Here is a 54,268-nt window from a genome sequence, read left to right on the forward strand (position 1 = left end):
ACCGCCGAGGCGCGCAAGCAGGTCCAGAACAGCCACTCGACGAACCTGCGCGACGACCTGGACAAGGTCATCGCCGGGCTGGACCGAGTGCTCGCCGGGCAGGCCCGCCACGACGAGGCGCTGCGCGAGCACGGCCAGGAGATCAGCGGACTGGCCCGCGACCTGTCCCACGAGCGCGCCGAGCGCCTGGCCGTGTCCGAGCGGCTGGACCGGCACATCGACAACGCCGGGCGCTGACCCCGCCCGCCCCCTCAACTCCCGAACGCCCTCGCCGGCCACGCGCCAGCGGGGGCGTTCGGCGTTTCCCCACCCCTCACCCCCAAGGAGTAGCCCCGTGGCTTCCACCCCGCTCACCTCCCGCGAGCCGCTCGTCATCCGCGGCGCCATCGTCGCCGCGATCACCGGCCTTCTGCACACCCTCGTCGTGCTCGGCGTCCTGCCGATCGACCCGGAGGCCGAGGCCGCCATCGCTGGCGCCGTCGACCTGCTCGGTACCGCCGTCCTCGTCATCTGGGCGCGCGGCGCCGTCACCCCGGCGACCGGCGACTCCGACGAGAGCTGACCCCGGAAACACAAAACGCCCCGCCTGCTGGTTCGTCCAGCGGGCGGGGCGTTTTTCGTCGTTGTGTGACTACGAGTCCTGCTTGCGCTTCAGTCGCTCGATCTCCTCGGGCGTGGTGACTGCGATCCCGTGTGGGCGGTATCGCGCCTTCGGGGTCGTGGTGCCTCCGCCTCGGGCCTTGGTCTTGCGTGTCGTGATGTTCGCCTTGGGGGCCTTCTCCAGTAGCGCGACCAAGGGCTGCTCGTGCTCCTCGCACAGGTCGACGTTGCCGGCCGTGCCTTCACCGACGTTGCGAAGCTGCCAGGTCCTGGTCTCCCGGTCGGCGTCCTGACAGATGTCGCATACCGTTACTGTAATCCTCATCACTATCTCCTCCGCATGCTGCTCTGACGCGATCAAGTTATGCTCACCTAACAAGGTGAATAACTTGCGACCAAACGACATTTGTGCCAAGGTTACACGCACAGCAACCGGGCCACAAACTCACGAGGGAGTGTGTAACATGCCAAGGTCCAAAATCCAGGACGAGGGTGAAGTCGTCCGCTGGATGGAGGAGGGCAAGCCATATAGCTGGATGGTCGAGGAGTACAAGCGCAAGTACAACGTTGAGACCTCCATATCCATGTGGTCCAACTTCCGCCGCCGCCACGACTTCGAAGGTCGTATGGCTCGCGACCCCGAGCTGGTGCCGTGGAAGGTCAAGGAGGAGCACTCCTGGGCGACGCCGCTGACCATGCTCCGGCTGGAAGCGCGCCGGCGGCAGGGCTTTCCGCTGCGGCCTCAGGACGAAACCCGCCTGATCAACTGGCTGGATGCCGTGAAGTTGCAGCAGGCGGTCGTGCACTACGACCCCGACACCGAGGAGGGCTTCTTCTACGTTCCGCGCGAGGAGCGTGACGACGACCTCATCCGACGTCCGCTGGACGGGTAGCCGATGGAGATGCGCCATGCCGACAGCTCACTCCGAGCATCCACCTGATGACCCGTTGAAGTTTCAACTGGTCAGACCAGCACCTGACGAAAGTACAGCGCCCCAGCTTGTTAGCCGGGGCGCTGTCTCGTTTCCTGATCGTAATAATTGCATGTTTACTACCTGCCGGTAGGTGGTAACAGCGGTGGTTTCATACCCGATGGAACCGGCATCAGCCCGTCTGGGTCGCGGCGCACTTCCCCTCGCCAAAGTTGTCGTTGACAGAGCAACGACCGGTCGGGTAGAACAACAGCAGAACATCTCAACTTACCCATAAGGAGCGCCGCAGTGCACCAAGCTCCACTGCACGACGCACCCCTCGCGGGCGCGATCCCTGCCATCCTCGTCGGCGCCAACTCTTCGATCCGGGAGGCCCGGACCACTCCTCTTCTTGAGGGCGTGGCGGCCGGACGGGTCCGCTTCCACCTCGACACCGAGGAGTTCGACTTCTACGTCGACGTGGCGCCCGGCACCGCCTCCGCCTGGATTTCGCTCACGCTGACCTACATGGCCTTGCTCGGCTACGAGCCGATCCCGCTCAACGAGTGCGAGGCCGAACTACTCGACGACGGATGGGTGCGCCGCTACTTCGTGCCGATCGAGCCCGTCGAGGACGGCATCGACCCCGTGATCGTCGCGCCGCGGGTGGCCGCTTGACCATCCAGGTCCCCAACCGGCTGTCCTACTCCTCGTTGTCGTCCTACTCCGAGTGCGGAGAGCGCTGGCGCCTGGAGCGTGGACACAAGCTCAACAGCTCCACCTGGTACGCAACGGTTGCCGGCTCGGCGGTCCACACGATCACCGAGGCCCACGACCTCGCCGAGGTTGGTCGCCGAGACGGCGACATCCCGAGCTTCAAGGAGACGTTCGACAGCCTGCTCGCCAAGGAGCGCGCGAACGGCGTCGAGGTCAAGCCCTCGGGCAAGAAGCTCAAGAACGTCGGCCCCACGGGCGGGCCGAACAAGAAGGACTACGAGTGGTGGCTGATCTACGGCCCCCTCTACGTGCAGAAGTGGCTGGACTGGAAGTCAGCCAGTGACTGGAAGATCGCGATCCTGCCGGACGGCTCGGTCGGGATCGAGGTCATGATCAACGAGGCCGTCGCGGGCGATCCGTTCCTGGGGTTCATCGACCGCGTCTACATCACGCCGGACGGCCAGGTCGTCATCGTCGACCTCAAGACCGGCGCGGTGCCTCTGTCCTCCATCCAGCTCGGCAGCTACCGCGTTGGCCTGTGGCGCAAGTACGGCATCGACGCCGAGTGGGGCGCCTACTGGATGGCGAGCGACGGCGAGCTGACCGGGCTCAAGGACCTCACGGTCTACAGCGACGAGTACATCGACGCGCAGTACGCGATGGCGTGGGCAGGCATCCGCAACGGTGTCTTCCTCCCCAACGTCACGTCGATGTGCAGGGGCTGCGGCGTTCGGGACTACTGCCGCGCGGTCGGCGGCCGACGAGCGAACGAGCTGCCCGTCAGGGATGACCTCATCCTCACGCCGCCGGAGAAGCAGGAGACGAAATCTCAGGTTGCACAGTCTTCCCCGATCGTGTAACCTGAGGACATCGAACGAGAGGAGCCCACACTCCAGTGAGCAACGAGATCAGCAACGCCCGCAGGGTCACGGTCACCATCAAGGGCAAGGGCGACAAGGCCGACCCCTGGGCGGTCTTCTACGGCTCGCCGGCCGAGATCCGCGAGGACCTCATCGGCTACTTCGGCCTCGACTCCTACTCGACGGAGCAGCACACGCTGCACGAGCTGGTGCAGCTCGCCGCGAAGATCGCCTCGGGTGCACCGATGCCCGCGGGGATGCAGGCCAGCGCCTCCGGCGACTCGGAGGCCGAGGCCGAGGCTCGGGCGATGAAGCTGCTCAAGGACGAGCTGGGCGCGCGGCCGGTCGGCGAGTCGACCACCGCGGAGGACGTCTGGGCCAGCGCCAGCTCCTCGCCCGCGGACCCGCCCTGGCCGACCGACGACAAGCCCGTCGTGAACCCGATGCTGGCGCGGATCGACGCCTGCGCCTCGGTTGAGGCGCTGAAGAAGCTCTGGGCGGAGAACCAGGCCGCCTTCGCGGACGGCTCGCTGATGGACGCCTACAAGGCCAAGGGCCGGGCGCTCAAGGCTGCCGCCTGACCTCGCGCTCGTCCCCCGTTCCGTCTCGCCAGGAGGTACCGCAACCGTGCTGAAGACCCTCTTCACCAAGCCCGTCGTCGAGCCCGCCGAGCCGTCGCTGACCGAGCGCCTGACCCTGGCGAGCGACCAGGCCAGCCGCGCGCTGGCGCAGTACACCGAGGCCGCGGAGGTGCTGGAGAACGCCGCCCGCGAGCAGGAGATGGTCGCGCAGGAGGCGGCGGCTGAGATCGAGCGTCTCGCCGGCCAGGCCGCGTTCGCCGAGTTCTCGGCCGCGCAGAACCGCGCGTCCGCCAAGAAGCTCCGCGACATCACGCGCTAACAGGGGTTGCACTTCCGCTCCGAGTTGTGTAACCTGAGAACATCTTCGGCGAGGCTCTGACCTCGCCTTTCCTTGAGCCGCTTGGGTAACCTGAGAGATCCGGCTCTCGCTCCACCTTCATCACCCCCAACCTAGGGAGAACCCCAACAGTGCTGACCTTCGCCGACATCCCCAACCAGTCCGGTGGCTGGCTCAAGCCCGCCGAGCTTCAGGGCGCTGTCGCGATCCTCGTCGAGGTCAAGTCGTTCGAGCGCCAGCGGCCGACGCCGCACGGCCCGAAGGACTCGGCCCTCGTGGACATCTCCGCCTTCATGTCCCCGGCCGACCTCGACAACGGCGAGCCGGAGATCCAGCAGGGCGTCCGCGTCGAGCAGACCGTCCTGGCCCGCGACCTCGGCCAGCTCGTCGGTCAGGCGACCGTCGTGACCCTGGCGCAGGTGCCGAGCAAGACGCCCGGCTCGAAGCCGGCCTGGGTGTGGCGCCAGGTCGACCGCGCCTCCCAGCAGAAGGTCGTGGCCTACGCGACCAAGCGCGAGGCGGCGCTCCAGGCCGCCATGTCGGACGCGCCCGACTTCGACTGATGGCCGAGGCGCAGCAGGGCACGAGGCGGGCTTCCCGGTCCGCCTCGGCCCCGACCCCCAGCGTGGCTCGGCTCGTGCACTACACGACCGACCCCGGCGGCGCCACGCGCGCCGCGCTCATCACCGACGTCCACGGGGACGGCTCCACCGCGGACCTGCTGATCTTCAACCAGGTCGCCCCGTACGCGCACCCGCTGCCCGGCGTGCCGTTCGCGGAGGAGCCGACCCCCGGCCACTACCACTGGCCCCCGCGGGCCTAGGAGGCATCGCAGTTGCTCACGCCCTCGCGGTCGCTGAGTCTGCACGCCGAGTCCGGCCGTGAGCTTCCTCGGGTGCCTGCATTCCAGAGTCTGTACGACCTGGGATGCAGGCCCCGTCACGGGGAAGTGATCATGATCGCCGGTCGCTCGGGTACGCAGAAGTCCGGCCTGGCGCTGTTCTGGGTCGCGCAGATGAACCTGCCGACGCTGTACTTCAGCGCCGACATGAGCGCCTTCACCGCCTCGTCCCGCCTCGCGTCGATGGCCCTCGGGCACACGACGGAGATGGTCGAGGCGGGTATGGCCGAAGGCGGCCACCACCGTCAGAAGTACCTCGACGCGCTCGCCGACTCGCGCATCACCTTCAGCTTCGGCTCGCCGATCTCCTGGCAGGCGGTCGACGAGGAACTGGAGGCGTACATCGAGCTGTGGAACGAGTACCCGCAGGTCATCGTCTTCGACAACCTGATGGACTTCGACGGCGCCGAGTCGGACTACACCGAGCAGATGGCGGTGATGAGTTCGGCCACCGAGCTTGCCCGCGCCACGGGCGCGACCGTCATCCTCCTGCACCACGCCAGCGACAAGTCCTGGGAAGCCAAGAGCGACCCGTGGGCGCCGCCGTCTCGCGACCAGGTCAAGGGTGGCCTGTCGGAGAAGCCGGAGCTGTCGCTGTCCGTGGCCCTGGACCCGACGTCGCTCATCTACCGCATCGCGGTGATCAAGCAGCGCATGGGGCCGTCCGACCCGACAGCGCGCACCTACGCGGCGCTGCGCTGCGAGCCCGACAAGACGCGCTTCCACGCGATCGACACCCACAACCCCGCATTGGCAGGTGTTTCACTGTGACCTACGACCGCTCCTTGCGGATCGACGGCGAGGACTTCGAGATCGTCGCCGCGGCCGGCGAGTACGACTGGAGCTGGCGCGAGGCTGCACTCCTGCGCTCGGCCTCCGGTGAGCTGTTCTACCTGTTCGAGAGCGGCTGCTCCTGCGAGAGCCTCGGCTCCTACACCAGGCGCGAGGACCTGACGCCGGTCCAGACCTGGCAGCAGGCCGTCGAGCTGGCGAAGCAGGACCTGAACGAGAGCCACGTCGCCGAGTTCGCGACCCAGCTCAACGAGCTGCGCCCGGCTCGCTCGACCGCGGGGAGCGTGACGGCTTGACCGACATCTCCAAGCGCAACGCCGCCAACCGGCGCCGTGGTGCGCAGTGGCAGAGCGACCTCCGCGACGGCCTGCGTGACGCGGGCCTGGACGTGGAGCGCCTGGTGCTGACCGGCAAGGAAGACGAGGGCGACCTCGTGGTCCGCGACTTCGCCAGGGCTGGCGAGTTCGTCGTGATCGAGGCCAAGGCCGGCCAGCTCCACGTGACGGAGTTCGTCCGCCAGGCCCTGGTCGAGGGCGGCCACTTCGCCAAGCACCGCAGCCTCGACCGGGCGCGCGTCGCCAGCATCGCCGTGGTCAAGCGCCGCGGGATGAACTGGAAGGACGCGCTCGTCCTGACGACCGTGGGCGACTACTTCGGGTTGACCAGGTGAAGTACTCCGACCTGACGCCCCATCTCGTCGCCATGTCCAACGCGATGGACAAGCTCGCCGTGCAGGCCGAAATCCTCGGCGGCGAGTGGCAGGAGTGGATGGACCTGCGCGCCTGGCCGCAGGGCACCGACACCGCCACCGTCGAGTTCGAGATCGAAGCCCGGCTGGAGGCCGACGACCTCGGCATCGAGCACTGGGGGGTCCGGCAGATCCGCGCCGCCGAGCTGCTGTTCGACGTCGTGCCGACGCCGGCAAGCCTCGCCGAGCTGGGCTACGACCGGACCTCCGGCACTCTGCGCGGCCGGAAGCTGGCGTGACCGACACCGAGCGCCCGGACCTGGGCGCGCTGTTCGAGCACTACGGCGTTCGCTTCTCCGGCCGGACCCGCCAGATGGTCGCCTGCCCGCTGCACGAGGACCGGACCCCCTCGTGCAGCGTCGACCTCGACAAGGGCTTGTGGAACTGCCACTCCTGCGGCCGGGCGGGCGACAGCTTCAACCTGATCCAGCTCAAGGAGGACCTCGACTTTGGCGGAGCACGAACCTTTGCAGCCTCTCTCGGACTCGCAACGGGAAGCGCTGGAGGAGGCGACGACGAGCTATCAGGCAGCGCTTACGGCGGACGCCGCAAGGTGGCTGGTCGCAAGGGGAATCAGCCGCGAGGCGGCGGTTACGTTCCGGCTTGGCGTCGTCGCTGACCCCCACCCCGGACACGGGAAGTTCCGCGGCTTCCTCGCGATCCCCTACCTGGACCGCAACGGCAAGCCGCTGATGATCCGCTTCCGGTGCCTTCAGGAGCACGACCACCGGGCGCTGTTCCACGGCAAGTACATGACGCTGGAGGGCGACGCCCCCCGGATGTTCAACGTCGGCGCCGTGCACGAGGCCGAGGACGAGATCCACGTCTGCGAAGGCGAACTGGACGCGGTCATCCTGCGGATGCTCGGCCTGTACGCGGTCGCCATCCCCGGCGCCAAGCTCTGGTTCGCCCGGCACCGCCGGATGCTGGCCGGCTTCTCGCGGGTGTACGTCTGGGGCGACCCCGACGACGCGGGCGCCGAGTTCGTCAGCAAGGTCACCCGCTCCCTGCGCACCGCCAAGGGTGTGCGGCTGTCGCCCCAGATCGGCGACGTCACCGACACCTACCTGGCCGGTGGCCGCGACGCCATCTTCGACGCCTTCAGGCCCAAGAGCCCGGTCGCCGCGTGACCGACGACGCCCCCGAGGTCTGGGTCGACTTCGGCACCGCGCTTCGCCTGGAAGACCTTCCCCCCGCCTACCTCGAACACCTGGAGCCCCACACAGTGCTGAGCTACAGCGAGATGCTCGCGTTGAACGAGCGAGTCCGCCTGACCAACAACGCCCTGTCCCTCGTGCGCGCCGAGCGCAACGCGCAGGACGCCCAGTGGGGCACGCAGGACCACCCGGACGGCACCGGCCCGGCGTTCAACTCAGCGCTGGGTGACGCCCGGCGCAACATGGCCGAGGCGCAGCGGTTCGGCGTGCTCTCCTGGCGCGACATCCTCCTGGAGGAGGTCTTCGAGGCGCTGTGCGAGCAGGACGCCGAACGACTCGGCGAGGAGCTGACCCAGCTCGCCGCCGTCGCGGTCGCCTGGCGGGAAGCCCTGCACCGCCGCGGCACGGCCCCGGTCCAGCCCGAGACGCCGCTCCGGTTCGCATCGCTGCACACGACGCAGGTCAACGTCGCCAACCCGTTCTGGGGCGGCGGGGCGTGACCTCCCAGGACTTCGAGCCCGGCCAGCTCGCCCTGGTCATCCGCTACGGCGAGGAAGACGGCGAGCTGGCCCTGTTCATGGACTACGGCGACGGCGGGCACTGGCAGTTCTTCGGTGACGAGATCGTCGACTACCCCGAGGACGTGACCGTCGTGCAGCGCGTCGAGGTGGTGCCCACGTGACCCCCGAGACGATCACCGTCCGCGTGCCGGTCTGGCCGGCGGAGCCGCAGGATCTCGGCAGCCATCCCGAGCACGGCGGGCTGGTGGACCGCTTCTGCGTGCTGTGCCGCAAGGTGACGCACTCGGACAGCGGGAGCACCTGGACCGGCGAGGGATGCGACCAGGTGGTGCTGTCCGACTTCTGGGGGCCGGTGCACGCGACCTGCTACGTCCGCGCCGTCGAGGGCCAGCACGGCGTCGGGGCCTGGGTGGTGCTCGCCTCCGACATCGCCAAGCGGCCGAGCCGCTACAGCGCCTCCGACATCCGCTCCGTGCTCCGACAGCTCCTCCGCATCGTGAGCAGTTCCGCGCTCAGGAAGGCAGTGCAGACCGAGTGACCGAACCCCTGCCTGGGACTCCAGGCCCCACCCTCGCGGCCCTCTGGAACAGCCTCAGCCCCGACCAGAGGGCCGCTCTGCGCCCGCACCTGCTCGGCACCACCTCAGCCGACTGGTTGACCACCGTCCTGCGTGAGCACGGCCTGACCGTGTCCGCGTCCACCATCCGCAACTACCGGCGAGCCACTCGCCAGGAAGGGGGTGTCCACGTTGGCTGACAGCCTGACGGAGCAGCTCCTCGCCAAGCCGGTCGGCCCTGCGATCCCCCCGCGAGCCGCCAGCCCTGAGCGCGACTTCACCCGCGCGGTCGAGGTCTCCGGCGACACCGCCGAAGTCGTCGTCCGCAGTGACGTCGAGGTCGACGAGAGCGCGGCGGCCAACTTCCTGCGTGAGAAGGGCGAAGACCCGGCGCTGTGGGAGGTGACCGGCTTCCGCTCCTCGGAGTGGACGATGGCCTCGGGCGAGACCGGGATCTCCACCCGGTACAGCTTCGCCCGGCGCGGCACCGCGGCCAGCACCGAGCGCCCGCCGCTCGACGAGCTGTTCGCCGAGATCCGCGTCCAGAAGCCGACCGCCAGCCGCGCAGACGGCGACCACGGCTACATCGTCGCCCTCGGGGACACCCAGTTCGGCAAGATCGACGGCGACGGCGTGGAAGGCACGCTCAAGCGGGCCATCGACGGCATCGACCGGGCGGCCGAGCTGCTGGAGCTGTACCGGCAGCGCTTCGACATCGGCCACGTCCACATGGCGTGGCTGGGCGACCACACCGAAGGCTTCGTCTCGCAGGGCGGCGCGAACGTGTGGCGCACGCGGCTCACGCAGACCGAGCAGATTCGCCTGCACCGCCGGGTGATGCTGCACGCGCTGCTCACGTTCGCCCCGCTGGCCCGCCGGCTGACCCAGGCCGCGGTGCCCGGCAACCACGACCAGGCCGTCCGCATCCAGGGCAAGGGCCTGACGCGGTACGACGACAGCCACGACACCGAGTCCCTGATCGCCGTCTCCGACGCCGCCAAGCTCAACCCGGACGCCTTCGGGCACGTGGAGTTCTACGTCCCGGAGACCGACGAGCTGACCGTCGTGCTCCCGGTCGCCGGCACGGTCGTGGCGCACGCCCACGGGCACCAGTGGCGGCCCGGCAAGCACTTCGAGTGGTGGAAGGGCCAGGCGTTCAACACCGCCTCGCCGATGCACCAGGCGGACCTGCTGCTCGCCGGCCACCTGCACCACGAGCACATCGACAGCGACGGACGTCGCCTGTTCGTTCAGCCGCCCGCACTGGAGTCGGAATCGACCTGGTGGCGGCACTCCAAGGGCACGACGGGTCATCCGGGCCTGATCGTCGCCGTGACCAAAGACGGGGCCGTAGGCCCGCTGGAGGTGGTTCGTTGAACGACCGGACTGACTGGCGAGTGGCGCAGCTCGCCCCCGTCGTGAACGCGATCAGCATCGCGGCGGGCAGCATCGCCCGCGACTTCGGCCACGTCGTCGAGATCGCCGACCTGAAGCAGGACGCGGCCATCCTCGCCGCGACCAACCCCGACCGAGTCCTGGCCTACCTCGCGGACGAGGCCAACCCCGGCCACCTGGTCCGGTGGCTCTGGTCGAGGCTGCGGGACCAGTACCGGCCGGTCGTGCGCCGGGCCAACCGAGTCGTGTCGACCGACCGCCTGGAGGCGGGAGTTTGACCTACACCCCGGAGCAGGTCGAGCGACTCCTGCCGACCGTCTGGGGTAGGGCGTGGGCCTGGGGGATGCAGAACTCCCAGGCCCCCGACCCGGACATGCCCCGCTCGTCGTCGGTCGCCTCGCACGCTGGCACCTACTGGGCGCACCTGGCGGACATCAGCTCCGCCTGGCACCGAACCTTCCTGACTCGAGAATTGCGGGTCGCCCTCTTCCTCACCCACGCCTGCGGCTGGACCCAGGAGGAGATCGCGGAGCACGAGCAGGTCAGCCAGCGCGCGATCAGCAAGCGCCTGGCCCGCGGCCTGGAGCTGATCACCAACCACCTCAACCACGGCACGATCCACGAGGAGGCCGCCGCGTGACCTTCCAGAACATGCACCACGACCAGCGTCCGATGGGCAGCCCGCCCCCGGTCGACCCGGAGTGCTTCGCCAGCCGGGTTCCGGCCCGGCGCCCCGTCTGGAAGCTGCACCCCTCCCTCGGTCGCGCCAGGGCGGCGGTCGCCTACACGGAAGGCCGCAAGGTCCGCGGCGGCGAGGTGTGGAGGCTCGCAGACGGCCAGTGGCAGTTGATGCACACCGTGGAAAGCGGAACTTCCGCGCTCGACCTATCCTGGCGCTCCGGAGATTACGCCTCCTGAGGCCCGACCGGGGCCGGAGCGCCCCAGGCCGGCCAGACAACAAAGAGCCCCCGCCGATCCCTTCGGCGGGGGCTCTTTGCGTACCCATGACCTGAGCGGTCGAGGGCTATCCAGGTTCCTTGCTCGATTGGGGCTCTATGCACCTCCTACTGCTTGTCCTGTGTGGACTGTGAAGACGTGTCGGTGTCGGGGGTCGGCTTCACGCAATCCGAGCAGCCTGAACACGCACGGCGCCTGATCCACAGAGGGTTGTCCGACATGTGCATGACTTGTCCGCTTCCTCCGCAGCCCACTGTTACGGCTTCCTCCGCGGGTCCCGCTTCCAGAAGACCTTCCGGTACAGGGCCGCGAATTGCTCCCGCCAGAGCGCCCAGATGATGAAGAGGACCGAAGGGATGGCCACGCCGGCACCGATCCATTGCGCGGTGCCGAACTCCTGAGCTATCAGCATTGCCGCCTGGTTCATGCGACACACTCCGGGAGTTCAGCGGGGGCAGCCGTCGTCGCGCTCTGGGTGTAGGCGCGCACGAACTCGTCAAGGCAGAGCTGGTAAGCATGAGCCCTGCTGAGCCTTCTCTCGGCGTGCTCCGGTTCGAGGCCCGAGGCCCCGCTGCGGATGTGGGCAATTCGATTGGTGAAGATGCGGATTATGGCCTCGGTGTCGGGCCAGCCGTGCTCGATGATGTTCCGCGATGCCGAGAGCACATCCAGTGGGACTCCGGCCGGGACTGCGTGCTGAACGTGCGACAGCCCCGTCACGTCTCAGCCCGCCGAAGCCGAGGGCATCCCGCACCTTGCAATGCGTCGCTTGCCCCTGGCCCAGACGGGCTGTAGGAGTCAAGCGACCTTCTCTGCCGCGCGAGGCGGCAGTCCGCTTGGGTATTCATGGAGTTGTCCTAACTGATTGCCGTTGTGCAACTTGATGCCTGCTCAGTATGCGCGGCGTTACACGGTTCGGCTACACCTGGGCGTCGTCCATCAGGGTGATGATCTCGTCGGCCACCTTCGCCGCCTCACCGCGGACCACGTACCGAATCGGCTTGATGTAGACCATCGAGGCGCCCGCCTCCAGGTCCGCGATGGCGTCCCTCAGCGTCGCCTTGCGCTTCTCGCTGCGCCCTGGCGTCATGGCTGCCCGCAACTCCGCCAGAATCTCGTCCCGCGTCCCGTGCGCCCAAGCCGTATGCGTAATCACGCCGGAAGGGTAGCTTCCGGTCCACTCGGCGGAAGTTCCGCTGCGAGATCCGCGACGCAACTACCGGGCACCCTCGCTCGCGAGGTTCCGCAGGGTCGGCGCGAACTTCCTGGAGCCGTTGTTCCGGCGTCCGGCGGCTCCCGTGGCGACCGGAAGGCCGTCCGGGTTCCGGGCCGCGGGTCGGCCGCGCATACTCGACCACGTGATCGACAGGTTGGGCAGTCGCGCCGAGCCTCCGCGCCGGCCGGGGCGCATCGTCCGATGCAGTCCACCTCGGCCGTGCTGGGTGCACCTCGACAGGGTCCACCGGATCGACGGGCGACCACGGCTCGCCTTCCCCGAGGGGCTCGACCTTCAGTCGCGAGTGCCCGGCGAGGTGCACTACTGGCGGATGACCACCACGGGCCACTGGGCGGGATACGTCTCGTATCGGATCTCGCAGGAGGGCGACGGGGGCCTGGTCATGAGCCACATGGTGATCGAGACCGCGTTGGAGATGCGAGGCGATGCGCCAGCCCGACCCGAGTAGCGCTGAATGCCCCGCCAGCTCCGCCAGTGCGTCTACCTGCGGAGACGAGGACCAGTGCGGTTAGCCGAATCGAGAGAACTTGACGAAGGTCTACTGGCCGACCGGTCCCGGCGGTCCCAACGACCGCGGGCTCGGCCGCAAGCACGTCATGGAGTCGGCCAACGCCTCCCTGAAGCGCCTGCAGACCGACTACGTCGACCTCTACCAGGCGCACCGGTACGACCACAGCGTGCCGCTGGAGGAGACGATGCTGGCGTTCGCCGACCTCGTCCGCCAGGGCAAGGTGCTCTACGTCGGCGTCTCCGAGTGGACCGCCGAGCAGATCACCCGCGGTGCCGCGCTGGCCCGCGAGCTGCAGGTGCCGTTCGTGTCGCACCAGCCGCAGTACTCGATGCTGTGGCGCGTCATCGAGCCGCAGGTCGTCCCCACCTGCGAGCGCGAGGGCATCAGCCAGATCGTCTTCTCCCCCATCGCCCAGGGCATCCTGACCGGCAAGTACCTGCCGGGCGCCGAGGCTCCGGCGGGGTCGCGGCTGGCCGACGAGCGCGGCTCGCAGATGATCGCCCGCTGGATGCGCGACGACGTGCTCAACGCCGTGCAGCAGCTCAAGCCGATCGCCGACGAGGTGGGCGTCACGCTGGCGCAGCTCGCCGTCGCGTGGGTGCTGAAGAACCCGAACGTCGCCTCCGCGATCATCGGCGCCTCGCGTCCCGAGCAGGTCCGCGAGAACGTCAAGGCCGTCGACGTCGAGCTCGGCGACGACGTGCTGGAGAAGATCGACGCCGTGCTCGAGGGCGTCGTCACCGACGACCCGCGGCTGACCGCCCAGGGCTGAGCCCGCTCGTCAGGAAGCAGGGTGCAGGCTCATCGGGCCGTACACCTCGGATTCCGACCGCAGCAGCGTGACCTGCTCGACCCCGGCGTCGAGCAGGTCGCGCCACCGGTCGCCGAACCACTCCTCGGCCTGCGTCTGGTCCGCGAACATCACATCCGGGCCCGTGACGTCCCGTCCCTGTGCATCCTGGTAGCGCCAGCGGTATTCCACGGACGAAGGCTAACTCTTGTCATCTCGGACGCTCGTGCTCGGAGGAGCGCGTTCCGGCAAGTCGGCGCACGCGGAAGGTCTGCTCGCCGAGCCGGTCGTGACGTACGTCGCCACTGCCCGCCGCTACCCCGACGACCCGGACTGGGACGCACGGATCGCGCAGCACGTCGCGCGGCGTCCCTCCACCTGGCACACCGTCGAGGCGCCGGGTCCCGAGGACCTGCCCGCGCTGCTCACCGCCACCGCCTACGACGACCCGCCGATCCTGGTCGACGACCTGTCGACGTGGCTCGTCGGCGTGCTCGACGACGCCGGCGCGTGGGAGGGGAACGTCTCCGACGTCGTCACCGGTGCCGTCGACAAGCTCGTGTGGTCGGTCGCCACGTGCCGGGCCCGGCTCGTGCTCGTGACGGCGGAGGTCGGCCTCGGCGTCGTTCCGTCGACGCGCTCTGGCAGGCTCTTCCGCGATCACCTCGGCGCGCTCAACGCACGCGTCGCCGAGGTGTGCGACGAGGTCACCCTCCTCGTCGCGGGCATCCCGCTGAAACTGCGGGAGAGACGACATGGTTAAGGAGCCGCAGGTGAGCACCGAGTTCCCGCCGGTGGAACCGCCGGACGAGACCGTTCTGCGCGAGGCGGAGGCCCGCCACGCGGTGCTGACCAAGCCGGTCGGCTCCCTCGGACGGCTCGAGGAGCTGGGCAACTGGGTCGCGGCCTGCCAGGGCGTCGTGCCGCCGAAGCCGTTCGTGCGGCCGCGGGTCGTCGTGTTCGCGGGCGACCACGGCATCACCGCGCAGGGCGTCTCGGCGTTCCCGAGCGAGGTGACCGGCCAGATGGTCGCGAACTTCCTCACCGGTGGCGCTGCGGTGAACGTGCTCGCGCAGGTCGCGGGCGCCACGGTGCGCGTGGTGGACATGGCGGTCGACGCGGACACCCCCGCGGCGGTCAGCCAGCACAAGGTGCGGCGCTCGTCCGGGTCGATCGACCGCGAGGACGCGCTCACCTATGAGCAGTGCGAGCTCGCGATCGCGGCGGGCCGCGCGCTCGCCGACGAGGAGGTCGACGCGGGCGCCGACGTGCTCGTCGCCGGGGACATGGGCATCGGCAACACGACCCCCGCGGCCGTGCTGATCGCGTCGCTGACCGGGTCGGAGCCCGTCGCGGTCGTCGGGCGCGGCACCGGCATCGACGACCAGGCGTGGATGCGCAAGACGGCGGCGATCCGGGACGCGCTGCGCCGGGCCCGCCTGCAGATCAGCGACCCGGTCGCGCTGCTCGCCACGGCCGGTGGCGCGGACCTGGCGGCGATGGCCGGGTTCCTCGCGCAGGCCGCGGTCCGCAAGACCCCGGTCGTGCTCGACGGCGTCGTCGTCGGCGCGGCCGCCGTCGTCGCCGAGGAGCTCGCTCCCGGTGCGCGCGAGTGGTGGGTCGCCGGGCACCGGTCGGCCGAGCCCGCGCACGCGATCGCACTCGGGCACCTGAACCTGAAGCCGCTGCTGGAGTTCGACATGCGGCTCGGCGAGGGGTCCGGTGCGGTGGCGGCGCTGCCGTTGCTGGTGTCGGCGGTGAAGGTGCTCGCCGAGATGGCCACCTTCGAGAGCGCCGGCGTCACGAACAAAGAATGAGACTGGCTTTCTCCTGGCTGACGGTCCTGCCGCTGCGCGTCGACGACGTCGACCGCAAGGCGGCGGGCCGAGCCATCGCATGGACACCCGTCGTCGGCGTCGTCATCGCCGCGTTCGTCGTGGCCGTGCTCCAGCTGCTCGCGATATCCGATATACCGGCGTTGGTGGCGGGCTTCGTGGTCGTCGGCGTCGTCGCCTTGGCGTCGAGGGGCATGCACCTCGACGGGCTCGCCGACGTCGCCGACGGGCTCGGGTGCTACGGACCGCCGGAACGCGCGCTCGCGGTCATGAAGGACGGCGGCGCCGGGCCGTTCGGCGTGGTCTCGCTGATCGTGGTGCTGGGCGCGCAGGCCGCCGCACTCCCCCACGCGCACTGGGGCGTCGTGCTGCTCGCGTTCGCGACGAGCCGGGCCGCGTTCGGGATCTGCTGCCTGCGCGGCGTGCCCGCCGCACGACCGGAGGGGCTCGGTGCGCTCGTCGCCGGCACACAGCACCCGGGGATCGTCATCGGGACGTGGGCCGTGCTCGCGCTCGCGGCGGTCCCGCTCGGCATCCGTGCCGTCGTCGCCGTCGTCGTCGCGGGTGCGCTGGTGTGGGGACTCGTGAAGCACACCGGGAAGCGTTTCGGCGGCATCACCGGTGATGTGCTCGGTGCTGCCGCCGAAATCGCGCTTCTGGCCGTTCTGGTCGTCGCTTAACCCAGGGTCGTCATCCAGCCGTGGGAGTCGGCGACGTGGCCGTGCTGGAGGCCGGTCAGGCGCTCGCGCAGCTTCATCGTCACCGAGCCGGTGCCGCCGTCGGCGATGTCGAACTCGCCACCGGCGTGCTTGACGTGGCCGACCGGCGTGATGACCGCCGCCGTGCCGCAGGCGAAGACCTCGGTGAGCTCACCGGAGGCGTTGGCCTTCTCCCACTCCTCGGTCGAGATGCGCCGCTGCTCCACGGACAGGCCGAGGTCGGCGGCCAGCTCCAGCAGCGAGCTGCGGGTGATGCCCGGCAGCAGCGTGCCGGTCAGCTCCGGGGTGACGACCTTGTCGCCGAAGACGAAGAACAGGTTCATGCCGCCCATCTCCTCGACCCAGCGGCGTTCCACCGCGTCGAGCCAGACGACCTGGTCGCAGCCCTTTTCGGCGGCTTGTGCCTGGGCCACGAGGGAGGCGGCGTAGTTGCCGGCGAACTTGGCCGCGCCGGTACCACCGGGGGCCGCGCGGACGTACTCGGTCGAGAGCCACACGCTCACCGGGCGGACGCCGCTCGCGAAGTAGGAGCCGGCGGGGGAGGCGATCAGCACGTAGAGGTACTCGGACGCGGGTCGCACGCCGAGGCCCTTCTCCGTGGAGATCATGAACGGCCGCAGGTAGAGGGATTCCTCCGCGGCGGACGGCACCCAGCGGTTGTCGACCGCGAGGATCTGCCGCACGGACTCCAGGAAGAGCTCGTCGGGGAGTTCGGGCATCGCCATGCGGCGGGCCGAGGCGCGGAAGCGCTCGGCGTTGGCCTCAGGGCGGAAGGACGCGATCGAGCCGTCGGGCTGCCGGTAGGCCTTGAGCCCTTCGAAGATCGCCTGGCCGTAGTGCAGCACCATTGCCGCGGGGTCCAGTGCGAGGGTGGAGTACGGGCCGACTTCAGCGTCGTGCCAGCCCTTCTCGCGGTTCCAGCGGATCGTCACCATGTGGTCGGTGAAGTGCTGCCCGAAGCCCGGCTTGGCAAGTACCTCCGCTACGCGCTCCGGGGTCGCCGGGTGCGGGTGGGGAGTCCGGGTGAAAGGCAACTCGCTCGTCATGTGAGCACGGTAACCCGCTGGTCGGGATACGGAAAATCGTCTTCCCAAAACTCGGACGTCCTACTAAGTGAAGCTCTATAGAGTCCTTGTTCATGACCAAGGAAGAAGGATCTTCACGGGGTGCCGACGTCCGCACCGTCTCGCAGGCCGCGCTGCTCGTCCTGGGCACCGGCATGACGCTGCTCGACGGATGGGTCATCGGCGGTGTGGGAGGAGTCGTCGCCGCGGTCTTCCTCGCCGTCTTCTTCCTGGCCTTCTACTACGGCATCAGCAAGGAGAAGCCCTCTACGAACGGCCGGGTGTACGGGCTGGCGGTGTGCGTCGGAGTGACTCTTCTCGTTTTTCTGTCCGTGACTCTTTGAGCGACGCGCGGAGAGACGCCGTCAGTCCGATGAGGCCGGTGCCGGCGCCCAGCGCCGCGATCGAGATCAGCAGCGCGGGCACCGGCAGGCTCATCGCGAGCAGCACCGAGAGCCCCAGGCCGAGGCAGGCCGTGCGCATGGGCCACGTGCGGTCGTTCTGCAGCAGCACTCGAGCCGACGCGTTGGTGAAGGCGTAGTAGAAGAGCGTCGCGCACGCTGCCACGCCCAGCGCCGTCGCGAGTGGCATGAGCACCACGGCGAGCACGCCGGCGACGGTCAGGACGAGGCTCAGCACCCCCGGCTTCAGGCGCGTCGGCAGGTCGCCGTCCTCGGCCAGCCCGGTGAGCGTGCGGTGCGCGGACGCCAGCACGAAGTGCAGCACCGCCACCCCGGCCACGGCCGCGGCCACCTGCACGAGCGGCACCAGTGCCGAGGCGTCCGCCGCGACGAGGGCGTCGCGCAGCGGAGCCGGCGACAACGCGAGGCGCGCGCTGCCCAGCTGGCGGAGCACTCCGGCGCCCACGGCCAGGTAGACCGCGAACGACAGTCCGACGAGGATCGGGATCGCGAACTTCAGCACCCCGGGCGGATGCGGCTGTTCACCGCGGTGGGGCGCGGTGATGCGTTCGAAGCCCGCGAACGCCGTGAACATCAGGCCGGCGACACCGACGAGCTCGTTGGGGGTGCCCGTCTCCCCCGCCGACGGCACGGGCGCGATCGAGAAGCTCGACGCGACCACGAGCGCCAGCACGGCGAGGACGACCAGCGACACCACCACGCTGACCCCGGTGGTGAAGCGGAACCCGGCCGCGCCGAGCACCGCCGTCGCGACGACGAGGGCGAGCGCGCCGGCGACCGGCTGGTCCGGCACCACGTACGCGCCGAACATCGACGCCACGGCCGCCGCCATCGCGGCGCGGCCGACGAGGTGGGCGCTCGCCGTCATCCTTGCGGGCCACACGCCGAGCTGGGCACGTACGTATCCGTAACCGCCGCCGATGTCCGGGTAGGCACGGGACTGGTCGGCGGTCGAGAAGGCCGAGCAGAGGGCGGCGAGCGCGGTCACGGCCAGCGCCGGGAGCAGCCACCAGCCCGCAAGACCTGCGGCAGGGGCTAATCCGGCGAAAACACCCGCTCCGAGCACGGCGGGGAGACCGAGCGCGACCGTCGTCACGATCTCGCGAGGCGTGGGGGTCACCGGTACACGTTCTCAGATGCGTCATCCGGCCGTAACCACCCGGTCGACTGATACGTGAAACGGGCGAATCGCCACTGTGCGCAACTGTGAACGTCACGGATTGCGGCGAACGTGGCGGGCCTCGCCGTGGGTGGACCAGTCCGACCTTTAGCATGGGTCACGATCCCGAGCCCCCGCACGAACCCTGGAGCAGCACGTGACAGCCCCGAAGCTGGCCCTCACCGAGGGTGACCTGAGCACCACCGCCGCGGACGCAGTCGTCGTGGGCACCCTGCAGGGTGCGGACGGTCTGGAGCTCGCCCCCGGTGCCGAAGCGGTCGCCGCCGCGTTCGACGGCGCGCTGCTCGACGTGCTCGGCACGCTGCGCGCGTCCGGCAAGGCCGACGAGCTCGTGAAGGTGCCGACGTTCGGCAAGATCGCCGCTCCGCTCGTGCTGGCCGTGGGCCTCGGCAAGAGCGCGGGCGAGGAGCAGGTGCGCCGCGCGTCCGGTGTCGCCGCCCGCGCGCTGGCCGGCAAGAAGCGCGCGATCACCACGCTGGCCGCCCTGCACGTCGGTGCCGCGGCCGAGGGCACGCTGCTCGGCGCCTACACGTTCACCGAGTACAGGTCCGACAAGGGCGAGGCCCCGGTCGCGAGGGTCGACCTGCACGCCGCCGGTTCCAAGGAGAACAAGGCCGCGCTGAAGGCCGCCGTCGCGATCGCCGAGGCCGTCGCCACCGCGCGCGACTTCATCAACACCCCGCCGAACGACCTCTACCCCGGCTCGTTCGCCGACCGCGCCGCGAAGCTCGCCACGGCGGCGGGCCTCGACGTCGAGGTGCTCGACGAGAAGGCGCTGAAGAAGCAGGGCTTCGGCGGCATCCTGGGCGTCGGCGGCGGTTCGACGCGCCAGCCGCGCCTCGTGCGCATCTCGTACAAGGGCGCGAAGGCTGTCAAGAAGGTCGCGCTCGTCGGCAAGGGCATCACGTTCGACACCGGCGGCATCTCGATCAAGCCGGCCGCGAACATGGACGAGATGACCTCGGACATGTCGGGTGCCGCCGCGATCGTCGCCACGATGGTGCTCGCCGCGAAGCTCAAGTACCCGCTGGAGATCATCGCGTCGATCCCGATGGCGGAGAACATGCCGTCCGGTGACGCGTACCGCCCCGGCGACGTGCTGACCATGTACGGCGGCAAGACCGTCGAGGTCCTCAACACCGACGCCGAGGGCCGCCTGATCCTGTCCGACGCCATCGTGCGCGCGTGCGAGGACGGCCCGGACTACCTGATCGAGACCGCGACGCTGACCGGCGCGCAGGTCGTCGCCCTGGGCAAGCGCACCTCGGGCGTCATGGGCTCGGACGAGTTCCGCGACCGCGTGGCCTCGATCGGCACCGCCGTCGGCGAGTCGGCCTGGCCGATGCCGCTGCCGGAGGAGCTGCGCGCGGACCTCGACTCGCGCCTCGCCGACCTCGCGAACGTGACCGGGCACCGCTGGGGCGGCATGCTCGCGGCGGGCCTCTTCCTGCGCGAGTTCGTGGCCGAGGGCGTGCAGTGGGCGCACATCGACATCGCCGGCCCGGCGTTCCACACCGGCGGCCCGTACGGCTACACCTCGAAGGGCGGCACCGGTGTCCCGGTGCGGACCATCGCGGCCGTGCTGGCGGACATCGCGGCCAACGGCTGAGTCCTCCGGCGCGAACGGGCGGGGATCCTCCGGGGTCTCCGCCCGTTCCGCTTTTCAAGGCCACGGGAGCACCTGCAGCGCCGGCCACTGCTCGCGCCACCTCGCGGTCTTCGTCTCGTAGACGTGGCGGGGAGCCAGGACCGGGTTCGGGCGCACCACCAGGTTGAAGACGTCCGACAGACCGTGCGGCGCGTAGACGCGCCACCGCCCGTCCCGCTCCAGCCGGACGCCGACGCAGCACGTGGTGGCGGCGAACGAGTCGATGGCCGCTTCGGTCGACCCGTGGGGTGGGCAGGGGACGCCGAACTTCCGCTCGTACCAGAGGTGGACGCGGGCCTCGTTGCGGATCTCGACCGTCGCGGGCAGACCGGCGAACCTCCGCGCGCCCGCTCTGATGACGGTGTCCTCGGCGTCCCAGGACAGGTCGGGGTCGAAGTAGAACAGGTCGTGGTCCAGGACTCCTTCGGCCGGGGGCCTGCCGGTCACCACGTTCCACACCGTCTGGACCACGCAACCGGCCGTGAGGTACCAGTCGGGCAGCCTCAGCTCGGCCGCTCCGCCGAGGACCTCCACCAGGATTTCGTTGCTTTCGAGGATGGTCCGCAACGCCGCGAGCTGTTCGTCGACGGGCAATCGCCCGAGCTTCGTCTCCACGGCCGGATCATCGCCCTTTCCCGATTCGAGGTGGGCGGAATTCCGGAGGCCGGCGGAAAACGCCGCGGCCGGTCGTCCCCGGTTCGAATTCGCCGGCCGAGCCTCGCCACCCGATGCCTCCCACCGCCCTTGCAACGGCTCGTTTGCGGACGAAGTCAAAAGACTTGTTGCAAAGGTGCAGTTCAGCGCGGTCGCAAAACTGATATATCGGTTTGGGTGGAGTGCTGGGTGTGTTGGCTGGCGTGTGAGAGGTGCTGTCGGCCGCGTTCCGGGAGCGGTGGCCGCGGTGCCGAAGTGGGGTAATGGTGGCGATGAGCGAGTTTCTCGCCGGCCTCGACAAGGACATGGTCGTCGAGGGCGATGTGAGTGCGATTTTCCGTTCGGGGTGTTCGTCGCACTGGACGGGGCGCCCGGTCCGGTGGCGGCGCTGGTGCGCATTCCGCAGATTTCCTGGGAGCGGATCGACCACCCGGGCGACGTGCTGGCGGTCGGCGACCGGGTGCGGGCGCTCGTGCTCCACGTCGACCTCGAACGGGAGCAGGTGTCGCTGTCGATCAGGGCGTTGCTGCCCGAGCCGCCCCCGCGGGAGAAGACCGAGAGCGAGGTCCTGCTGGAGATGCGGGTGGAGGCGTTGCGCCGGAAGCTGCGCGAAAGCTGACGCGTCCGGCGGGGCTGGGCCCCCGCGGCCGGGCGGAGGAGGATTTCCGCATGGGGACGCATCACTACGAGGCCGACGTCGTGTGGACCGGGAACACCGGGAGCGGGACGTCCGGGTACAAGACCTACGAGCGCGCGCACGAGATCCGGGTCGCGAGCAAGGCGACGATCCTCGGGTCGTCCGATCCGTCGTTCCGCGGTGATCCGAGCCGGCACAACCCCGAGGAGCTGCTCGTCGCGTCGCTGGCGCAGTGCCACATGCTGTGGTTCCTGCACCTCGCGTCGGTCAACGGCGTCGTCGTCACCGAGTACCGCGACCACGCGACCGGAACGATGGCGGAGCACCCCGACGGGTCGGGGCGGATGACCGAGGTGCTGCTCCACCCCGTCGTGGCCGTCGCCGATCCGGCGACCAGGGAGATGGCGCAGGCGTTGCACGAGAAGGCGCATTCGATGTGCTTCATCGCGGCGAGCGTGAACTTCCCCGTGCGCCACGAGCCGACCGTGGTGTGAGGAAAGGGCTTGAGCCTCGAGTCGGTCGAGGCCCCGGGGTGGCGCTCATGACGAAGCAGCTGTACCCGATCGGGCACGTCGCGCGCCGCACCGGGTTGAGCGTGAGCGCGATCCGGTGCCGCGCGGACGAAGGTGTCGTGCCGCCCACCAGTCACACCGATGGCGCCTATCGGCACTACGACGTCGAAGCCGTCGCACGGCTGGAACTCGTGCGGACGTTGCGCGACCTCGGGGCGAGCGTCGAGGACGTGCGCAGGGTGCCGGCCGAGGAGCTGACGTTGCACGACCTCGCGAGCACGCACCCGGGCATCGTCGAACGGCAGTTGCGGCACCCGGGGGCGCGCCGGGCGGTGCTGAGAACCGTGGTGAGCCAGGGCGGCAGCGCGCGGCAGGTGGCGTTGGCGCAGGAGCTCGTCTCACTGTCCGATGAGGACCGTGAACGGCTGCTCGACGAGTTCTGGGACGAGGTCACCGAAGGGCTCGCCGTGCACCCGGCTTTCGCCGCGCACCTCCACCGGCTGCTGCCCGACGAGCCGGCCACCGAGCAGTCGCAGGCGTGGATCGAGCTCGCGGACATGGTGCGGGACGAGGACTTCCGCGGCGAGGTGCGGAGGTTCTTCCACGGCGCCTTCGCCGCACCGGAGGCGAGGGCGGTGACGTCGCCGGAGGTGATGGCGCGCGTCGAACGGCATCGGCTGGTCGAGGTCGAGGCGTGGGAGGCGGAACGGTCCGGAGTGGAGCCGGGTTCGGAGCGCGGGCGGGAGAGCGCGGGCCGGTTGCTCGCCTTGCTCGCCGAGGCTCACCGCGGAGGTGACCGGGTCCGCGCCGGAGGCGACCGGGCCGCGGCGGGCGCTGATCGAACCCGATCCGGTGGTCGACGAGCACGCGCGGCGGGCCGTCGCGGAGTTCGGGGGCGTGCTGGACCGGTGCGCGGCGCTGGTGGCGACGATCAACGGCACGCCGGACGAGGCCGGCGGTGGGGCGAGCGAGCGGTGGGTGGCCGCCGCGATGGCGCGCTCCAGTGGCGCGTCGCAGGACGTCGGCGGTGTGATCCACGCTCGGCGTATCCCGCCGGCGGCGTTCCGCACCGCACCGACTAGCCGTTGCCGAGCTTCTTCTGGCGCGCGGTGTAGTCGCGCATGCGCTTGGGGTAACCGACGATGCCCGCGTCGTAGATCGGCATGCCGAGTTTGCGTGCGAACGACCTCGCGGCGTCCGGGGAGGCGATCCTGCGGCGGGTCCACTCGCCGTCGTGGGCGACCAGGACCACAGTGGTTTCCGTCACCGTCGTCCTGGGTTCCACATAGGCTTCGACACCCTGGCGGCTCTTCGTCCACTGCTCGAGGTGGCTCGTGTCCTGGTTGGAGGCGGTGCGCAGCACACCAGGGCGTGACTTCCTGCGGAAACGGTCGAACAGCCCCATCGGGCACCTCCTGTGCTTGCCTGCACCATCGTGCCAGGAAAGGGTGTTATGAGTAGGTGAATGATCGGGATCGTGACGCGGTCTCCCCATGCCGGATCACCGCGCTCCGGCAACTAGTGACAAGATGGCCGCGTACCTCGCGCGCACCCGCGCGTAGTAAGTAATCCCGAGGAGATCCGAAGTGACTTCGCCGGAACTGGAGTCGGCCACCAACGCCGATCTCGTCATCCTCGGCGGCGGTTCGGGCGGCTACGCCTGCGCGTTCCGCGCGGCCGAGCTCGGCCTGTCCGTCGTCCTGGTCGAGAAGGACAAGCTGGGTGGCACCTGCCTGCACCGCGGCTGCATCCCGACCAAGGCGCTGCTGCACGCGGCCGAGGTCGCGGACAACGCCCGCGAAGGCGACCAGTTCGGTGTGAAGTCCTCGCTCGAGGGCATCGACATCGCCGGCGTCAACTCGTACAAGGACGGCGTGATCTCGCGGCTCTACAAGGGCCTGCAGGGTCTCGCGAAGGCCAACAAGGTCACCTTGGTCGAGGGCGCCGGCACGTTCGTCGGCCCGAACACCGTCGAGGTGAACGGTCAGCGCTACGTCGGCAAGAACGTGGTCCTCGCGACCGGTTCGTACGCCCGCAGCCTGCCCGGTCTGGAGATCGGCGGCCGGGTCATCACCAGCGACCAGGCGCTCAACCTGGACTTCATCCCGGAGAAGGTCGTCGTGCTGGGCGGCGGCGTCATCGGCGTGGAGTTCGCGAGCGTGTGGCGCTCGTTCGGCGCCGACGTGACCATCGTCGAGGCCCTGCCCCGCCTGGTCCCCGCCGAGGACGAGTACGCGTCCAAGCAGCTGGAGCGCGCGTTCCGCAAGCGTGGCATCAAGTTCAAGACCGGCGTGAAGTTCACCGGCGCCACCCAGTCCGACTCGGGTGTCTCGGTCACGCTGGAGAACGGCGACGTCCTCGACGCCGACCTGCTGCTCGTCGCGGTCGGCCGCGGTCCCAACAGCGCGGGTCACGGCTACGAGGAGGCCGGGATCACCATCGAGCGCGGCTTCGTGATGACCGACGAGCGGCTGCGCACGAACCTGCCGAACGTCTACGCCGTCGGCGACATCGTGCCGGGCCTGCAGCTCGCGCACCGCGGCTTCCAGCAGGGCATCTTCGTGGCCGAGGAGATCGCGGGCCAGAACCCGAAGGTCATCGACGAGGCGGGCATCCCGCGCGTCACCTACTGCAAGCCCGAGGTCGCCTCCGTCGGTCTCTCCGAGGCCGCGGCCAAGGAGAAGTACGGCTCGGCCGAGACGTTCGTCTACGACCTCGCGGGCAACGGCAAGAGCCAGATCCTCAAGACCGCCGGCGGCGTCAAGCTCGTCAAGGCGCCCGACGGCCCGGTCGTCGGCATCACCATGGTCGGCGAGCGCGTCGGCGAACTCATCGGTGAGGCCCAGCTGATCTACAGCTGGGAGGCTTACCCGGAGGACGTGGCCCCCCTGGTCCACGCCCACCCGACCCAGACTGAAGCCCTCGGCGAGGCGTTCCTCGCCCTGGCCGGCAAGCCGCTGCACGTGCACGGCTGACCGTTCCCCACACAAAGTCAGCCACACGAGAGCACGAGGAGTCAGCGAACAATGGCCTTCTCCGTCCAGATGCCCGCACTCGGTGAGAGTGTCACCGAGGGCACGGTCACCCGGTGGTTGAAGCAGGAAGGCGACCGGGTGGAGGTGGACGAGCCGTTGCTCGAGGTGTCCACCGACAAGGTCGACACCGAGATCCCCTCCCCCGCGGCGGGCGTCCTGCAGAAGATCGTCGCGCAGGAGGACGACACCGTCGAGGTCGGTGGCGAGCTCGCGGTCATCGGTGACGGTGACGGCGGTTCCGCCGAGCCCGCGCCCGCCCCGGCGCAGGAGTCCGCCCCCGAGCCCGAGCCGCAGCAGACGCAGCCGGCTCCGCAGCAGCCTTCCGAGGAAGCCCAGGAGGCTCCCGCGGCGCCCGCCCAGTCCGGTGGTTCCGCCGAGGGCACCGACGTCACGATGCCCGCGCTCGGCGAGTCCGTCACCGAGGGCACCGTCACCCGCTGGCTGAAGCAGGTCGGCGACAGCGTCGAGGTCGACGAGCCGCTGCTCGAGGTCTCGACCGACAAGGTCGACACCGAGATCCCGTCGCCGGTCGCGGGCACGCTGCTCGAGATCGTCGCCGGTGAGGACGAGACCGTCGAGGTCGGCGGCAAGCTCGCCGTCGTCGGTTCCGGCAGCCCGGCGGCGCAGTCCGCTCCCGCGCCGGAGTCGAAGCCCGAGCCGAAGCAGGAGGCCCCCGCCCCCGCGCCGAAGCAGGAGGAGGCCCCGAAGCAGCAGGCCCCGGCTCCGCAGGCCGCCCCGGCCCCGGCGCCGAAGCAGGAAGCGCCCGCTTCTTCTGCGTCTTCCTCGGACGACGCGAACGGCACGCCGTACGTGACGCCGCTCGTGCGCAAGCTCGCGTCGGAGAACGGCATCGACCTGGGCTCGCTCAAGGGCACCGGTGTCGGTGGCCGCATCCGCAAGCAGGACGTGCTCGCCGCCGTCGAGGCCAAGAAGGCCCCGGCTCCGGCGCCCGCCGCCGCCGCTCCGGCCGCCACCGCCCCCGCCGCCCGCACCGCCACCCCGGCCGCGGCCGACAACTCGGGCAAGCGCGGCACCGTGCAGAAGCTCCCGCGCCTGCGCCAGATCGTCGCGCAGCGCACGCGTGAGTCGCTGCAGCAGTCGGCCCAGCTCACCCAGGTGTTCGAGGTCGACGTCACCAAGATCGCCCGCCTGCGCAACCAGGCGAAGAAGGCGTTCGAGGCTCGTGAGGGCGCGAAGCTCACGTTCCTGCCGTTCTTCGCCAAGGCCGCCATCGAGGCGCTCAAGGCCCACCCGGTGCTCAACGCGTCGATCGACGAGGAGCGCAAGGAGGTCACCTACCACGGTGCCGAGCACCTCGGCCTGGCGATCGACACGGAGCGCGGCCTGCTCAACGCCGTGATCCACAACGCCGGTGACCTGAACCTGTCGGGCATCGCCCACAAGATCGGTGACCTGGCGGCGCGCGCCCGGTCGAACAAGCTCACGCCGGACGAGCTCGCCGGTGGCACGTTCTCGCTGACCAACCTCGGCAGCAACGGCGCCCTCTTCGACACCCCGATCATCCAGCAGCCGCAGGTCGGCATCCTGGGCGTCGGCGTCGTGAAGAAGCGCCCGGTCGTCCTGACCGACGAGGACGGCAACGACACGATCGCGATCCGCTCGATGATGTACCTCGCGCTCACCTACGACCACCGCCTGGTCGACGGTGCGGACGCGGGCCGCTTCCTCACGACGGTCAAAAACCGTCTCGAGGAGGGCGCGTTCGAGGCCGACCTCGGTCTCTGACGCGGCAACGCCGATGTGAAGGCCACCCCGGGTCCCGCCCGGGGTGGCCTTCGGCACATTCGTGCCACTGTGCACGGAATGGTCCGGTGCGGAACGATCCAGGCATGCGAGTCGTCATCGCGGGATCGTCCGGCCTGATCGGTACGAGCCTGGTCGCGTCCATGCGCGCCGCGGGTCATGAGGTGCTGCGACTGGTGCGCCGCAAAGCCGCCGCCCCCGACGAACGCGGCTGGGACCCGTACGCGGGCCGCGTCGACGAGGGCACGTTCGACGGCGTCGACGCCGTCATCAACCTGTGCGGCGCGGGCATCGGCGACAAGCGGTGGGACGACGCGCGCAAGCAGGTCCTGCACGACAGCAGGGTCGTCCCGACCGAGGTGCTGTCGGCGGCGGTCGTCGAGCACGGCGTGCCCGCGCTCATCAACTCCTCCGGCGCCCACTTCTACGGCGACACCGGTTCGCGGCTCGTGGGTGAGGACGCGCCGGCCGGGCACACCTACATGGCGCGGCTGACGCAGGACTGGGAGGCGGCGACGTCCGCGGCCCAGGCGGGTGGCGTCCGGGTGGTGCTGATGCGCACCGCCGTCGTCATCTCCCCGTCGGGTGGCGTGTTCGGCCGGTTGAAGCCGGTGTTCCAGTTCTTCCTCGGCGGCAAGCTCGGGACCGGGGAGCAGTTCTTCCCGTGGGTGTCGCTGGACGACGTCGTGTCCGCCTACCGGTTCGTCACCGAGCACCAGGAGATCCGCGGCCCGGTCAACGTCGCCGCGCCCACTCCGGCGACGAACGCCGAGTTCACCAAGGCGGCCGGTGCGGCGCTGAACCGGCCGACGCCGTGGGTCGTCCCGGCGTTCGCGCTGAAGACGCTGCTCGGCGGCGAGATGGCGCAGGAGCTGCTGCTGAGCGGTCCCGGCCTCACGCCGGGGGTGCTGGAGGCGCACGGGTTCCCGTTCCTGCACCCGGCGCTGCCGGCCGCCCTGAGCGCGGCGGTCGCATGACTCGTGCGTTCGCCGCGGTACTGGTGATCTCGTGGATCCTGCTGGGACTGCCGGAGACGACGGCGCTCGACGTCTGGACGCACGACGTGCTGCCGAGACCGGACTGGCTGCGGGCCACGGCGTTCGCGGTGAGCCTGGTCCTGGGGCCGACGGTCGGGTGGGCGTTCGCGGCGGTGCTGTCCGTGCTGGCCTGGCGGCGGCGCGACCCGCGGCTGTGGAAGGCGCTCGCGGTGCACGCCCTGTGCTGCGCGACGATCTTCACGCGGTTCCTCTTCGACCGCGTGCGCCCCGTCGAGTACCACCTGCCGAGCTACCCGAGCGGGCACACCGTGGCGGTCGCGTCGGTCTGCTTCACCCTGGTCGTCCTGCTCCGGCGAGGAGTTCTGTGGGCCGTGCTCGCGGTGCTGGTGGCCGGGTTCGCGAGGGTCGTGCTGGAGATGCACTGGGTCACCGACGTCCTCGGCGCGGCGCTGGGTGTGACGGGCGTCGGACTCTTGGCGGCCACCGCTCTGGGGTTGGTAACGTCGGGTCGTGAACTCGTGCCGCACCTCGTCAGACCCCGTCGTCATCCGTGAGCTGGGGCTCATCGACTACATGGCGGCGTGGGACCTGCAGAAGGAGATCGCCGAGGCTCGTGCCGCCGGCACCAGCCCGGACACGCTGCTGCTGCTCGAGCACCCGCCCGTCTACACCTGCGGCCGGCGCACCCTCGACGAGGAACGCCCGCGCGGTGGTGACACCCCGGTCGTCGACGTCGACCGCGGCGGCAAGATCACCTGGCACGGCCCCGGCCAGCTGGTCGGCTACCCGATCGTCAAGCTCGCCGACCCGATCGACGTCGTGGAGTACGTGCGGCGCGTCGAGCAGGGCCTGATCGACGTCTGCGACAAGCTCGGCGTGCACACCGGCCGGGTCGAGGGCCGCAGCGGCGTGTGGCTGCCCGCCGACGACAGGGGTCCGGAGCGCAAGGTCGCCGCGATCGGCATCCGCGTGCAGCGCGGCGTGACCATGCACGGCTTCGAGATCAACTGCAACGCGAGCCTCGACGCGTTCGACGACATCATCCCGTGCGGCATCAAGGACGCGGGCGTCGCTTCTCTCTCGCACGAGCTGGGCCGCGACGTCACCGTCGCGGAGGTGCTGCCGATCGCCCGTGACTCCGTGCTCGCGGCGCTCGACGGCACGCTCCCCCTTACGGACCGCACTTTGACCCGTTCCGGCCCCGTCGCCGCGGGTATCACCTTCGCTAGCATTCCGTAGCCCCGCGGCGGGGAGCGGCGGAGTTCTCCTCCGGGGCCTGCGGAGGAGGGTGCGTCGTGAGGCTGTCCCGACGCCAGTTGTTCACGGCTGCCGGTGTCACGGCACTGGTGGCGGCGGGCACCACGTCGACCGGGCCGGTGGCGGTGGCCGCGCCCGTGCGCGCGTGGTCCGGCGAGATCGGGGTCGCGGAGTGGGAGCGGTACTTCCTCGGGCTCGACGGCGGCGCGCACCAGAAGGCGCTCGGCGCGCTCGGCATCCCGCACCGCGACGGCGTGCGCGCGGACGAGCAGTACCTGGTGGTGCCGGTCGAGTCCGTCCGGCGGGCGGCGCTGGAGTTCGGTGACCACGCCGCCGCCGACGTGCTGCGCGAGCGGTTCGGCCTCGACTCGCCGTCGATGCTCGGGCGCGGGCTGGAACTGGTGCTGGGGCGGCGCGGGCTGGAGCAGCGCTACCTCGACGACCCCGGCCTGCAGCTGCGGTACATCGGACATCGGCGACCGTTCGCGCGGCACGTCCTGCCGATGCCGGCGGCGGTCCGCGAAGCGCTCGCCTGATGCCCGATGTCCGTCGTCTCAGAGCTGGGGAGCCACGTCCGACGCGACCTCGGTGAGGTGGTCGAGGTCGGCGAGGTCGAGGACCTGCAGGTACACCCGCCGCACACCGGTCGCCTCGCGCCACTTCCCGATGCGGTCGACGACCTCGGCCGGGGTGCCGGCCAGGCCGTTCTCCTTGAGCTCGTCGACCTCGCGGCCGATCGCGGCGGCACGGCGGGCGACGTCGGCGTCGGTGCGGCCCACGCACGCGACGAGCGCGACGGAGCGGATCAGCTCCTCCGGGTCGCGGCCGATCTCCTCGCACGCGGCGTCGACGCGCCCGAACTGCTCCACCGCGGCGTCGATGCCGACGAACGGCAGGTTGAACTCGGTGGCGTAGGACGCGGCGAGCGCCGGGGTGCGCTTGGCGCCCATGCCGCCGATCAGCACCGGGACGCGTTCCTGCGCGGGCTTGGGCAGCGCGGGCGAGTCGGTGAGCGAGTAGTGCTTGCCCTCGAACGAGAACGTGCCGCCCTCGGGGGTCTCCCACAGGCCGGTGATGATCGCGACCTGCTCCTCGTAGCGCTCGAAGCGCTCCCCCAGCGCCGGGAACGGGATGCCGTACGCGGTGTGCTCGGCCTCGTACCAGCCGGCGCCGATGCCGAACTCCACGCGGCCGCCGGACATCTGGTCGACCTGGGCGACGCTGATGGCGAGCGGTCCGGGGTGGCGGAACGTCGCGGCGGTCATCAGCGTGCCCAGGCGGATCGTCGACGTGTCGCGGGCGAGCCCGGCGAACGTGATCCACGGGTCGGTCGGGCCGGGCAGACCGTCGACCGACCCCATCTTGAGGTAGTGGTCGGAGCGGAAGAAGGCGCCATAGCCGGCGTCCTCGGCCGTCCGCGCCACGCGGAGCAGGTCGTCGTAGCTCGCCCCCTGCTGGGGCTCGGTGAAGATGCGCAGTTCCACGAAGACCGAATCTAGTCGCTGGAAAAGCGCGGCGCAGGGACGGCGGCGCCTTCCTGCGTGAACACACCCCTGGCCACCAGGTGCGGGTGCGAGGACGCCTCCCGCAGCGTCAGCACCGGCGTCACGCAGGCGTCGGTCGAGGCGAACACCTCCGACCACTCGTCGCGCGTCCGGGTCAGGAACACCTCGGCGAACGTCTTGCGCAGCAACGGCCAGGAGTCGCGGTCCCCCTGCTCGGGCAGGTCGACGGCGTTCAGCCCCAGCCCGGCCAGGAGCAGGGCGTAGAACTGCGGTTCCAGCGACCCCACGGCGACGGAACGGCCGTCCGCGCACTCGTAGATCGAGTAGAACGGGCACCCGCCGTCGAGCAGGTTCGCGTCCGGCGCGTCCTGCCACACCGACTGCGCCTTCATCGACCAGATCATCTGCGCGAGCGACGCCACGCCGTCGACGATCGCCGCGTCGACGACCTGGCCGCGCCCGGTGCGCTGCCGCTCCCACAGCGCCGCCAGCACGCCCAGCACCAGGTAGAGCGATCCGCCACCGAAGTCGCCGACGAGGTTCAGCGGCGGTTTGCCGATCGCGTGCAGCACCCCGGTCACCGACAGGTAGTTGATGTCGTGCCCGGCGCGCTGGGCGAGCGGGCCGTCCTGGCCCCAGCCGGTCATCCGCGCGTAGACCAGGCCGGGGTTGGCCGCGAGGCAGTCGGACGGTCCGAGCCCGAGCCGTTCCAGCACGCCGGGGCGGAAGCCCTCGATCACCACGTCCGCGGACGAGATGAGCGACAGGACCGCGGCCCGGCCCTCCGGCGACTTGAGGTCCGCGGCCACCGAACGCCTGCCGCGCAACAGGAAGTCGCGGGAGGCGTCCGGCACCACGGACAGCCCGCCGGACGGGCGCTCGACGCGCGTGACCGTCGCGCCGAGGTCCGCGAGCAGCATCGCGCCGTGCGGACCGGGGCCGATGCCGCCGAACTCGACGACCTGCAGTCCGTCCAGTGGACCCATGATCAGGCTTCGAACGACAGGCGCGGGTTGTAGATGGCGCCCGAGGACTCGGCGAGGCCGCGCATCGCCTTGGCGTGGTTGCCGAAGTCCGGGTGCGCCAGGGCGGCGCGCAGGGCGTCGGCGCTCTCCCACAGCGCGATGTTGATGTAGGAGGCCGGGTCGTCGAGCTGGCGCGAGAGCGTGTACTCGATCAGGCCCGGCTGCTCGCGCAGGAAGGCCGCCGTCTCGTCGAAGGCCTTCTCGAACTCCTCGGGGTCACCGGTGAGCGTGAAGCGGTTGAGGAAGGTGATCATGAGGTGGCACTCCCTGATGCAGCGGTGTCGGCGATTTCCCTTTGTTTCTCGGTAAAACCATGCACACCGCGTCTTGAGACGTGCTCAAGGAACGCCCGCCAGGCTCTGCACCATGCGCATCATCGATCTGTCTTCCCACATTGACGCATCCGCGTACGAAGCGGACCCGGTGACGCACGAGGTGCTCACGGCCGCCCAGGGCGCGGAACACATGGCCGAGCAGCTCAAGGCGCGGCTCGGCATCGAGTTCGACGTCTCCGTGCTGCGGGACTCCGAGTTCCTCACGCTGGACCGGATCAGCCTCACCTCCCACACCGGCACGCACGTCGACGCGCCGTCGCACTACGGCTCGAAGACCACGTACGGCAACGGGATCCCGCGCCACATCGACGAGATGCCGCTGGAGTGGTTCCACAACCCCGGCGTGAAGCTCGACGTGCGCGGCCACGGCACCGGCGTCATCGGCGTCGAGGTGCTCGAGAAGGAGTTCGCGCGCATCGGTTACACGCCGAAGCCGATGGACATCGTCATCCTCGACACCGGCGCCGCCGAGCACGCGGGCACCCAGACCTACTTCACCGACTACACCGGACTCGACGGCCCCGCCACGAACTTCCTGCTGGACCTCGGGGTCAAGGTGATCGCGACCGACGCGTTCAGCCTCGACGCGCCGTTCCCGGACATCGTCAAGCGCTACCTGCGGACGAAGGACGAGAGCGTGCTGTGGCCCGCGCACTTCGCCGGCCGCGACCGCGAGTACTGCCAGATCGAACGCTTGGCGAACCTCGACGCCCTGCCGGACTTCGGCTTCACCGTCGTCGCGTTCCCGGTCAAGATCAAGGGCGCCGGAGCGGGCTGGACGAGGGCCGTGGCCCTGCTCGACGACCAGACCTCAAGTGAGAGCTGAATCACCGTACTTACCTTCGCAGGTATGGAAAACAGCGACGTATGGCCACCCGAGAACGAAGACCACATCGTCCGCGGCATCGACTAGCAGCGCTCAAGGGCCGCCCTCCGGGAGAGGGCGGCCCTTGTGGTTCACGAGCTCACACCAGACGGGCACGAGCCGTTTCCACGGAGTCGGCGGCGTCCAGCAGCGGCAGCACCTGGGAGGCACCGGACCGCACGGCCTTCGTGCGGCGCGCGAACGACGTCAGCGTCTGGCCCGGCCCCGCCTCCACCAGCAGCACGTCGTGCATCGCCACCAGCTCGGTGAGCGCCGGTCCGAAGTAGACGGCGTCGGTCAGCTGGCGCGTCCAGAACCGCGGGGACAGCGCGTCCTCCTCGGTCATCAGCTTGCCCGTGTAGCCGGAGTACAGCGGCATCGACGGCGCCACGGGGGAAGCGCTCCACGACGCCAGCGCCTCGTCGACGGCGGGCTGCATCGCCGGGCTGTGGAACGGCGTCGACGCCGGCACCGTCACGACGACGTACTCGTCCGCCTCCAGCCGCGCCCGCACGCGTGCCAGCGGCTCGTCGGAGCCCGCCAGCATCGTCTGCCGGGCCGAGTTCACGGCGGCGATCGCGACGTCGCCCTCCAGGTACGGCAGCAGGTCGGCCTCGGAGGCCGCGACGGCGAGCATGCCGCCGGACGGGATCGGCACGGCGGACAGCACGCGGTCGCGCACCAGGGACACGGCTTCCTCCAGCGAGAACACGCCCGCCAGCGTCGCCGCGACGACCTCGCCGGCGGAGTGCCCGATCAGCGCGACGGGCTCCACGCCCCACGACAGGACCGTGCGGCCCAGCGCGTAGTCGACCGCGAACAGCAACGGCTGCGCGCGGGACACGTGGTCGATGTCGGCGCCGGACAGCCAGTCCTCGCAGGCGACCGAGCCGACCTCGCCGAAGAGCTCGAACACCTCGTCGGCCACCGAGGTGAACACGGCGTCCGTGCCGTACAGGGAGGCCGCCATCCGCGGGTACTGCGACCCCTGCCCGGGAAACATCAGTGCTACGTCCACAAGTCGCCTCCAGAAACGGCTCGGGGGCCGTGAGGGGGAAAACCCCCACGGCCCCCGAGGCACGACATCACCTGTATTCGCGAACCACCATGGCGGAGTTGAAGCCGCCCTTGCCGCGTCCGAGCACCAGCGCGGCCTTGATCTTGCCGTGCCGAGCCTCGTTCATGACGAGGTCGAGCTCGTACTCCGGCACGAGGTTCTCGACGTTGATGGTCGGCGGGATCGCGCTCCAGTAGATGGAGAGGATCGCCGACGCCACGTCGAGGGAGCCGCCACCGGCGAACAGACGGCCCGTCATCGTCTTCGGCGCCGTCACCGGCACGCCGTACGGCCCGAAGATCGCCTTGATCGCGTCGGCCTCGGCCTTGTCGAGCTCCGGGATGCCCGCCGCGTCGGCGAACACCACGTCGATCTCCGAGGCGTCCATGCCGGCGTCGCGCAGCGCCAGCTCGGCCGCCCGCTTCAGGCCGGGCTCCCGCGACGGCATCTTCGAGTCGAACGTCGAGGCGTACCCGACGATCTCGCCGTAGATGCGCGTCCCGGGACGGCCGGCCGCCGACTCCGGCGTCTCGACCACCATGATCGCGCCGCCCTCGCCCGCCACGTAGCCGGCCGCGTCGCGGTCGAACGGCAGGTAGGCGCGCTTCGGGTTGTTGTTGCGCGACAGGCATCCCGACGCCTGGTGGGCGACCCACGCCCACGGGCACAGGGAGGAGTCCATGCCGCCGGTCAGCGCGAGCTGGACGCCCTTGCGCAGCTGGCGCCGGGCGTGGCCGATGGAGTCGATGCCACCGGCCTGCTCGGACACCACGACCGCGCCGGGACCGCGCGTGCCGTGCCGGATGGAGATCTGGCCCGTGTTCACCGCGTAGAACCACGCGAACGACTGGTACGCCGAGACGTACTCCGGGCCCTGGTGCCACAGCTTCTGCAGCTCGCGCTGACCGAACTCGTACCCGCCGGCCGTCGCGGCGGTGATCACCGCGATGTCGGTGTCCGGGATGTCGTTCGGCTGCACACCCGCGCCGCGCAACGCCCAGTCGGTGCCCACCAGCGTCAACCGCGTCATGTGGTCCGTCTGCGGCAGGAGCCGGCCCTGCAGGTGCCGGCCTGCCTCGAAGCCCGGCACCTCACCGGCGATCTTCGCCCAGTAGTTGGCGCTGTCGAACCGGGTGATCGGCTTGATCGCCGCCTCGCCCTGCAGGGTCGCCCGCCAGTACGCGGTCGGCCCCAGCCCGGTCGGCGAGGCGATGCCGATTCCCGTCACCACCGCACGAGTCACCGGCCTGCCCCTTCCACCTTCTTGAGCACCATGGCGCTCTGGAATCCACCGAAACCACTGCCCACCGTGAGGACCGTGTTGACCTTCTTCTCGCGCGCGACCAGCGGCGTGTAGTCGAGGTCGCACTCGGGGTCCGGCTCGTGCAGGTTCGCCGTCGGCGGGATGAGGTCCTGCTCGAACGCCAGCAGCGAGCCGACGATCTCCAGGGACCCGATCGCACCCAGCGAGTGCCCGATCATCGACTTGAAGCCGGAGACCGGGGTCTTGTACGCGTGCGCACCCAACGAACGCTTGAACGCGGCCGTCTCGTGCAGGTCGTTCTGCTTGGTGCCCGACCCGTGCGCGTTGATGTAGCCGACGTCCGTGGCGTCCGCCCGCGCCTGCTTCAGCGCGATGTTGATGGCGTCGGACATCTCGATGCCCTCGGGGTGCAGGCCCGTCATGTGGTAGGCGTTGCACCGCGAGGCGAAGCCGCCGATCTCACCGTAGATGTGCGCGCCGCGAGCCCGTGCGTGCTCCAGCTCCTCGAGCACGATGATCGCGCAACCCTCGCCCAGCACCAGGCCGTCGCGGGTCTTGTCGAACGGCCGGCACGCCGAGGTGGGGTCGTCGTTGCGGGTGCTGGACGCGCGGATCACGTCGAAGCACACCACGGTGATCGGGGAGAGCGGGGCCTCGGTGCCGCCGGTGACGACGACGTCCGCGGAGCCCTCCATGATCAGCTCGGCCGCGTAGCCGACCGAGTCGAGACCGGAGGTGCAGCCCGTGGAGACCACGGAGACCGGTCCCTCCGCGCCGACCGTCCACGCCAGCTCCGTCGCCATCGAGGACGGCGTGAAGTAGTCGTAGAGGTGCGGGACGGCGTAGGACTGGTCGACCTCCCAGTACTTGCCCCGGTCGGAGCCGACGATGAACTCGCGCTCCAGCGAGGTCGTGCAGCCGACCGCGGTGCCGAGCGAGACCCCGATGCGGCCGGGGTCGAGCTGGTCGAACTCGATGCCGGAGTCGGCCATCGCCTCACGACCCGCGACGACGGCGAACTGCGCCGCGCGGTCGAGCCGGCGGATCTCCTGCGGCGTCAGGCCTTCGCGCACCGGGTCGAAATCTGCTTCACCCGCCATGCGGGAGCGGTACGGGGACGCGTCGAAGTGCGAGATGGTGCGAGTCGCCGTACGCCCTTCGGACAGCAGTTTCCAATACGCCTTCGTTCCTATGCCACCAGGTGCGACCACGCCCACCCCGGTGATGACGGCGCGACGACTCATCGGACACCTCCAATCGCCTTCTGTGCGGACATGGTCTGCTCCAATCTCGGACAGGGCACGGGTGCGATACCTGTCTCTGCCGAATGAACCGATGGTGAGACGGCCCGATCGAGGCCACCTCGAACTACGGCGTAGGACCCCTGTACGAGTCCGGCCCCGGCCTCGGTCGCGAACAGCTGTTTCGCCGCCGAGCCACCGTCGTCGTGACATCCGAAGCCGACGGGCACACCGGTTTCCGCGATCGTCTCGACGATCTCGCCGATCTGGTCCGGCCACAGCCCGCCCGCGGTGTCGTGCAGCAACACGGTTTCCGCCCCAGCCTCCGCGGCGGTCAGAACGACCTCCAAAGCGTGTTCGGGGTCGCTCAGCCAGCCGTCGAAGAAGTCCCGCGCCTCGACGACCACTCGTCGTCCGGCGCGCACGAGTCGGCGCACGGCTTCGCGGACCTCCGAGAAGCCGTGCCCTTGGACAACTATCGCCACCGCGGGGGTCTCCGCGGTGATCAGTGCGGTGAGGTCCTCCGGAGCACCGGAGGCGATGAGGGTGGCGGTCCGCAGCCGGAGCTCGATCCCGGCACGGCGGTAGAACCGCCGTGCAGGCCGGCCTCCGTCGACGAACGCGACCCCGAGCGCGTCGAGGCGCCGCACCGCGACCAGCCGGTCCGAAGTGGACAGGCCGGGGCGGCGCAGCGACACGTCGTAGAGCTTCATCCGGCCTCCGCGCCTCGGTCTTCAGAAGCCCGACAGCAGTACTCGGGAAGCCTCGATCTCATGAGCGCAGTGCCCCACCTCCGCGGGACATCCGTTGCGCTGGTGTTCGATCGCGGCCTTCTCCAGGTACATGGCCACCACGTAGAGCCCGTTGCGGCTTGCGGCGCGTGCAGCGGCGATGAGCAAGTCCGCGCCACCCGACCCCATCGCGTCACCTCATCCGTTCTCGGCGAATTCCTTGGCGTGCCGCAGCGTCGTGAGGCTGTTGGTGCCCAGCGCGGTGCGGATGAGCTCGCGAGCGCGCTCGACCGTGCCGTCTGCCCCCAGCACCTCGGGGACGACCTCCGGCCGGATGACGACCGTGTGGTGCGAGGTCGCCTCGATGCCGGCACCGTCGGCGAGGTCCCGGAACGTCCACCGGCCGACGTGCGCCGCCATGATCGGCGGCGTGTGCGTCTGCTTGTAGACGATTCCCTCGTACGGGGTGCAGACCCGCACCGAGTGCGTGGTGTGGATCGACCCGTCCGGGCTGCGGGTGTCCATCTCCATGGACTGCACCCCGGTGACGGCCTCGGTGAGGTCCAGGCGCGCCACGTGCGGCAGCCGCTGCGGCCACAGGTCCGAGCGGTACAGGAACTCGTAGACGTCCTCGCGGCCCGCCTGGATCGTGACGCTGTCGGAGAACGACAGCACCAGCTTGTCGTAGTCGTCGCCGTACTCGGCCGCCCGCTTGAGGGCGGCGAGCTCGGCGTCGCTGTTGTTGTTGACGGCGTTCAGGATGAGGTCGACCGCCTCCGGCTGCGCCGCCGTGAAGTGGTGGAGCAGATCGACCCGAGTCGCCGAGTCGGCGATCGGGACGATCCGCCACTCCCCACCCATCGTCTTCACGGGTGCGGCCGAACGCTCCTGCTCGAAGGAGATGTGCAGGTTCGCCGGGTCGAGCTCTCGCCGGGACGTCCACGTGCGCACGTCACCGTTGGCGAAGGCGTGCAACCGCAACCGTTCCGTCGAGCCGTCCCGTTCGAACACCTCGGCGTGCACCGTGGGTCCGAAGATGTACGGCCAGGTCGTCACGTCCGCGACCAGGTCGTACACCACCTTGGCGGGAGCCCCGATCATGACCGTGTGCGTGGTGGTGTGCGTCATGTCCGTCTCCGATTCCGAGTCGCCGGCGTCAGGCCGCGATCTGTCCGTTGACCTTGTCCAGCAGCTGACGTGGCGTCTCGATGTACGCCATCTCGTCGTCGGCGATGGAGGCACCGTGCTTGCGCTTGATCAACGCGACGGTCTCCAGCAGGGCGAGGGAGTCGAAGCCCAGCTCAAGGAACGGGGTGTCGAGGATGTCCTGGCCCGGCTTGAACGAGTCGTCGTCGCCCGCGGCCTCGTTGAGGATCTCCTGGAGACCCTCGATGGTCAGTGCGCTCACGGCTAGTTTCCTTTCGTCCAGCGGGCGGTTTCCGCACGCCCATGTCCGAGGTTGTCAGCGCTCGGCAGTGGGCCGCTGGAGATGGCCTCGAAGAAAACCCTCCCCGCGCAGCGAAAACGGCCCCCGCCACGGTGTGGCGGGAGCCGCTGGAAATGAGTTCGGGTCTGACGCGCGGCCCCGCTCGGCGGGAACCGGGAAGACGCGGGACGACAATCAGGCGAGAAGACGTTGCAACTGGAGGGTTTCCGTGCTGTCCAGTCGCGGGTCGGACGTGAGAATGGCGTGCTGCAACAGTTGCAGGCGCGACGAGGGCTCGACGCCGAGCTCCCGGTTCAGCGTGGTGTGCAGCGCCTTGAACGCGTCGAGCGCCTGCCACTGCCGGCCGGCGCGGAACAGCGAGATCATGTACTGCGCGCACAGGTTCTCGTTCATCGGGTTCTGCACGCTCAGCACGGAGAGCTCGCTGAGCAACACCGTGTGCTTGCCCATCCGCATCTCCGCGTCGATGCGCGTCTCCAGGGCGCTCAGGCGCGCTTCCTCCAGGCGCACGACCTCGATGCCGAGCGGCATCCCCGGCCGCACGTCCACCACGGCCGTGCCGCGCCACATGTCCAGCGCCTGGCGCAGCAGCCGGGAGGCGCTGGCGTAGTCCTCGACGTCGTAGGCCTGCTGGCCGGCACGGCCGAGGCGTTCGAACTCGTGCACGTCGACGGACTCCGGCGGCACGTCGAGGAGGTAGCCGCCGTAGCGGGTGACGAGCACCTCCTTCGCGCCGTTCTCGCCGGACGACGACAGCGCGTCTCCGATCAGCTTGCGCAGCTGGAGGATGTAGGTCTGCAGGGTGGTGCGGGCGCTGCGCGGCGGCCGGTCGCCCCACAGCTCCTCCACCAGGGTGGGCACGGAGACGACCTGCCTGGAGTTCAGTGCCAGCAGTGCCAGGATCTGCCTCGGCTTGGCCGCGGTGGGAGTCACCGAGCGACCGTTCAGCACGGCCTCGACAGGCCCCAAAACCTTGATCTGCATCGCGACTCCTCCTTCGGTTCCGAGCACGCCACTAGTCTGCTCGGCCCAACGGGAGCGCGTTAGTGCACGGACCACCGATGTCAGGTGAGTTCTGCCCTCGGGGGGTATGAAAACTTCATACGGCGGCGCATTAGCCAGTAACTACCGGGACATCAACGCCGGTCCGCATGCTTACCCACAACAAATCACCCCAAACACCGGAGCTGGCCATGCACCCCACCACCAACGTCGAACACCTTCCTTCTTCCGTCGTCACCGCGGACGACTCCGACGACATGAAGATCTACCAGTTCGACCGCGAGGCCTCGATGGACTGGTTCATCGGGGTCGGCTGGACGGCCACGGCGCCGGGCAGCGCGTACCGCGTGCAGGACGAGGTCCTCGCTGCATGACACCCGAACTGGCTGAACAACGCATCGGGTTCCTGCGCCACCTGCGACCGCAGATCGTCCAGGGCGAGGCCGTGTACCTGATCGGCGAAACCGGGGTCACCGCGATCCAGGGTTCCCACGTCGAGTCGCTCGCACCGCTGCTCGACGGCACTCGTGACCTCGCCGCCGTGCTGCGCGACCTGCCCGCCGGCCTGACGGCCGACACGGTCGGCCGCATGCTCACCAGGCTCGCCGCGGCGGGCCTGATCGGGCCACGCGGTGAGGAGGACGGTTCAGCCACGACCGAGGCCACGCTCGCCTACTGGGACGCGGCGGGCCTCGACTCCGCGGACGCGGTGGCGGCGACAACGACGTCGCTCGTCTCCGTCGTCGCGATCGGCGACATCGCCCACGACTCGCTCGTGGACGCCTTGCACCGCAACGAACTCATGGTCACCCCTCGGGGTGGTGACCTGACGGTCGTCGCCTGTGCCGATTACCTGGCACCCGAACTGCGCGACATCGACGAGGCGCACCGGATGACCGGCAAGCCCTGGCTGCTGGTCAAGCCCGTGGGCGCGGAGGTGTCCGTCGGCCCGTTCTTCACCCCCGGCGACGGCCCGTGCTGGCGATGCCTGGCGGTCCGGTTGTCGGCGAACCGCAAAGCCGAGGCGCACGTGCGGCGGCGGTGCGGGCAACAGGGTCCCGCGCCACGGCCCGCCATCGGTCTGCCGTCGCTCACCGCGATGGCGCTGGAGATCGCCTCGGTGGAGACGGCCAAGTGGCTCGCCGGCATCCGCCAGGACGCGCAGCGGACCATCTGGAGCTACGACAGCCTGACCATGCAGGTCTCGCAGCACGACGTGCGGGTCCGTCCGCAGTGCCCGGGCTGTGGCGACCCCGGGGTCGTCGCGCGCAGGGCGTTCGAGCCGGTCGAGCTCACGAGCCGCGCGAAGCACTCCAGCGACGGCGGCGGCCACCGGTCGTCACCACCGCAGGAGGTGCTCGACACCTACCGGCACCTGGTGGGCCCGGTCACCGGCATCGTGAAGGAGATCCGCCGCGACGACAACGGCCCCGCGTTCTTCAACTCCTTCCGCTCCGGCTCGAACGTCGCCGCCGGGGAAGGCATCGAGGGGCTGCGTTCGGCGCTGCGCGCGGACACCGGCGGCAAGGGCGTCACGGCGCTCGACGCCCGCGTCGGGGCGCTGTGCGAGGCCGTGGAACGACGCAGCGGCGTGTACGTCGGCGACGAGGCCCTGGTGAGCGGCAGCTACCGGTCGCTGACCGGCCGGGCGATCCACCCCGACACCGTCCAGCACTACCACCCGCACCAGTTCGCCGGCCGCGAGCGGTGGAACGCGGCGCACTCGGACTTCCAGCACGTCACCACCCCGTTCGACGAGGACGAGGTGATGGACTGGACACCGCTGTGGTCGCTCACCGGGCAGCGGCACAAGCTCCTGCCCACCGGCATGCTCTACTTCGGCGCCCCCTGTCCGCCGAGCGTGAGGGCGAACTCCAACGGGTGCGCCGCGGGCAGCAGCCTGGAAGACGCCGTGCTGCAGGGACTCCTGGAGCTCGTCGAGCGCGATGCCGTCGCCATCTGGTGGTACAACCGCACGGCGGCACCGGGCATGGACCTGGACTCGTTCCACGATCCGTGGATCACGCGGAACCGCGAGGTGCACGCGAGCCTCGGCCGCGAGGTGTGGCTGCTCGACGTGACGGCGGATCTCGGCGTGCCGGTGATGGTCGCGCTGTCACGCCGCAGCGGCGGCGGCCCGCGCGAGGACATCGTGCTCGGCTGCGGGGCGCACCTGGACCCGCGGATCGCCGCACGCCGGGCGCTCACCGAGCTCAACCAGTGCATGCCGATGGTGTGCGGGTCCACCGGCATGGGCGGTCTCGACGTGGACGTCCGGCGCTGGTTCGAGAACGCCACGATCGAGGACCACCCGTGGCTCGTCCCCGACCCGGCCGAGCCGGCGCGCGTCGCCCTGCACCACGGCTACACGCACCGCGAGGACCTGGCCGACGACGTCCACGCCATCCGCGCCACCCTCGAGGACCGCGGGATGGAGCTGCTGGTCCTCGACCAGACCAGGCCCGACCTCGGGTTGCCGGTCGTCCGGGTGGTCGTGCCGGGTCTGCGGCACTTCTGGTCGAGGTTCGCTCAAGGGCGCCTCTACGACGTGCCGGTACAACTGGGGCGACTGACCCGGCCACACCGGTACGACGAGCTGAACCCGATCCCCCTTTTCATGTAGCTGCCCGAGCGGAGGCGCCGTGGTGCCCACCGAGTCGCACATCCCGGCCTGCCGCCCGCTGTGGTCGTTGCTGGAGGACGCGTTCGTCGACGAGGGGAGCGAGCACCTGACCGTGCACGGGAGGTGGGGCTCGATCGAGATCGCGGACACCAGCCCGCTCGTGCGCGAGGCGTTGCACCGCATGAGCCTGGGTCCGGTGGCGCTGGAGAACATCTCCGCGCTGCACGAGAACTTCGTGAGGTGGAGGGCCGGGGCCGGGCCGTGCCTCATCTGGCGCAAGCTCAAGAACACCCTCGACCTGCTCGGTGGCTGCGTCGTGCCGTCGCTCGGGCTCAACGACGGCGCCGGCCCGATCCTGTCGCTCGTCGCGGTGACGCGGGACGCCAACTTCTGGTTGCCCTTCATCGGGCACGACGAGCTCGTGACGATGCGGTGGGGCACCGGGATCGAGCGGCTCAACGGAGACCAGGCACTGGCGTGCCCGGGCCTCACCTACCAGGTGATCCTGCACGGCGCGCCCGCCACGGAGATCGCGAAGTCGTTGCTGGACAACGCCGGCACGATCACCCAGGTCGCCGAGGCGCTGCACGTCGAGAAGGCCCTGGTCGCCGACGTCGTCGCCTATCTCGCCGGGGCAGGGCTCGTCGTCCCGGCCAGGTGCTGAGCCGCTGTCGTGGCGCTCCGGTCACGGATCGCAAACCGCGCGACTTCCCAAGACACGCCCGTATCATGGCCGTGTCCCGACCCTCGCGTGGGAGCTGCTGTGACATCACGACAGGAACGCTCATCCGTCTCCCGTCGTTTGGCGTACGTCGTCATCAGCGTGGTCTTCGTCAACTACCTCGGCAACGCCTTCTCCTACGTCCTGAACGCCGGTCCGACACCCGCGCACGCCGGGGCCGCGCTCGTCTGCCTGCTCCTGATCGGGTACCTGCAACTGCGGGTGTTCAGCCGGCCGGGGTCCGACCTGCGTTCGGGCAGGGCGCATCTCGCGCTGGGCGTCATGGCCGGGCTGGTGTACGCGCCGGTCCCGTTCTTCCCCAACGCCTGGCACGGCATGCCCGGCTTCCTGGCGGGCAGCGCTCTGCTGGTCCTGCCGCACCGGGTGCGGTGGCTGGTGTTCTTCGCGGTGGCGCTGAGCAACGGCGCGATCAGGTCGTTGTACGTCAGCGACCCCGCCCAGCTGGCCTACTACGTGGTGCAGTCGCTGGTCGCCGGCCTGGTCGTCTACGGCCTGTCCCGGCTCCCGACGCTGGTCGAGGAGCTGGAGACCGCCCGCTCCGAGCTCGCCGACCTCGCGGTCTCGCAGGAGCGCCTGCGGTTCGCCCGCGACCTGCACGACCTGCTCGGCTTCAGCCTGTCCGCGATCACGCTGAAGGTCGAGCTGACCTGCAGGCTGATCGGCACGCACACCGAACGCGCCGTGCGGGAGTTGACGGACATCCTGAGCATCGCCCGCGAGGCACTGGCCGACGTTCGCGCGGTGGCCTCGAGCTACCGCGAACTGTCGCTCGCCGACGAGATCGAGTCGGCGCGGTCGGTGCTGACCGCCGCGGGCGTGCGGACCACGATCGAGACGGACCACCCCGACCTCTCACCCCGGTCCCGGACGGTGCTCGCGACCGTGCTGCGCGAGGGCGTGACGAACCTGCTGCGGCACAGCGAGGCGACCCGCTGCACCATCACGATCTCCGGCACGGACCGGCTGGCGTCGATCGACATCGTCAACGACGGAGCACTCGCCGAGACCGAGGCCAAGCGCGGCAGCGGTCTGAGCAACCTCACCACCCGCACCTCGGCCATCGGTGGCTCCCTGCTCGCCAGGACCACCTCGGGCGGCACCTACCACCTGCACGCCGAGGTGCCGGTGGAACCGGCACCCGAGAACCAGGCGGCCGCGCCGCGCTTCTCGGGCCCGCCGATCGCGACGCGGTTCGCGCAGGTGCTGATCACGGCAGTGGTGGTCGGGTACGCGGCGATGGCGATGACGCTGGTGACGTACTACCCGGTCAGGTCGGCCGGGGTCGAGGTCGCCGCGATCGGCATCGTCGGCACCGCCGTGCTCGTGCTGGGCGTGGTGATCCGCCCGCACGTCCGGCTGAGCCTGTCGCGGCGGATCCTGGTGCTCGCCGGACTGGCGTTCTGCGTGTTCGTCCCTCCCCTGGTGTTCGCCAACCCCTACCTCGCGGGCGTGCCCGGCTTCCTCGCCGGAGCGGGGGCGCTGCTGCTGCCGCGCCGCGCCGGGTGGATCGCGTTCTTCTCGGTCGTCGCGCTGCAGGGCGTGATCTACAGCGCGCTCGGCGAGAACGCGGTGGCCATCGCGTACGGCGTGATGGCCACGACCAACCACGGCCTGGTGCTCTACGCGCTGACCCGGCTTCGGTCCATGGTGAACCAGTTGCACGAGGCGCGGGAGGAGCTCGCGGCGGCGGCCGTCACGCAGGAACGGCTGCGGTTCGCCCGCGACCTGCACGACCTGCTCGGCTACAGCCTCTCCGCGATCACGCTGAAGAGCGAGCTGACGCACCGGCTGCTCACCGCCGACCCGGACCGGGCGCGGCAGGAGCTCACCGAGGTGCTGGGGATCTCCCGGCAGGCGCTCGCGGACGTGCGGTCGGTGGCGCTGAGCTACCGCGAGCTGTCGTTCGACGAGGAGGCCCGGTCGGCGCGGGCGCTGCTGTCCGCGGCGGACATCGACGTCACCGTCAGGATCGACCCCTGCGACCGGCTGTCCAAGGAGGTGAAGGTCACGCTCGCGACCGTGCTGCGCGAGGGCGTGACGAACCTGCTGCGGCACAGCAAGGCCGGGCGCTGCGAGATCGTGGTGTCCAGCTCCGGCGAACTCGTCACGATGGACATCGTCAACGACGGGATCTCGTCGAGCCAGCAGAGTTCGCGGGACGGCAGCGGGATCGGCAACCTCACCACCCGCGTCCGCGCGCTGGGCGGTGACCTGCAGGCGGGCCTCACGCCCGAGCACACCTACCGGTTGCGGGCCGAGATCCCCATCGCCTGACCGCCGGCCGCCGAGATCGGCGGGTGGGCACCGCCCGGGTTGCTCGGCACCCACCACGAGGAACGCCGACTTCGCGGCCGGGCGGATGACGTTCACGCTGGTCCGGCCGGCACTGCTCAGCCAGGGCAGGGCGGTACGGCGAACCCGCCCCGGCGCTCACCGGTGGTCACAGCATCTCGATGACCGCGCATCCCCAGCTGTAGCCGGCGCCCACGCCGAACATGACGATCCGCTGCCCGGACCTGGCCTTGCCGGTCCGCACGAGGTGGTCGAGGCTCGCGAACTGGTCGCCCGCGCCGAGGTGGCCGACCGTGCGGCTCCACTCCCAGGTGGTGCGCTCCGGCGCGATGCCGTACGGGCGCAGGTAGTTCACGTCCAGGCGGCGGCGGCCGAAGTGCGGCAGGATCACCCAGTCGGCGTCGCCGATCTTCATGTCGGCGTCCGACAGCGCCTGCTCGACGGCGAGCGCCTGGCCGGCGTTGGCCTTGTTGATGCCGTAGGAGAGGCCGAACTCCCGGCTGAACGTCAGCTTGGCCTCCTCGAAGTCCACCGGGATGCGGTGCGAGAACGGCGCGAGGCCGAACGGCACGTCGCCGCGGTGCAGCGGCTCGAGGTCCGAGTCGGCGTTGATGGCGAGCGACAGCAGCTGCGCGTAGCCGCCGCGCGTGGACAGCACCATGGCCGACGCGCCGTCGCCGTAGGGAGTCCCGGGATCTGTGCGCCACCGGTCGATGCCGGGCAGGCAGAAGCGGTCGGAGGACGTCAGGAGCGCGTCCCTGCCCGGCCTCGCGGAGAGGTAGGACACCGCGAGGTCCATCGCGGCCAGGCCGCCGTTGGACATCTGCCGGATCTCCAGCGCCAGGCAGGAGTTCCGCACGGTCTCGCGCTGGATGTACGAGCCGACGGGCCACAGGTCCTGGCCCTGGTGGTAGGTGGTGGCGTGCAGGATCAGGTCGACGTCGCCGGGCGCGGATCCCGCATGGGCCAACGCCACCCTCGCCGCCTCGACCGCCATCTCCGCCGCCGACTCGTCCGGGGACACCGAGACGGACTCGACGTCCGTCCGCGCGACGAGCCTGGGCTCGCACTCCCCCGAGACGATCGCGTCCGCGACCGTCAGCGTCGACGGCAGCCGCACTCCGTTGCCACTGACGAAAACATCCTTCACTCGCACCGCGGTCAGACCTCCTTCAGCGCGCGTGCGACCCGCACGACGCGTTCCGCCTGCAGTTGAGCCGCCCGCAACGCCCTGTCGCCGACCGGCGCGTTGTCCGCGCCCAGGACGTGCGAGGTGCCGTAGGGGTTCAGGTCGCCACCGGGAGGCACGATGATCCCGCCGAAGTGGCAGACCATGTTGTAGATGGACACGAGCGTGGTCTCCATACCGCCGTGCGCGCTGACGCCGGAGGTGAAGGCGCTGTACACCTTGTCCGCGAGCAGGCCGCCGGACCACGCGGGCCCCAGCGTGTCGATGAACTGCTTGAGCTGCGCTGAGACGTTGCCGAAACGGGTCGGCGTGCCGAACAGGACGGCGTCGGCCCACAGCACGTCGCCGGCCGACGCCACCGGGACGTCCTCGGTGTCCCCGAGGTGCGCCGCCCAGGCGGGCCGGGAGTCCACCACGTGCCGCGGCGCCAGCTCCGCGGCGCGGACCAGCCGCACCTCGGCGCCCTGCTTCTCGGCCGTCTCGGAGATCTCCGACGCCAGGCGGTGGATCGTCCCGGTCGAGGAGTAGTACACGACTGTCACGTTGACGCTGCGTTCCACGGCGCATCCCTTCACCAGGCGGCTCTTCCCACCCTTCTCGGGTCGCCTCGATGTGGCGTGGAGCGCGACATGAACGTTCGGGGATATGGTGGCGCGCGGAGGGGCGCGATGATCAGGGTTCTGCTCGCGGAGGACATGCACATGGTGCGCGGTGCTCTCATCGCGCTGCTCAACCTCGAACCGGACATCGAGGTCGTGGCCGAGGTCAGCTCGGGCGACAGGATCGTGCCGACCGCGCGGCACCACAGCCCGGACGTCTGCGTGATCGACATCGACCTGCCGATCCTCGACGGGCTGAGTGCCGCGGCGACGATCCGCGAGACGATGCCGCAGATCAGAACGCTGATGCTCACCTCGCTCGGCCGGCCGGGCACGCTGCGCCGGGCGCTGGCGGCCCGCGTCGACGGGTTCCTGCTGAAGGACGCGCCCCCCTCGGAGCTCGCCGAGGCGATCCGCCGCGTCAACGCGGGCGAGCGCGTCGTGGACAGCCAGCTCGCCCTCGCCGCGTGGGACCGCGGCGAGTGCCCGCTCACCGACCGCGAGCTCGAGGTGCTCCGGCTGGCGGCGAACGGCACCGACGCGCCTGACATCGCTGTCGCGCTGTCGCTCTCGGCCGGCACCGTCCGCAACTACCTGACGACGATCATGACGAAGCTCAACGGCCGCAACAAGGTGGACGCCATCCGCATCGCCGAGGAAGCCGGCTGGCTCTAGCCGTGTCCCGCGAGTCCGTCCGTCGGGGGTCACGGGCGAGGGCCGCGACCACCGCGGACGGGAATCGCGGGACGGTGCCCAGGGCATCAGCCCCTGCCCGCACCCGTCACGCCGCCTGCTGCCCGCTCGTCCGCAGGTCGAAGCCCGGACGGGCGACGATCTCCGGGGTGAGCGCGTTGCCCGCCTCGAGGATCCGGCGTCCCATCAGGAAGTCGATCGGGCGGTTGCACGCCTCGACGCCGACCAGCCGGCCGTCCTTGAAGCAGAACACCGAGAACCTGCCTTCCGCCGGGTCGCCGACGGTGACCGCGCGGTCGTGGCCGTCGGTGAGTCCCGCGATCTGCAGCTTCAGGTCGTACTGGTCGCTCCAGAACCACGGCAGGGCGGTGTAGGGCTCCGCACCGCCCAGGATCGCGCTCGCGACCGTCGCGGCCTGGTCCGTGGCGTTCTGCACGGACTCGAGGCGCGTGAGGCCGCCGGTGAGCGTGCTGGCGAACCGCGCGCAGTCCCCGACCGCGTGAACGCGCTGGTCGGTGGTGCGCAGGTGCGCGTCGACGACGATGCCGTCGTCCACCGCGAGTCCGGCGCTCCGGGCGACCTCGGTGTTCGGGACGACCCCGATGCCGGCGACGACGAGGTCCGCCACGAGCACCGTGCCGTCGGTGAGCTCGACGAGACCTTCCCTGACGGCCGCGACACCCGTTCCGGTGAGCACCTGGACGCCCTCGCTCCGGTGCCGGTTGGTCAGGTGCCGCGCCGTCTCGGCGGAGACGGCCCTGCTCATGACCAGCGGCTGGGCCTCGACGACGGTCACCTCGTGGCGCAGTTTCCTGACCACGGCGGCGAACTCGAGGCCGATGAACCCGCCACCGATGACGACGACGTCGAGACCGGTCCGGCCGTCGAGCTTGCGCCGGATGGCGTCCGCGTCGGCGACCGTGCGCAGGTTCAGCACGTGCTCCGCGCCGGGGATCGGCAGCGTGCGCGGCCGCGCCCCCGTCGCGAACACCAGGTGCTCGTAGCTCACGGTGCGGGCACAGCCGAGCACCGCGACGCGCGCCTGGAGGTCGACACCGACCACCCGCTCGCCGCGGACGAGGTCGATGCCGTGGTCCTCGTAGTAGGAGTCCTGCCTCAGGACCAGCCCGGCCAGGTCGGTCTGCCCCGCCAGGTAGTCCTTCGTGAGCGGAGGCCGCTGGTACGGCGCGGCCTGCTCGTCACCGATGAGCGTGATGGGGCCGCGGTGTCCCTGCTCGCGCAGGGACACCGCGACCTGGCAGCCCGCCTGCCCGGCCCCGACGACGACTACCGACTCGCCGCGCATGTCAGTAGTTGCCCAGCCCGCCGCAGACGTTGAGCGCCTGCGCGGTGATCGAGGACGCGGTGTCCGTGGTCAGGTACGTCACGAGACCGGCGACCTCTTCCGGCGTGCTGTACCGACCCAGCGGGATCTTGGCGTTGAACTTCTCGAGGACCTCGTCCTCGGTGACACCCCAGTGGTTCGCGTAGCCCTGGCGGACGCGGCCGGCCATGGGGGTCTCGACGTAGCCGGGGCACACCGCGTTGACGGTGATGCCGGACTTCGCGAGCTCGATGCCGACGGCCTTGGTGAAGCCGACGACGCCGTGCTTGGACGCCGAGTAGGGCGCGGCGAACACGACACCCTGCTTGCCGCCGGTGGAGGCGATGTTGATGATCCGGCCCCAGGTCTGCTCGACCATCTTGCCGGTGGACAGGACCTCTTTGGTGAAGCGGAAGACACCGTTGAGGTTGGTGTCGATGACGTCCAGCCAGAGGTTCTCGTCCAGCTCGGCGGTGATGCCGCCGCCACCACGACCCGCGTTGTTCACGAGGATCTCGACGGGCCCGAAGACGTCGACCGCCTTCTGCACCGCGGAGCGGATGTCCTCAGTGGACGTGACGTCGGCGGCCGCGCCGTCCGCCTCGTACCCTTCTTCCCGGAGCTGCTTCACCGTGGTCTGCACGTTTTCGGCGGTGCGCGCCACGACGAAGACCGCGTGGCCCTCCTTGCCGAGGCTGCGCGCGACCTCGAGACCGATTCCACTGGTGGCGCCCGTGACCAGGGCGACCCGTCGCTGGCTCATGCTTCTTCTCTCCTCAGAGTTGCTTCTCAGGCATGTGCACGACGAGGCCGTCCTGCTCCCCGGTCACAGCCAGCTGACAGCTCAGCCGGCTGTTCGCCTTGCGCTCGCAGGCCGTGAAGTACAGCAGCTCGTCCTCGACCTGGTGCATCGCCGACAACGGCTTGGTGTTCTCCGGATCGACGTACACGTGGCACGTGCCGCAGGAGGCGCCACCGCCGCACTGGGCGACGATTCCCTTGATGCCGTTGAGAACAGCGCCGCGCATCACGGTGTCGTCCTGGGCAACGTCGACAACGGTCTCGATGCCGTCGTGCGTTACATAAGTGATCTTTGGCATGGCAGTTCTCCCACGGATCTGCGGCTCGCCGGACAGGGTCCACAGTGACGGGTGGCGCTTTGCACGCGGTGGAGACCACCTTGAACGTGCCGCCGGCCCCGGGCACGACGAGAGGGCCCCGCCGAGGCGAGGCCCTCTCCCGTGTCCGCTCAGCCTTCCGCGGGGACGTCCCAGGTGACCGGGAGCTCCCAGAGGCCGTAGATCACGGCGCCCTCCTTGCGCGGGATCTCCAGGAACGGCTTGGCGAGCCGCAGCGAGGGAATCCGCTGGAACAGCGTCGTCCACACCAGCTGCATCTCCAGGCGCGCGAGGTCGGCGCCGATGCAGTGGTGCAGGCCGTGGCCGAACCCGAGGTGCTTGCGGGTGCCGCGCTCCAGGATCAGCTTGTCCGGCTCCGGGAAGACCTCCGGGTCGCGGTTGCCGTTGAGCCCCAGGCACAGGATGCCGTCACCGGCCTTGATGGTCTTGCCCGCGATCTCGATGTCCTCCAGCGCGACGCGCGGGATGGCGGTGTCACCGATGGTCGCGAGGCGCACCAGCTCCTCGACGGCCGGCTCGATCATGCCCTCGGGGTCGTCGAGCAGCAGCTTCAGCTGGTCCGGGTTCTCCAGCAGGGCGGCGGTGCCCAGCGACAGCATCGAGGCGGTCGTCTCGTGGCCGCCGTTCATCAGCAGGCGGATCATGTTGAACAGGTCGCGGCGCGTGTACTCCTCGCCGGACGCGGCGTACTCGGCCATCGCCCTGCTGAGCAGGTCCTCGCCGGGTTCCTTCTCCTTCAACGTGATCAGCTTGTCGACGTAGGCGTTCACCTCGACGATCGCGGCCTGGCGCTGCTCGGGCGTCGAGTGACCGCCCAGCAGGCACGTGCCGTGCTCGATGAAGAAGTCGTGCTCGTCCTGCGGGATGCCGAGCAGCTCGCAGATGACCGTCATCGGCACGGCGAGCGAGAACTCGCGGTGGAAGTCGATCGGCGGCGTCATCGTCAGGATCTTGTCGATGTAGTCGTCGACGATCTCCTGGATCCGCGGCCGCAGCCGCTTCACCTGGCGGTTGGTGAACGTCACGGCGGCCTTGCGCCGCGTCTTCGTGTGCTCCGGGTTGTCGTAACCGATGAACGAGGTCTCGGTGCGGAACTCCGGCGGCGCGATGAAGTAGAACGGGAAGTTGTCGTGCTTGCGCGACGCGCTGATCCGCGGATCGGTCAGCAGCTCTTTGATCGTGTGGTAACCGCTGATCGTCCAGATACGCAGCCCGGAGCCCGTCAGCGTGACCTGGACGACGTCTTCGTCCATCATGTCGTCGTACTGCTTCGGAGGCGTGAACGGGCACTGCCTCTGGTAGGGGAACGTCTCCTCGGCTTCGGCGCTGCCGGGTTCGACGGCACTTGTGGTCATGACGAGTCCTCCTGGTCGGCTGCCGTGAGGGTGCCACCGTGATCTGGAGCGTCACTCAAAGGTCCATTGTGGACTCAAGGGTGTGTCGAGCGCGACGCCCTAGCGTCGCCTGCGTCGAAGTCACTCCTACTGGAGGTGGGCAGGTGAGCCAGAAGATCGAGCCGTACACGGTCTCCGTCGCGCAGTCCGCGTTGGACGACCTGAAGGAACGGCTGGCGCGGACGCGCTGGCCGGATGCCGAGACCGTCGACGACTGGTCGCAGGGGCCACCGCTGGCGTACCTGACCGAGCTCGTGGACCACTGGGCGAACGCGTACGACTGGCGCGCGGTGGAGCGCAGGCTGAACTCGCTGCCGCAGTTCCGCACCACGATCGACGGCGTCGGCATCCACTTCCTGCACGTGCGGTCGCCGCACCCCTCGGCCACGCCGATCCTGCTGACGCACGGCTGGCCCAGCGCGCCCGTCGAGTTCCTCGACATCATCGACCTCCTCACCGACCCGGAGGACCCGGCCGACGCGTTCGACGTCGTGTGCCCGTCGCTGCCGGGCCACGGCTTCAGCGACCGGCCGGCGACGACCGGGTGGACGGTGCAGCACATCGCGGAGGCGTGGGCGGAGCTCATGTCCCGGCTCGGGTACGAGCGCTACGTCGCGCACGGCGGCGACTGGGGGTCGTGGGTCTCGGCCGCGCTCGGCACCGCCGACCCCGAGCACCTCGCGGGCATCCACCTCACGATGCCTCTCGCGCGTCCGCCGCGGGAGCAGGTCGAACTCGACGAGCGCGACCAGCGGGCCATGGCGCGGATGCAGGCGTTCGGCAAGAACCGCTCCGGGTACGCCGCGATCCAGTCGAGCCGCCCCCAGGCGCTCGGGTACGGCCTCTCCGACTCCCCCGCGGCGTTGCTCGCCTGGATCGTCGACCGCTTCTGGGAGTGGGCGGGGCACGACAACGACCTCGAGCAGGCCGTGCCGAAGGACAAGCTGCTCGACATCGTGTCGACCTACTGGCTCACCGGCACCGGCACCTCGTCGGCCCGGTTGTTCTGGGAGAGCTTCGACAAGGAGCCGATGAACCCCACGGACGTGCCCACCGGCGCGTCGGTGTTCCCGAACGACGCGTGGCTGCCGCGTGCGTGGGCCCGCACCCGCTTCACCGACCTGCGGTACTGGCGCGACCTGCCGGAGGGAGGCCACTTCCCGGCACTGGAACGCCCCGTGGAACTCGCCGCGGAGCTCCGCGCGTTCCTGCGCGTGCTCGACTGACCGGACGGGCACGGAAAAGGGGGAGCTCCCGCTCGGGAAGCTCCCCCTTTTCCGTTGCGCGCTCAGACGTGCGTGACGACCCGCGCCGGGTCCTTCGTCACGGCGCCGGACGCTTTGGGCACGGTCAGCGCCGCGAGCAGTCCGATGACGAGCAGGCCGGCCGCGCCGAGGAACGCGTGCGAGTACCCGGACGCCATCTCGTCACCGATCTGCGACTTGCCGCCGCCAGCGTTGGCGACGGCCACGAGCAGGGCCAGGCCGGCCGCGCCACCGACCGTCTGCCCGGTCGTGAGCAGCCCGGACGCGAGACCCTGCTGGCTCGACGGCAGCGACGCGGTGGCCAGGTTCGCCGTCGTGGCGAGGATCATGCCCACGCCGATGCCGAACAGTACGCACGGGCCGAGCAGGTCGATGACGTACGACGCGCGCGCACCGGCGAGGGACATCCACCCCAGCGCGAGCACACCGACGCCGAGGCCGCTCACCAGCGTGAACCGCTCGCCGAGCTTGCTCGTCTGCGCGGCTACCGCGGTGGCGCCGAGGAAGATCGCCAGCGACAGCGGCAGGTACGCGAGGCCCGTGAGCAGCGGGCTGTACCCGAGGACGAGCTGCATCAGCAACGTCAGGAAGTAGAACGTCGCCGCCATCGCGGCGCCGATGCAGAACATCGAGACGTTCGCGGCGACGACCGCGCGGTTGCGGAACACGTTCAGCGGCATCAGCGGCGCGCTGGAGAGCTTCGCCTGGTCGAACAGGAACAGCCCGATGCCGACGACCGCGATCGCGAACGAGACGACGCTGACGGGCGAGGTCCATCCCTCGCGCTCGCCCTCCGCGATGCCGTACACCAGCGCCGCGATGCCGATGGTCACCGACACGGCGCCGAGGACGTCGAGCTTGCGCGGTCCGGCGGGGGCGGCCGACGGCGCGATGGAGATGGCGGCCACGACGAACAGCGCGATGCCGACCGGGACGTTCAGCAGCAGCACCCAGCGCCACGACAGCCAGTCCGTGACCACGCCACCGGCGAGCACGCCGATCGCACCACCACTGCCTCCCGCGGCACCCCACAGCCCGAACGCCTTGGCCCGGGCGGCGGGTTCGGTGAACGTCGTGCCGAGCACCGTCAGCGTCGCCGGTGACATCAGCGCGACGCCGACCCCCTGCGCCGCACGGGCGATGATGAGCGTCGTCGCGTTCTGGGCGAAACCGCCGGCGAGGCTCGCGAGGGTGAACAGGCCGACACCGGCGAGGAAGAAGCCGCGCCGGGAGAACAGGT

69 protein-coding genes and 1 pseudogene (2 of these 70 running past the window's edge) are annotated in these 54,268 nt (G+C 70.1%); 44 read left to right on the forward strand and 26 right to left on the reverse strand.

The window, feature by feature from the left end:
• Together L6E10_RS30105 and L6E10_RS30110 are read left to right on the forward strand one after the other, a co-directional pair.
• A protein-coding gene (locus L6E10_RS30105) for a DUF2746 domain-containing protein (protein WP_236223529.1) crosses the window boundary here: on the forward strand, window positions 1-237 show its 3' portion. The gene continues 111 nt to the left of window position 1, outside the view; the window shows 237 of its 348 coding nt (coding positions 112-348); its start codon lies off the left edge, out of view; the stop codon is at window positions 235-237.
• A gap of 97 nt (window positions 238-334) precedes the next feature.
• Window positions 335-562 carry a hypothetical protein gene (locus L6E10_RS30110; RefSeq protein WP_236223530.1) on the forward strand — a complete coding sequence of 76 codons (228 nt, stop codon included), beginning with the start codon at window positions 335-337 and terminating at the stop codon, window positions 560-562.
• A gap of 69 nt (window positions 563-631) precedes the next feature.
• Here L6E10_RS30110 and L6E10_RS30115 read toward each other — a convergent pair whose 3' ends face one another.
• Window positions 632-961, reverse strand: a complete 330-nt coding sequence (locus L6E10_RS30115; RefSeq protein ID WP_236223531.1) for a hypothetical protein — start codon at window positions 959-961, stop codon at window positions 632-634.
• A gap of 103 nt (window positions 962-1,064) precedes the next feature.
• Between L6E10_RS30115 and L6E10_RS30120 the strand changes: the two genes are divergently transcribed.
• From L6E10_RS30120 to L6E10_RS30215, 20 genes are all read left to right on the forward strand, one after another.
• Complete coding sequence (locus tag L6E10_RS30120) at window positions 1,065-1,493, forward strand: hypothetical protein (protein ID WP_236223532.1); 429 nt, start codon at window positions 1,065-1,067, stop codon at window positions 1,491-1,493.
• A gap of 327 nt (window positions 1,494-1,820) precedes the next feature.
• Window positions 1,821-2,189, forward strand: coding sequence for a hypothetical protein (locus L6E10_RS30125; protein ID WP_236223533.1), 369 nt, complete (start codon window positions 1,821-1,823; stop codon window positions 2,187-2,189).
• Window positions 2,186-3,088, forward strand: coding sequence for a PD-(D/E)XK nuclease family protein (locus tag L6E10_RS30130; protein WP_236223534.1), 903 nt, complete (start codon window positions 2,186-2,188; stop codon window positions 3,086-3,088). The genes L6E10_RS30125 and L6E10_RS30130 overlap by 4 nt, the downstream gene beginning before the upstream one ends.
• 35 nt (window positions 3,089-3,123) lie before the next feature.
• Complete coding sequence (locus tag L6E10_RS30135) at window positions 3,124-3,669, forward strand: hypothetical protein (RefSeq protein WP_236223535.1); 546 nt, start codon at window positions 3,124-3,126, stop codon at window positions 3,667-3,669.
• 46 nt (window positions 3,670-3,715) lie between these two features.
• Window positions 3,716-3,988, forward strand: a complete 273-nt coding sequence (locus L6E10_RS30140) for a hypothetical protein (protein WP_236223536.1) — start codon at window positions 3,716-3,718, stop codon at window positions 3,986-3,988.
• A 149-nt stretch (window positions 3,989-4,137) separates the two neighbouring features.
• Window positions 4,138-4,569: a hypothetical protein gene (locus L6E10_RS30145; protein ID WP_236223537.1), complete on the forward strand. Its 432-nt coding sequence runs from the start codon at window positions 4,138-4,140 to the stop codon at window positions 4,567-4,569.
• Window positions 4,569-4,829, forward strand: a complete 261-nt coding sequence (locus L6E10_RS30150; protein WP_236223538.1) for a hypothetical protein — start codon at window positions 4,569-4,571, stop codon at window positions 4,827-4,829. Before L6E10_RS30145 ends, L6E10_RS30150 begins: the two co-directional genes overlap by 1 nt.
• Window positions 4,830-4,901: 72 nt before the next feature.
• On the forward strand, window positions 4,902-5,678 hold the full coding sequence (locus L6E10_RS30155) for an AAA family ATPase (RefSeq protein ID WP_308102911.1): 777 nt from the start codon (window positions 4,902-4,904) through the stop codon (window positions 5,676-5,678).
• Entirely contained in the window at window positions 5,675-5,995 is a 321-nt protein-coding gene (locus tag L6E10_RS30160; protein ID WP_236223540.1) for a hypothetical protein, read from the forward strand. Before L6E10_RS30155 ends, L6E10_RS30160 begins: the two co-directional genes overlap by 4 nt.
• Entirely contained in the window at window positions 5,992-6,369 is a 378-nt protein-coding gene (locus L6E10_RS30165; RefSeq protein WP_236223541.1) for a hypothetical protein, read from the forward strand. Before L6E10_RS30160 ends, L6E10_RS30165 begins: the two co-directional genes overlap by 4 nt.
• Complete coding sequence (locus L6E10_RS30170; RefSeq protein WP_236223542.1) at window positions 6,366-6,686, forward strand: hypothetical protein; 321 nt, start codon at window positions 6,366-6,368, stop codon at window positions 6,684-6,686. The genes L6E10_RS30165 and L6E10_RS30170 overlap by 4 nt, the downstream gene beginning before the upstream one ends.
• The gene (locus tag L6E10_RS30175) at window positions 6,683-7,066 is read left to right on the forward strand and encodes a CHC2 zinc finger domain-containing protein (RefSeq protein ID WP_236223543.1); all 384 of its coding nucleotides are present in this window, start codon (window positions 6,683-6,685) and stop codon (window positions 7,064-7,066) included. The genes L6E10_RS30170 and L6E10_RS30175 overlap by 4 nt, the downstream gene beginning before the upstream one ends.
• A gap of 73 nt (window positions 7,067-7,139) precedes the next feature.
• Entirely contained in the window at window positions 7,140-7,577 is a 438-nt protein-coding gene (locus L6E10_RS30180) for a toprim domain-containing protein (protein ID WP_236223544.1), read from the forward strand.
• On the forward strand, window positions 7,574-8,104 hold the full coding sequence (locus L6E10_RS30185) for a hypothetical protein (RefSeq protein ID WP_236223545.1): 531 nt from the start codon (window positions 7,574-7,576) through the stop codon (window positions 8,102-8,104). Before L6E10_RS30180 ends, L6E10_RS30185 begins: the two co-directional genes overlap by 4 nt.
• Entirely contained in the window at window positions 8,101-8,286 is a 186-nt protein-coding gene (locus L6E10_RS30190) for a hypothetical protein (protein ID WP_236223546.1), read from the forward strand. The genes L6E10_RS30185 and L6E10_RS30190 overlap by 4 nt, the downstream gene beginning before the upstream one ends.
• Window positions 8,283-8,663 (forward strand): hypothetical protein, encoded by a 381-nt coding sequence (locus L6E10_RS30195; protein ID WP_236223547.1) that lies wholly within the window; start codon window positions 8,283-8,285, stop codon window positions 8,661-8,663. The genes L6E10_RS30190 and L6E10_RS30195 overlap by 4 nt, the downstream gene beginning before the upstream one ends.
• A 210-nt stretch (window positions 8,664-8,873) precedes the next feature.
• Window positions 8,874-10,058 carry a hypothetical protein gene (locus tag L6E10_RS30200; protein WP_236223548.1) on the forward strand — a complete coding sequence of 395 codons (1,185 nt, stop codon included), beginning with the start codon at window positions 8,874-8,876 and terminating at the stop codon, window positions 10,056-10,058.
• On the forward strand, window positions 10,055-10,354 hold the full coding sequence (locus L6E10_RS30205; RefSeq protein WP_236223549.1) for a hypothetical protein: 300 nt from the start codon (window positions 10,055-10,057) through the stop codon (window positions 10,352-10,354). The genes L6E10_RS30200 and L6E10_RS30205 overlap by 4 nt, the downstream gene beginning before the upstream one ends.
• Window positions 10,351-10,716, forward strand: coding sequence for a sigma-70 region 4 domain-containing protein (locus L6E10_RS30210; protein ID WP_236223550.1), 366 nt, complete (start codon window positions 10,351-10,353; stop codon window positions 10,714-10,716). Before L6E10_RS30205 ends, L6E10_RS30210 begins: the two co-directional genes overlap by 4 nt.
• Window positions 10,713-10,994 carry a hypothetical protein gene (locus tag L6E10_RS30215; RefSeq protein WP_236223551.1) on the forward strand — a complete coding sequence of 94 codons (282 nt, stop codon included), beginning with the start codon at window positions 10,713-10,715 and terminating at the stop codon, window positions 10,992-10,994. Before L6E10_RS30210 ends, L6E10_RS30215 begins: the two co-directional genes overlap by 4 nt.
• Before the next feature lie 295 nt (window positions 10,995-11,289).
• Here the strand turns inward: L6E10_RS30215 and L6E10_RS30220 are convergent, their stop codons facing one another.
• Together L6E10_RS30220 and L6E10_RS30225 are read right to left on the reverse strand one after the other, a co-directional pair.
• Entirely contained in the window at window positions 11,290-11,460 is a 171-nt protein-coding gene (locus L6E10_RS30220; protein WP_236223552.1) for a hypothetical protein, read from the reverse strand.
• Window positions 11,461-11,952: 492 nt separating this feature from the next.
• On the reverse strand, window positions 11,953-12,189 hold the full coding sequence (locus L6E10_RS30225) for a hypothetical protein (RefSeq protein WP_236223553.1): 237 nt from the start codon (window positions 12,187-12,189) through the stop codon (window positions 11,953-11,955).
• A 602-nt stretch (window positions 12,190-12,791) separates the two neighbouring features.
• Here L6E10_RS30225 and L6E10_RS30230 point away from each other — a divergent pair.
• Window positions 12,792-13,553: pseudogene (locus L6E10_RS30230) on the forward strand (aldo/keto reductase); the annotation flags it as partial.
• 9 nt (window positions 13,554-13,562) lie between these two features.
• Here the strand turns inward: L6E10_RS30230 and L6E10_RS30235 are convergent.
• Entirely contained in the window at window positions 13,563-13,763 is a 201-nt protein-coding gene (locus L6E10_RS30235; protein ID WP_236223554.1) for a hypothetical protein, read from the reverse strand.
• A gap of 16 nt (window positions 13,764-13,779) precedes the next feature.
• Between L6E10_RS30235 and cobU the strand changes: the two genes are divergently transcribed.
• The 3 genes from cobU to cobS are packed head-to-tail and all read left to right on the forward strand — an operon-like array spanning window position 13,780 to window position 16,086.
• Window positions 13,780-14,334 (forward strand): bifunctional adenosylcobinamide kinase/adenosylcobinamide-phosphate guanylyltransferase, encoded by a 555-nt coding sequence (cobU, locus tag L6E10_RS30240; RefSeq protein WP_236223555.1) that lies wholly within the window; start codon window positions 13,780-13,782, stop codon window positions 14,332-14,334.
• Window positions 14,327-15,388: a nicotinate-nucleotide--dimethylbenzimidazole phosphoribosyltransferase gene (cobT, locus tag L6E10_RS30245; RefSeq protein ID WP_236223556.1), complete on the forward strand. Its 1,062-nt coding sequence runs from the start codon at window positions 14,327-14,329 to the stop codon at window positions 15,386-15,388. Before cobU ends, cobT begins: the two co-directional genes overlap by 8 nt.
• The gene (cobS, locus tag L6E10_RS30250) at window positions 15,385-16,086 is read left to right on the forward strand and encodes an adenosylcobinamide-GDP ribazoletransferase (RefSeq protein ID WP_236223557.1); all 702 of its coding nucleotides are present in this window, start codon (window positions 15,385-15,387) and stop codon (window positions 16,084-16,086) included. The genes cobT and cobS overlap by 4 nt, the downstream gene beginning before the upstream one ends.
• Here cobS and L6E10_RS30255 read toward each other — a convergent pair.
• Complete coding sequence (locus L6E10_RS30255; RefSeq protein ID WP_236223558.1) at window positions 16,083-17,171, reverse strand: branched-chain amino acid aminotransferase; 1,089 nt, start codon at window positions 17,169-17,171, stop codon at window positions 16,083-16,085. The genes cobS and L6E10_RS30255 overlap by 4 nt on opposite strands.
• A 92-nt stretch (window positions 17,172-17,263) precedes the next feature.
• On the opposite strand from L6E10_RS30255, the gene L6E10_RS30260 reads away from it, so the two are divergent.
• A complete protein-coding gene (locus tag L6E10_RS30260) occupies window positions 17,264-17,533 on the forward strand; it encodes a hypothetical protein (RefSeq protein ID WP_236223559.1) in 270 nt (89 codons plus the stop codon).
• Here L6E10_RS30260 and L6E10_RS30265 read toward each other — a convergent pair.
• Window positions 17,457-18,731 (reverse strand): amino acid permease, encoded by a 1,275-nt coding sequence (locus L6E10_RS30265; RefSeq protein WP_236223560.1) that lies wholly within the window; start codon window positions 18,729-18,731, stop codon window positions 17,457-17,459. The two genes, L6E10_RS30260 and L6E10_RS30265, sit on opposite strands and share 77 nt — an antisense overlap.
• A gap of 196 nt (window positions 18,732-18,927) precedes the next feature.
• Between L6E10_RS30265 and L6E10_RS30270 the strand changes: the two genes are divergently transcribed.
• Window positions 18,928-20,400 (forward strand): leucyl aminopeptidase, encoded by a 1,473-nt coding sequence (locus L6E10_RS30270; RefSeq protein ID WP_236223561.1) that lies wholly within the window; start codon window positions 18,928-18,930, stop codon window positions 20,398-20,400.
• A 54-nt stretch (window positions 20,401-20,454) separates the two neighbouring features.
• Here L6E10_RS30270 and L6E10_RS30275 read toward each other — a convergent pair whose 3' ends face one another.
• On the reverse strand, window positions 20,455-21,054 hold the full coding sequence (locus L6E10_RS30275) for a nucleotidyltransferase family protein (protein ID WP_236223562.1): 600 nt from the start codon (window positions 21,052-21,054) through the stop codon (window positions 20,455-20,457).
• Window positions 21,055-21,439: 385 nt separating this feature from the next.
• On the opposite strand from L6E10_RS30275, the gene L6E10_RS40960 reads away from it, so the two are divergent.
• From L6E10_RS40960 to L6E10_RS30290, 3 genes are read left to right on the forward strand one after another with little or no spacing between them, the layout of a single operon-like run.
• Complete coding sequence (locus L6E10_RS40960) at window positions 21,440-21,712, forward strand: S1 RNA-binding domain-containing protein (RefSeq protein WP_236223563.1); 273 nt, start codon at window positions 21,440-21,442, stop codon at window positions 21,710-21,712.
• Between the two features lie 50 nt (window positions 21,713-21,762).
• Entirely contained in the window at window positions 21,763-22,224 is a 462-nt protein-coding gene (locus L6E10_RS30285) for an OsmC family protein (protein WP_236223564.1), read from the forward strand.
• A gap of 47 nt (window positions 22,225-22,271) precedes the next feature.
• The gene (locus L6E10_RS30290; RefSeq protein ID WP_236223565.1) at window positions 22,272-23,324 is read left to right on the forward strand and encodes a MerR family transcriptional regulator; all 1,053 of its coding nucleotides are present in this window, start codon (window positions 22,272-22,274) and stop codon (window positions 23,322-23,324) included.
• Here the strand turns inward: L6E10_RS30290 and L6E10_RS30295 are convergent.
• On the reverse strand, window positions 23,321-23,647 hold the full coding sequence (locus L6E10_RS30295; protein WP_236223566.1) for an oxidoreductase: 327 nt from the start codon (window positions 23,645-23,647) through the stop codon (window positions 23,321-23,323). The genes L6E10_RS30290 and L6E10_RS30295 overlap by 4 nt on opposite strands.
• Before the next feature lie 181 nt (window positions 23,648-23,828).
• Here L6E10_RS30295 and lpdA point away from each other — a divergent pair, with 181 nt between their 5' ends.
• From lpdA to L6E10_RS30325, 6 genes are all read left to right on the forward strand, one after another.
• Window positions 23,829-25,217 carry a dihydrolipoyl dehydrogenase gene (lpdA, locus tag L6E10_RS30300; protein WP_236223567.1) on the forward strand — a complete coding sequence of 463 codons (1,389 nt, stop codon included), beginning with the start codon at window positions 23,829-23,831 and terminating at the stop codon, window positions 25,215-25,217.
• Window positions 25,218-25,268: 51 nt separating this feature from the next.
• A complete protein-coding gene (gene sucB / locus L6E10_RS30305) occupies window positions 25,269-27,023 on the forward strand; it encodes a 2-oxoglutarate dehydrogenase, E2 component, dihydrolipoamide succinyltransferase (protein ID WP_236223568.1) in 1,755 nt (584 codons plus the stop codon).
• 104 nt (window positions 27,024-27,127) lie between these two features.
• Window positions 27,128-28,018: a TIGR01777 family oxidoreductase gene (locus tag L6E10_RS30310; protein ID WP_236223569.1), complete on the forward strand. Its 891-nt coding sequence runs from the start codon at window positions 27,128-27,130 to the stop codon at window positions 28,016-28,018.
• Window positions 28,015-28,593 (forward strand): phosphatase PAP2 family protein, encoded by a 579-nt coding sequence (locus L6E10_RS30315; RefSeq protein WP_236223570.1) that lies wholly within the window; start codon window positions 28,015-28,017, stop codon window positions 28,591-28,593. Before L6E10_RS30310 ends, L6E10_RS30315 begins: the two co-directional genes overlap by 4 nt.
• Window positions 28,550-29,278: a lipoyl(octanoyl) transferase LipB gene (gene lipB / locus L6E10_RS30320; protein WP_236223571.1), complete on the forward strand. Its 729-nt coding sequence runs from the start codon at window positions 28,550-28,552 to the stop codon at window positions 29,276-29,278. Before L6E10_RS30315 ends, lipB begins: the two co-directional genes overlap by 44 nt.
• Window positions 29,279-29,334: 56 nt before the next feature.
• Window positions 29,335-29,832 (forward strand): hypothetical protein, encoded by a 498-nt coding sequence (locus tag L6E10_RS30325; protein ID WP_236223572.1) that lies wholly within the window; start codon window positions 29,335-29,337, stop codon window positions 29,830-29,832.
• An 18-nt stretch (window positions 29,833-29,850) separates the two neighbouring features.
• Here the strand turns inward: L6E10_RS30325 and L6E10_RS30330 are convergent, their stop codons facing one another.
• From L6E10_RS30330 to L6E10_RS30340, 3 genes are read right to left on the reverse strand one after another with little or no spacing between them, the layout of a single operon-like run.
• Window positions 29,851-30,780, reverse strand: coding sequence for an LLM class F420-dependent oxidoreductase (locus L6E10_RS30330; RefSeq protein WP_236223573.1), 930 nt, complete (start codon window positions 30,778-30,780; stop codon window positions 29,851-29,853).
• An 11-nt stretch (window positions 30,781-30,791) separates the two neighbouring features.
• A complete protein-coding gene (locus L6E10_RS30335; protein ID WP_308102919.1) occupies window positions 30,792-31,790 on the reverse strand; it encodes a CaiB/BaiF CoA-transferase family protein in 999 nt (332 codons plus the stop codon).
• Window positions 31,790-32,080, reverse strand: a complete 291-nt coding sequence (locus tag L6E10_RS30340) for an antibiotic biosynthesis monooxygenase (protein ID WP_236223574.1) — start codon at window positions 32,078-32,080, stop codon at window positions 31,790-31,792. The genes L6E10_RS30335 and L6E10_RS30340 overlap by 1 nt, the downstream gene beginning before the upstream one ends.
• Before the next feature lie 112 nt (window positions 32,081-32,192).
• Between L6E10_RS30340 and L6E10_RS30345 the strand changes: the two genes are divergently transcribed.
• Window positions 32,193-32,987 (forward strand): cyclase family protein, encoded by a 795-nt coding sequence (locus tag L6E10_RS30345; protein ID WP_236223575.1) that lies wholly within the window; start codon window positions 32,193-32,195, stop codon window positions 32,985-32,987.
• A 139-nt stretch (window positions 32,988-33,126) separates the two neighbouring features.
• On the opposite strand, the gene L6E10_RS30350 is transcribed toward L6E10_RS30345, so the two are convergent.
• The 8 genes from L6E10_RS30350 to L6E10_RS30385 all read right to left on the reverse strand — a co-directional run bounded on the left by L6E10_RS30350 (window position 33,127) and on the right by L6E10_RS30385 (window position 39,750).
• Window positions 33,127-34,044, reverse strand: coding sequence for an acyltransferase domain-containing protein (locus L6E10_RS30350; RefSeq protein ID WP_236223576.1), 918 nt, complete (start codon window positions 34,042-34,044; stop codon window positions 33,127-33,129).
• Window positions 34,045-34,111: 67 nt separating this feature from the next.
• Window positions 34,112-35,326, reverse strand: a complete 1,215-nt coding sequence (locus L6E10_RS30355) for a ketosynthase chain-length factor (protein WP_236223577.1) — start codon at window positions 35,324-35,326, stop codon at window positions 34,112-34,114.
• The gene (locus tag L6E10_RS30360) at window positions 35,323-36,591 is read right to left on the reverse strand and encodes a beta-ketoacyl synthase (protein ID WP_236223578.1); all 1,269 of its coding nucleotides are present in this window, start codon (window positions 36,589-36,591) and stop codon (window positions 35,323-35,325) included. Before L6E10_RS30360 ends, L6E10_RS30355 begins: the two co-directional genes overlap by 4 nt.
• The gene (locus L6E10_RS30365; RefSeq protein ID WP_236223579.1) at window positions 36,588-37,301 is read right to left on the reverse strand and encodes a hypothetical protein; all 714 of its coding nucleotides are present in this window, start codon (window positions 37,299-37,301) and stop codon (window positions 36,588-36,590) included. The genes L6E10_RS30360 and L6E10_RS30365 overlap by 4 nt, the downstream gene beginning before the upstream one ends.
• 21 nt (window positions 37,302-37,322) lie before the next feature.
• A complete protein-coding gene (locus L6E10_RS30370; RefSeq protein WP_236223580.1) occupies window positions 37,323-37,508 on the reverse strand; it encodes a hypothetical protein in 186 nt (61 codons plus the stop codon).
• A gap of 9 nt (window positions 37,509-37,517) precedes the next feature.
• On the reverse strand, window positions 37,518-38,447 hold the full coding sequence (locus tag L6E10_RS30375) for an aromatase/cyclase (RefSeq protein WP_236223581.1): 930 nt from the start codon (window positions 38,445-38,447) through the stop codon (window positions 37,518-37,520).
• A gap of 28 nt (window positions 38,448-38,475) precedes the next feature.
• Complete coding sequence (locus tag L6E10_RS30380) at window positions 38,476-38,727, reverse strand: acyl carrier protein (protein WP_090100723.1); 252 nt, start codon at window positions 38,725-38,727, stop codon at window positions 38,476-38,478.
• 213 nt (window positions 38,728-38,940) lie between these two features.
• Entirely contained in the window at window positions 38,941-39,750 is an 810-nt protein-coding gene (locus L6E10_RS30385) for an AfsR/SARP family transcriptional regulator (protein WP_236223582.1), read from the reverse strand.
• Window positions 39,751-39,959: 209 nt separating this feature from the next.
• On the opposite strand from L6E10_RS30385, the gene L6E10_RS30390 reads away from it, so the two are divergent.
• The 4 genes from L6E10_RS30390 to L6E10_RS30405 all read left to right on the forward strand — a co-directional run bounded on the left by L6E10_RS30390 (window position 39,960) and on the right by L6E10_RS30405 (window position 45,407).
• The gene (locus L6E10_RS30390; RefSeq protein ID WP_236223583.1) at window positions 39,960-40,142 is read left to right on the forward strand and encodes a hypothetical protein; all 183 of its coding nucleotides are present in this window, start codon (window positions 39,960-39,962) and stop codon (window positions 40,140-40,142) included.
• Window positions 40,139-42,391, forward strand: coding sequence for a TOMM precursor leader peptide-binding protein (locus L6E10_RS30395; RefSeq protein WP_236223584.1), 2,253 nt, complete (start codon window positions 40,139-40,141; stop codon window positions 42,389-42,391). Before L6E10_RS30390 ends, L6E10_RS30395 begins: the two co-directional genes overlap by 4 nt.
• Window positions 42,392-42,410: 19 nt before the next feature.
• Complete coding sequence (locus L6E10_RS30400; protein ID WP_236223585.1) at window positions 42,411-43,055, forward strand: hypothetical protein; 645 nt, start codon at window positions 42,411-42,413, stop codon at window positions 43,053-43,055.
• Window positions 43,056-43,154: 99 nt separating this feature from the next.
• Complete coding sequence (locus L6E10_RS30405; protein WP_236223586.1) at window positions 43,155-45,407, forward strand: sensor histidine kinase; 2,253 nt, start codon at window positions 43,155-43,157, stop codon at window positions 45,405-45,407.
• A 166-nt stretch (window positions 45,408-45,573) separates the two neighbouring features.
• Here the strand turns inward: L6E10_RS30405 and L6E10_RS30410 are convergent, their stop codons facing one another.
• Window positions 45,574-46,581, reverse strand: a complete 1,008-nt coding sequence (locus tag L6E10_RS30410; RefSeq protein WP_236223587.1) for a ketoacyl-ACP synthase III family protein — start codon at window positions 46,579-46,581, stop codon at window positions 45,574-45,576.
• A 5-nt stretch (window positions 46,582-46,586) separates the two neighbouring features.
• Window positions 46,587-47,174 (reverse strand): NAD(P)H-dependent oxidoreductase, encoded by a 588-nt coding sequence (locus L6E10_RS30415; protein WP_236223588.1) that lies wholly within the window; start codon window positions 47,172-47,174, stop codon window positions 46,587-46,589.
• Between the two features lie 108 nt (window positions 47,175-47,282).
• Between L6E10_RS30415 and L6E10_RS30420 the strand changes: the two genes are divergently transcribed.
• Window positions 47,283-47,888: a DNA-binding response regulator gene (locus L6E10_RS30420; RefSeq protein ID WP_236223589.1), complete on the forward strand. Its 606-nt coding sequence runs from the start codon at window positions 47,283-47,285 to the stop codon at window positions 47,886-47,888.
• 106 nt (window positions 47,889-47,994) lie between these two features.
• Here L6E10_RS30420 and L6E10_RS30425 read toward each other — a convergent pair whose 3' ends face one another.
• The 4 genes from L6E10_RS30425 to L6E10_RS30440 form a co-directional block, all read right to left on the reverse strand.
• On the reverse strand, window positions 47,995-49,212 hold the full coding sequence (locus L6E10_RS30425; protein WP_236223590.1) for an NAD(P)/FAD-dependent oxidoreductase: 1,218 nt from the start codon (window positions 49,210-49,212) through the stop codon (window positions 47,995-47,997).
• 1 nt (window position 49,213) lies between these two features.
• A complete protein-coding gene (locus L6E10_RS30430) occupies window positions 49,214-49,993 on the reverse strand; it encodes an SDR family NAD(P)-dependent oxidoreductase (protein WP_236223591.1) in 780 nt (259 codons plus the stop codon).
• Between the two features lie 13 nt (window positions 49,994-50,006).
• Window positions 50,007-50,330: a 2Fe-2S iron-sulfur cluster-binding protein gene (locus L6E10_RS30435; RefSeq protein WP_236223592.1), complete on the reverse strand. Its 324-nt coding sequence runs from the start codon at window positions 50,328-50,330 to the stop codon at window positions 50,007-50,009.
• Between the two features lie 149 nt (window positions 50,331-50,479).
• Window positions 50,480-51,724, reverse strand: coding sequence for a cytochrome P450 (locus L6E10_RS30440; protein WP_236223593.1), 1,245 nt, complete (start codon window positions 51,722-51,724; stop codon window positions 50,480-50,482).
• A 143-nt stretch (window positions 51,725-51,867) separates the two neighbouring features.
• Between L6E10_RS30440 and L6E10_RS30445 the strand changes: the two genes are divergently transcribed.
• Window positions 51,868-52,989, forward strand: a complete 1,122-nt coding sequence (locus tag L6E10_RS30445) for an epoxide hydrolase family protein (RefSeq protein WP_236223594.1) — start codon at window positions 51,868-51,870, stop codon at window positions 52,987-52,989.
• Between the two features lie 62 nt (window positions 52,990-53,051).
• On the opposite strand, the gene L6E10_RS30450 is transcribed toward L6E10_RS30445, so the two are convergent.
• Window positions 53,052-54,268 carry the 3' portion of a DHA2 family efflux MFS transporter permease subunit gene (locus L6E10_RS30450; protein WP_236223595.1) on the reverse strand. The gene runs 211 nt beyond the window's last position, so the window shows 1,217 of its 1,428 coding nt (coding positions 212-1,428); its start codon lies off the right edge, out of view; the stop codon is at window positions 53,052-53,054.

The organism is Lentzea sp. CC55 (assembly GCF_021056325.1).
In the GTDB taxonomy this organism is placed as follows: Bacteria; Actinomycetota; Actinomycetes; order Mycobacteriales; family Pseudonocardiaceae; genus Lentzea; species Lentzea jiangxiensis.

Excerpts from the sequence above, each read along its gene's own strand:
- L6E10_RS30360 (WP_236223578.1), bottom strand. The coding sequence starts at position 36,591 with ATGAGTCGTCGCGCCGTCATCACCGGGGTGGGCGTGGTCGCACCTGGT.
- L6E10_RS30310 (WP_236223569.1), top strand. The coding sequence starts at position 27,128 with ATGCGAGTCGTCATCGCGGGATCGTCCGGCCTGATCGGTACGAGCCTG.
- L6E10_RS30375 (WP_236223581.1), bottom strand. The coding sequence starts at position 38,447 with ATGACGCACACCACCACGCACACGGTCATGATCGGGGCTCCCGCCAAG.
- L6E10_RS30440 (WP_236223593.1), bottom strand. The coding sequence starts at position 51,724 with ATGACCACAAGTGCCGTCGAACCCGGCAGCGCCGAAGCCGAGGAGACG.
- L6E10_RS30430 (WP_236223591.1), bottom strand. The coding sequence starts at position 49,993 with ATGAGCCAGCGACGGGTCGCCCTGGTCACGGGCGCCACCAGTGGAATC.
- L6E10_RS30180 (WP_236223544.1), top strand. The coding sequence starts at position 7,140 with ATGATCCGCTTCCGGTGCCTTCAGGAGCACGACCACCGGGCGCTGTTC.
- L6E10_RS30255 (WP_236223558.1), bottom strand. The coding sequence starts at position 17,171 with ATGACGAGCGAGTTGCCTTTCACCCGGACTCCCCACCCGCACCCGGCG.
- L6E10_RS30425 (WP_236223590.1), bottom strand. The coding sequence starts at position 49,212 with ATGCGCGGCGAGTCGGTAGTCGTCGTCGGGGCCGGGCAGGCGGGCTGC.
- L6E10_RS30290 (WP_236223565.1), top strand. The coding sequence starts at position 22,272 with ATGACGAAGCAGCTGTACCCGATCGGGCACGTCGCGCGCCGCACCGGG.
- sucB (WP_236223568.1), top strand. The coding sequence starts at position 25,269 with ATGGCCTTCTCCGTCCAGATGCCCGCACTCGGTGAGAGTGTCACCGAG.
- L6E10_RS30385 (WP_236223582.1), bottom strand. The coding sequence starts at position 39,750 with ATGCAGATCAAGGTTTTGGGGCCTGTCGAGGCCGTGCTGAACGGTCGC.
- L6E10_RS30340 (WP_236223574.1), bottom strand. The coding sequence starts at position 32,080 with ATGATCACCTTCCTCAACCGCTTCACGCTCACCGGTGACCCCGAGGAG.
- L6E10_RS30150 (WP_236223538.1), top strand. The coding sequence starts at position 4,569 with ATGGCCGAGGCGCAGCAGGGCACGAGGCGGGCTTCCCGGTCCGCCTCG.
- L6E10_RS30435 (WP_236223592.1), bottom strand. The coding sequence starts at position 50,330 with ATGCCAAAGATCACTTATGTAACGCACGACGGCATCGAGACCGTTGTC.
- L6E10_RS30315 (WP_236223570.1), top strand. The coding sequence starts at position 28,015 with ATGACTCGTGCGTTCGCCGCGGTACTGGTGATCTCGTGGATCCTGCTG.
- cobS (WP_236223557.1), top strand. The coding sequence starts at position 15,385 with ATGAGACTGGCTTTCTCCTGGCTGACGGTCCTGCCGCTGCGCGTCGAC.
- cobT (WP_236223556.1), top strand. The coding sequence starts at position 14,327 with ATGGTTAAGGAGCCGCAGGTGAGCACCGAGTTCCCGCCGGTGGAACCG.
- L6E10_RS30260 (WP_236223559.1), top strand. The coding sequence starts at position 17,264 with ATGACCAAGGAAGAAGGATCTTCACGGGGTGCCGACGTCCGCACCGTC.
- L6E10_RS30285 (WP_236223564.1), top strand. The coding sequence starts at position 21,763 with ATGGGGACGCATCACTACGAGGCCGACGTCGTGTGGACCGGGAACACC.
- L6E10_RS30220 (WP_236223552.1), bottom strand. The coding sequence starts at position 11,460 with ATGAACCAGGCGGCAATGCTGATAGCTCAGGAGTTCGGCACCGCGCAA.
- L6E10_RS30420 (WP_236223589.1), top strand. The coding sequence starts at position 47,283 with ATGATCAGGGTTCTGCTCGCGGAGGACATGCACATGGTGCGCGGTGCT.
- L6E10_RS30395 (WP_236223584.1), top strand. The coding sequence starts at position 40,139 with ATGACACCCGAACTGGCTGAACAACGCATCGGGTTCCTGCGCCACCTG.
- L6E10_RS30295 (WP_236223566.1), bottom strand. The coding sequence starts at position 23,647 with ATGGGGCTGTTCGACCGTTTCCGCAGGAAGTCACGCCCTGGTGTGCTG.
- L6E10_RS30370 (WP_236223580.1), bottom strand. The coding sequence starts at position 37,508 with ATGGGGTCGGGTGGCGCGGACTTGCTCATCGCCGCTGCACGCGCCGCA.
- L6E10_RS30365 (WP_236223579.1), bottom strand. The coding sequence starts at position 37,301 with ATGAAGCTCTACGACGTGTCGCTGCGCCGCCCCGGCCTGTCCACTTCG.
- L6E10_RS30120 (WP_236223532.1), top strand. The coding sequence starts at position 1,065 with ATGCCAAGGTCCAAAATCCAGGACGAGGGTGAAGTCGTCCGCTGGATG.
- L6E10_RS30390 (WP_236223583.1), top strand. The coding sequence starts at position 39,960 with ATGCACCCCACCACCAACGTCGAACACCTTCCTTCTTCCGTCGTCACC.
- L6E10_RS30345 (WP_236223575.1), top strand. The coding sequence starts at position 32,193 with ATGCGCATCATCGATCTGTCTTCCCACATTGACGCATCCGCGTACGAA.